At 73.7% G+C, this 57,671-nt stretch carries 49 protein-coding genes and 1 tRNA gene (1 of these 50 running past the window's edge); 24 read left to right on the top strand and 26 right to left on the bottom strand.

The features are described 5' to 3' along the window. From ACGFXC_RS30525 to ACGFXC_RS30510, 4 genes are all read left to right on the top strand, one after another. Positions 1–459: the 3' portion of an ATP-binding cassette domain-containing protein gene (locus ACGFXC_RS30525; RefSeq protein WP_393718101.1), read on the top strand. It extends 330 nt beyond the left edge of the window; 459 of the gene's 789 nt are visible here — the last part of the coding sequence; the start codon falls outside the window, past its left edge; the stop codon is at positions 457–459. A 26-nt stretch (positions 460–485) separates the two neighbouring features. After that, entirely contained in the window at positions 486–1,766 is a 1,281-nt protein-coding gene (locus ACGFXC_RS30520) for a sugar ABC transporter permease (protein ID WP_393718162.1), read from the top strand. A gap of 253 nt (positions 1,767–2,019) precedes the next feature. Next, a complete protein-coding gene (gene dxs / locus ACGFXC_RS30515) occupies positions 2,020–3,936 on the top strand; it encodes a 1-deoxy-D-xylulose-5-phosphate synthase (RefSeq protein WP_393718100.1) in 1,917 nt (638 codons plus the stop codon). An 84-nt stretch (positions 3,937–4,020) separates the two neighbouring features. Beyond that, complete coding sequence (locus tag ACGFXC_RS30510; RefSeq protein ID WP_393718099.1) at positions 4,021–5,520, top strand: amino acid permease; 1,500 nt, start codon at positions 4,021–4,023, stop codon at positions 5,518–5,520. Here the strand turns inward: ACGFXC_RS30510 and ACGFXC_RS30505 are convergent. Continuing rightward, positions 5,517–6,668, bottom strand: coding sequence for an LCP family protein (locus ACGFXC_RS30505; RefSeq protein ID WP_393718098.1), 1,152 nt, complete (start codon positions 6,666–6,668; stop codon positions 5,517–5,519). The genes ACGFXC_RS30510 and ACGFXC_RS30505 overlap by 4 nt on opposite strands. 136 nt (positions 6,669–6,804) lie before the next feature. Here ACGFXC_RS30505 and ACGFXC_RS30500 point away from each other — a divergent pair, with 136 nt between their 5' ends. Beyond that, positions 6,805–7,947 (top strand): hypothetical protein, encoded by a 1,143-nt coding sequence (locus ACGFXC_RS30500; protein WP_393718097.1) that lies wholly within the window; start codon positions 6,805–6,807, stop codon positions 7,945–7,947. Here ACGFXC_RS30500 and ACGFXC_RS30495 read toward each other — a convergent pair. The 4 genes from ACGFXC_RS30495 to ACGFXC_RS30480 form a co-directional block, all read right to left on the bottom strand. Continuing rightward, complete coding sequence (locus tag ACGFXC_RS30495; protein WP_393718096.1) at positions 7,912–9,042, bottom strand: hypothetical protein; 1,131 nt, start codon at positions 9,040–9,042, stop codon at positions 7,912–7,914. The two genes, ACGFXC_RS30500 and ACGFXC_RS30495, sit on opposite strands and share 36 nt — an antisense overlap. Further along, a complete protein-coding gene (locus tag ACGFXC_RS30490) occupies positions 9,039–9,956 on the bottom strand; it encodes an N-acetylneuraminate synthase family protein (RefSeq protein WP_393718095.1) in 918 nt (305 codons plus the stop codon). The genes ACGFXC_RS30495 and ACGFXC_RS30490 overlap by 4 nt, the downstream gene beginning before the upstream one ends. Before the next feature lie 6 nt (positions 9,957–9,962). Then, the gene (locus ACGFXC_RS30485; protein WP_393718094.1) at positions 9,963–10,718 is read right to left on the bottom strand and encodes a cytidylyltransferase domain-containing protein; all 756 of its coding nucleotides are present in this window, start codon (positions 10,716–10,718) and stop codon (positions 9,963–9,965) included. Positions 10,719–10,797: 79 nt separating this feature from the next. Continuing rightward, positions 10,798–12,150 (bottom strand): DUF6716 putative glycosyltransferase, encoded by a 1,353-nt coding sequence (locus ACGFXC_RS30480; RefSeq protein WP_393718161.1) that lies wholly within the window; start codon positions 12,148–12,150, stop codon positions 10,798–10,800. A gap of 235 nt (positions 12,151–12,385) precedes the next feature. On the opposite strand from ACGFXC_RS30480, the gene ACGFXC_RS30475 reads away from it, so the two are divergent. Continuing rightward, positions 12,386–13,363: a glycosyltransferase family 2 protein gene (locus ACGFXC_RS30475; protein ID WP_393718160.1), complete on the top strand. Its 978-nt coding sequence runs from the start codon at positions 12,386–12,388 to the stop codon at positions 13,361–13,363. Further along, positions 13,360–15,105: a polysialyltransferase family glycosyltransferase gene (locus ACGFXC_RS30470; protein WP_393718093.1), complete on the top strand. Its 1,746-nt coding sequence runs from the start codon at positions 13,360–13,362 to the stop codon at positions 15,103–15,105. The genes ACGFXC_RS30475 and ACGFXC_RS30470 overlap by 4 nt, the downstream gene beginning before the upstream one ends. Positions 15,106–15,165: 60 nt before the next feature. On the opposite strand, the gene ACGFXC_RS30465 is transcribed toward ACGFXC_RS30470, so the two are convergent. From ACGFXC_RS30465 to ACGFXC_RS30440, 6 genes are all read right to left on the bottom strand, one after another. Next, a complete protein-coding gene (locus ACGFXC_RS30465) occupies positions 15,166–17,304 on the bottom strand; it encodes a 3-hydroxyacyl-CoA dehydrogenase NAD-binding domain-containing protein (protein ID WP_393718092.1) in 2,139 nt (712 codons plus the stop codon). Beyond that, a complete protein-coding gene (locus ACGFXC_RS30460) occupies positions 17,301–18,527 on the bottom strand; it encodes a thiolase family protein (protein ID WP_393718091.1) in 1,227 nt (408 codons plus the stop codon). The genes ACGFXC_RS30465 and ACGFXC_RS30460 overlap by 4 nt, the downstream gene beginning before the upstream one ends. A gap of 128 nt (positions 18,528–18,655) precedes the next feature. After that, complete coding sequence (locus ACGFXC_RS30455) at positions 18,656–19,450, bottom strand: ferritin-like domain-containing protein (protein ID WP_393718090.1); 795 nt, start codon at positions 19,448–19,450, stop codon at positions 18,656–18,658. A gap of 122 nt (positions 19,451–19,572) precedes the next feature. Further along, positions 19,573–20,853, bottom strand: coding sequence for an HRDC domain-containing protein (locus ACGFXC_RS30450; RefSeq protein WP_393718089.1), 1,281 nt, complete (start codon positions 20,851–20,853; stop codon positions 19,573–19,575). Positions 20,854–20,974: 121 nt separating this feature from the next. Then, on the bottom strand, positions 20,975–21,637 hold the full coding sequence (locus ACGFXC_RS30445) for a response regulator transcription factor (RefSeq protein WP_007267191.1): 663 nt from the start codon (positions 21,635–21,637) through the stop codon (positions 20,975–20,977). A 296-nt stretch (positions 21,638–21,933) separates the two neighbouring features. Next, complete coding sequence (locus ACGFXC_RS30440; protein ID WP_393718088.1) at positions 21,934–22,590, bottom strand: DUF3000 domain-containing protein; 657 nt, start codon at positions 22,588–22,590, stop codon at positions 21,934–21,936. A gap of 91 nt (positions 22,591–22,681) precedes the next feature. On the opposite strand from ACGFXC_RS30440, the gene hemE reads away from it, so the two are divergent. After that, entirely contained in the window at positions 22,682–23,746 is a 1,065-nt protein-coding gene (hemE, locus tag ACGFXC_RS30435) for a uroporphyrinogen decarboxylase (RefSeq protein ID WP_393718087.1), read from the top strand. A 25-nt stretch (positions 23,747–23,771) separates the two neighbouring features. Here the strand turns inward: hemE and ACGFXC_RS30430 are convergent, their stop codons facing one another. Together ACGFXC_RS30430 and ACGFXC_RS30425 are read right to left on the bottom strand one after the other, a co-directional pair. Continuing rightward, the gene (locus ACGFXC_RS30430; RefSeq protein ID WP_393718086.1) at positions 23,772–25,154 is read right to left on the bottom strand and encodes an FAD-dependent oxidoreductase; all 1,383 of its coding nucleotides are present in this window, start codon (positions 25,152–25,154) and stop codon (positions 23,772–23,774) included. 70 nt (positions 25,155–25,224) lie between these two features. Next, a complete protein-coding gene (locus tag ACGFXC_RS30425) occupies positions 25,225–26,214 on the bottom strand; it encodes a DUF4349 domain-containing protein (protein WP_393718085.1) in 990 nt (329 codons plus the stop codon). A 139-nt stretch (positions 26,215–26,353) separates the two neighbouring features. On the opposite strand from ACGFXC_RS30425, the gene hemG reads away from it, so the two are divergent. Together hemG and hemQ are read left to right on the top strand one after the other, a co-directional pair. Next, positions 26,354–27,832: a protoporphyrinogen oxidase gene (gene hemG / locus ACGFXC_RS30420; protein ID WP_393718084.1), complete on the top strand. Its 1,479-nt coding sequence runs from the start codon at positions 26,354–26,356 to the stop codon at positions 27,830–27,832. A 23-nt stretch (positions 27,833–27,855) separates the two neighbouring features. Next, positions 27,856–28,569: a hydrogen peroxide-dependent heme synthase gene (gene hemQ / locus ACGFXC_RS30415; protein WP_351826459.1), complete on the top strand. Its 714-nt coding sequence runs from the start codon at positions 27,856–27,858 to the stop codon at positions 28,567–28,569. 96 nt (positions 28,570–28,665) lie between these two features. Here the strand turns inward: hemQ and ACGFXC_RS30410 are convergent, their stop codons facing one another. The 4 genes from ACGFXC_RS30410 to ACGFXC_RS30395 all read right to left on the bottom strand — a co-directional run bounded on the left by ACGFXC_RS30410 (position 28,666) and on the right by ACGFXC_RS30395 (position 33,740). Continuing rightward, entirely contained in the window at positions 28,666–30,315 is a 1,650-nt protein-coding gene (locus ACGFXC_RS30410; RefSeq protein WP_393718083.1) for an alpha/beta fold hydrolase, read from the bottom strand. A 111-nt stretch (positions 30,316–30,426) separates the two neighbouring features. Continuing rightward, positions 30,427–31,503 carry a TIGR04222 domain-containing membrane protein gene (locus ACGFXC_RS30405; protein WP_393718082.1) on the bottom strand — a complete coding sequence of 359 codons (1,077 nt, stop codon included), beginning with the start codon at positions 31,501–31,503 and terminating at the stop codon, positions 30,427–30,429. After that, on the bottom strand, positions 31,500–32,813 hold the full coding sequence (locus ACGFXC_RS30400; RefSeq protein WP_393718081.1) for a DUF692 domain-containing protein: 1,314 nt from the start codon (positions 32,811–32,813) through the stop codon (positions 31,500–31,502). Before ACGFXC_RS30400 ends, ACGFXC_RS30405 begins: the two co-directional genes overlap by 4 nt. Positions 32,814–32,987: 174 nt before the next feature. After that, positions 32,988–33,740 (bottom strand): peptidyl-tRNA hydrolase, encoded by a 753-nt coding sequence (locus tag ACGFXC_RS30395; protein ID WP_393718080.1) that lies wholly within the window; start codon positions 33,738–33,740, stop codon positions 32,988–32,990. Positions 33,741–33,811: 71 nt separating this feature from the next. Between ACGFXC_RS30395 and ACGFXC_RS30390 the strand changes: the two genes are divergently transcribed. Together ACGFXC_RS30390 and ACGFXC_RS30385 are read left to right on the top strand one after the other, a co-directional pair. Next, complete coding sequence (locus ACGFXC_RS30390; protein ID WP_393718079.1) at positions 33,812–34,486, top strand: AIM24 family protein; 675 nt, start codon at positions 33,812–33,814, stop codon at positions 34,484–34,486. 84 nt (positions 34,487–34,570) lie between these two features. After that, complete coding sequence (locus ACGFXC_RS30385; RefSeq protein WP_393718078.1) at positions 34,571–34,762, top strand: hypothetical protein; 192 nt, start codon at positions 34,571–34,573, stop codon at positions 34,760–34,762. 13 nt (positions 34,763–34,775) lie between these two features. Here the strand turns inward: ACGFXC_RS30385 and ACGFXC_RS30380 are convergent, their stop codons facing one another. The 4 genes from ACGFXC_RS30380 to zapE form a co-directional block, all read right to left on the bottom strand. After that, positions 34,776–35,666, bottom strand: a complete 891-nt coding sequence (locus ACGFXC_RS30380) for a polysaccharide deacetylase family protein (RefSeq protein WP_393718077.1) — start codon at positions 35,664–35,666, stop codon at positions 34,776–34,778. Positions 35,667–35,683: 17 nt separating this feature from the next. Continuing rightward, entirely contained in the window at positions 35,684–36,514 is an 831-nt protein-coding gene (locus tag ACGFXC_RS30375; RefSeq protein ID WP_393718159.1) for a PPK2 family polyphosphate kinase, read from the bottom strand. Positions 36,515–36,811: 297 nt separating this feature from the next. Further along, positions 36,812–37,237, bottom strand: coding sequence for an OsmC family peroxiredoxin (locus ACGFXC_RS30370; protein ID WP_393718076.1), 426 nt, complete (start codon positions 37,235–37,237; stop codon positions 36,812–36,814). Positions 37,238–37,298: 61 nt separating this feature from the next. Next, positions 37,299–38,408: a cell division protein ZapE gene (gene zapE, locus ACGFXC_RS30365; RefSeq protein ID WP_393718075.1), complete on the bottom strand. Its 1,110-nt coding sequence runs from the start codon at positions 38,406–38,408 to the stop codon at positions 37,299–37,301. A 36-nt stretch (positions 38,409–38,444) separates the two neighbouring features. On the opposite strand from zapE, the gene ACGFXC_RS30360 reads away from it, so the two are divergent. From ACGFXC_RS30360 to ACGFXC_RS30335, 6 genes are all read left to right on the top strand, one after another. Beyond that, the gene (locus ACGFXC_RS30360) at positions 38,445–39,227 is read left to right on the top strand and encodes a pyrimidine reductase family protein (RefSeq protein ID WP_393718074.1); all 783 of its coding nucleotides are present in this window, start codon (positions 38,445–38,447) and stop codon (positions 39,225–39,227) included. Positions 39,228–39,376: 149 nt separating this feature from the next. Continuing rightward, positions 39,377–39,844, top strand: coding sequence for an indole-3-glycerol phosphate synthase (locus ACGFXC_RS30355; RefSeq protein WP_393718073.1), 468 nt, complete (start codon positions 39,377–39,379; stop codon positions 39,842–39,844). A 48-nt stretch (positions 39,845–39,892) separates the two neighbouring features. After that, a complete protein-coding gene (gene murC, locus ACGFXC_RS30350) occupies positions 39,893–41,287 on the top strand; it encodes a UDP-N-acetylmuramate--L-alanine ligase (protein ID WP_393718072.1) in 1,395 nt (464 codons plus the stop codon). Between the two features lie 15 nt (positions 41,288–41,302). Further along, on the top strand, positions 41,303–41,710 hold the full coding sequence (gene msrB / locus ACGFXC_RS30345; RefSeq protein WP_393718071.1) for a peptide-methionine (R)-S-oxide reductase MsrB: 408 nt from the start codon (positions 41,303–41,305) through the stop codon (positions 41,708–41,710). Positions 41,711–42,058: 348 nt separating this feature from the next. Then, positions 42,059–42,424, top strand: coding sequence for a hypothetical protein (locus tag ACGFXC_RS30340; protein WP_393718070.1), 366 nt, complete (start codon positions 42,059–42,061; stop codon positions 42,422–42,424). A 73-nt stretch (positions 42,425–42,497) separates the two neighbouring features. Continuing rightward, on the top strand, positions 42,498–42,719 hold the full coding sequence (locus ACGFXC_RS30335) for a hypothetical protein (protein WP_393718069.1): 222 nt from the start codon (positions 42,498–42,500) through the stop codon (positions 42,717–42,719). Between the two features lie 42 nt (positions 42,720–42,761). Here ACGFXC_RS30335 and ACGFXC_RS30330 read toward each other — a convergent pair whose 3' ends face one another. Next, a complete protein-coding gene (locus tag ACGFXC_RS30330) occupies positions 42,762–45,782 on the bottom strand; it encodes a GTPase-associated protein 1-related protein (protein ID WP_393718068.1) in 3,021 nt (1,006 codons plus the stop codon). Between the two features lie 422 nt (positions 45,783–46,204). Here ACGFXC_RS30330 and ACGFXC_RS30325 point away from each other — a divergent pair, with 422 nt between their 5' ends. Together ACGFXC_RS30325 and ACGFXC_RS30320 are read left to right on the top strand one after the other, a co-directional pair. Then, positions 46,205–48,265, top strand: coding sequence for a phosphocholine-specific phospholipase C (locus tag ACGFXC_RS30325; protein WP_393718067.1), 2,061 nt, complete (start codon positions 46,205–46,207; stop codon positions 48,263–48,265). Between the two features lie 160 nt (positions 48,266–48,425). Beyond that, on the top strand, positions 48,426–49,181 hold the full coding sequence (locus ACGFXC_RS30320; protein ID WP_393718066.1) for an alpha/beta fold hydrolase: 756 nt from the start codon (positions 48,426–48,428) through the stop codon (positions 49,179–49,181). A 24-nt stretch (positions 49,182–49,205) separates the two neighbouring features. Here the strand turns inward: ACGFXC_RS30320 and ACGFXC_RS30315 are convergent, their stop codons facing one another. Together ACGFXC_RS30315 and ACGFXC_RS30310 are read right to left on the bottom strand one after the other, a co-directional pair. Continuing rightward, on the bottom strand, positions 49,206–49,967 hold the full coding sequence (locus ACGFXC_RS30315; RefSeq protein ID WP_393718065.1) for a DUF6193 family natural product biosynthesis protein: 762 nt from the start codon (positions 49,965–49,967) through the stop codon (positions 49,206–49,208). A gap of 84 nt (positions 49,968–50,051) precedes the next feature. Next, a tRNA-His gene (locus tag ACGFXC_RS30310) sits at positions 50,052–50,124 on the bottom strand. A 374-nt stretch (positions 50,125–50,498) separates the two neighbouring features. On the opposite strand from ACGFXC_RS30310, the gene ACGFXC_RS30305 reads away from it, so the two are divergent. Next, positions 50,499–51,635, top strand: a complete 1,137-nt coding sequence (locus ACGFXC_RS30305; protein ID WP_393718064.1) for a M24 family metallopeptidase — start codon at positions 50,499–50,501, stop codon at positions 51,633–51,635. Positions 51,636–51,654: 19 nt separating this feature from the next. On the opposite strand, the gene treZ is transcribed toward ACGFXC_RS30305, so the two are convergent. Further along, the gene (gene treZ, locus ACGFXC_RS30300) at positions 51,655–53,406 is read right to left on the bottom strand and encodes a malto-oligosyltrehalose trehalohydrolase (protein ID WP_393718063.1); all 1,752 of its coding nucleotides are present in this window, start codon (positions 53,404–53,406) and stop codon (positions 51,655–51,657) included. Positions 53,407–53,516: 110 nt separating this feature from the next. On the opposite strand from treZ, the gene ACGFXC_RS30295 reads away from it, so the two are divergent. After that, positions 53,517–54,080: an FHA domain-containing protein gene (locus ACGFXC_RS30295; RefSeq protein ID WP_393718062.1), complete on the top strand. Its 564-nt coding sequence runs from the start codon at positions 53,517–53,519 to the stop codon at positions 54,078–54,080. Positions 54,081–54,125: 45 nt separating this feature from the next. Here ACGFXC_RS30295 and ACGFXC_RS30290 read toward each other — a convergent pair whose 3' ends face one another. After that, positions 54,126–55,358 carry a M14 family zinc carboxypeptidase gene (locus ACGFXC_RS30290; RefSeq protein ID WP_393718158.1) on the bottom strand — a complete coding sequence of 411 codons (1,233 nt, stop codon included), beginning with the start codon at positions 55,356–55,358 and terminating at the stop codon, positions 54,126–54,128. Between the two features lie 563 nt (positions 55,359–55,921). Here ACGFXC_RS30290 and ACGFXC_RS30285 point away from each other — a divergent pair. Together ACGFXC_RS30285 and ACGFXC_RS30280 are read left to right on the top strand one after the other, a co-directional pair. Then, entirely contained in the window at positions 55,922–56,851 is a 930-nt protein-coding gene (locus ACGFXC_RS30285) for a class I SAM-dependent methyltransferase (RefSeq protein ID WP_393718061.1), read from the top strand. Beyond that, positions 56,848–57,420, top strand: a complete 573-nt coding sequence (locus ACGFXC_RS30280) for a hypothetical protein (protein WP_393718060.1) — start codon at positions 56,848–56,850, stop codon at positions 57,418–57,420. The genes ACGFXC_RS30285 and ACGFXC_RS30280 overlap by 4 nt, the downstream gene beginning before the upstream one ends. Positions 57,421–57,671: the final 251 nt, after the last annotated feature.

Raw genomic sequence — 57,671 nt, 5'->3', positions numbered from 1 at the left:
CTCAAGCGCTTCGGCGTCCTCGACGAGGTGGAGATGGAGCGCCGCGCCCGCGAGCTCCTGACCACCCTGTCCATCCGGATCCCCAGCGTCCGGATCCCGATCGCCTCGCTCTCCGGCGGCCAGCGCCAGACCGTGGCCATTGCCCGCTCGATGCTGGGCGAGCCCCAGCTCGTCATCCTCGACGAGCCCACCGCCGCCCTCGGCGTCGAGCAGACCGCCCAGGTGCTGGACCTGGTGGAGCGGCTGCGCGAACGCGGCCACGCCGTCATCCTCATCAGCCACAACATGGCCGACGTGAAGGCCGTCGCCGACAAGGTGGCGGTCCTGCGGCTGGGCCGCAACAACGGCGTCTTCCGCGTCGCCGACACCTCGCAGGAAGAGATCATCTCCGCCATCACCGGGGCCACGGACAACGCCGTGACCCGCCGGGCGGCCCGCACCGGGGAGGCCCGCAAGTGAGCACCCACCAGCCCGCCGCAGATCCGCTGGACAAGGGACCGGGGCGGCACGCCGGCCCGGTCAACCCGTCCGCGGCGGCCGACGCCATCCCCGCGGTGGACCCCCGCCTGCTCGTGCGCGAGCAGGGCCTGGCGGGCTACCTGAACGAGTTCGGCCGCAAGATGAAGGCCGGCGACCTGGGATCCATCCCGGTCGTCATCGGCCTGATCGTCATCTGGAGCATCTTCCAGAGCCTGAACTCGAACTTCCTCTCCCCGGAGAACCTCACCAACATCGCGATCACGATGGTCGCCACCGGCATGATGGCCGTCGGCATCATCTTCGTGCTGCTGCTCGGCGAGATCGACCTCTCGGTCGGTTCCGTCAGCGGTGTCTCGGGCGCGATCGTGGCCGTCCTCGCCGTCACCCACGGCGTGAACGAATGGCTCGCGATCCTGGCGGCCGTCGCGGGCGGCGCCCTGATCGGCGCGATCCACGGCTTCTTCTTCGCCAAGATCGGCGCCCCGGCCTTCGCCGTGACCCTGTCGGGCCTGCTGTTCTGGTCCGGCGCGATGCTCCAGATCCTGGGCAGCAACGGCACCATCAACCTGGACTCCGACGGCGTGGTCGGCAAGCTCACCACGTACTACTTCTCGGACGTGGCCGCCGGGTACGGCCTGGCGGCGGTCGCGGTGGCGGCGTACTTCCTCGCCACCTTCTCCGACAACCGCCGGCGCGAGGCCGCCGGGGTCCCCTCGCGGCCGCTCACCGAGATCCTGCTGCGCACCGGCGTGCTCGCGGTCTTCACCTTCGGGCCGGCCGTGGTGTTCAACCAGTACAAGGGCCTGCCGCTCGCGGTGGTGCTGTTCGTGCTGGCGCTGGTCGCCACGGACTTCCTGCTGCGCCGCACCTCCTTCGGCCGCAACGTCTTCGCGCTCGGCGGCAGCGTCGAGGCCTCGCGCCGCGCGGGCATCAACGTGGCCGGGATCCGCATCGCGGTCTTCGCCATCGCGGGCACCTTCGCCGCCGTCGGCGGGCTCTTCTGGGCCTCCAAGATCGCGGCGGCCAACCAGAGCGCCGGCGCCGGCGACCTGCTGATGAACGTCATCGCGGCGGCCGTCATCGGCGGCACCAGCCTCTTCGGCGGCCGTGGCCGGACCTGGAACGCCCTCCTCGGCGTCATGGTCATCACCTCCATCCAGTACGGTCTGGCCCTGGAGGGGATCGCGACGCCGATCCAGTACATGATCACCGGTGCGGTACTGCTTGCCACGGTGGTCATCGACTCGGTGACCCGCAAGACCCAGAAGACGGCCGGGCGCGCCTGACCGCGGGCCCCGCGGGGCCCGCGCAACGGTAAGACCCGTCACAGTGCCCGGTGCCACTTCGTGTGGCGCCGGGCACCCGTGCGTCCATCGGTACGCACACCTGTGCGGGTATACACCCGTTTGGGATGTGTGATTCCCCGATGAGGTGTACAGGTATGACAAAGGTGTGACCCTCGCGGTACCGCCCGATGACCGCCCCCGCGAGCGGAACATTAGACTCGACAGACCAGCAAGCAACTGCAAGGAGGCACGGGTGCTGCTGACCCGCATCAAGGGACCGCGCGATCTGGACCGGCTCAGCCAGGAGGAGCTCGACCAGCTCGCGGCCGAGATCCGGTCCTTCCTCGTCGACGCCGTCTCCAAGACCGGCGGGCACCTCGGCCCCAACCTCGGCGTGGTCGAACTGACGATCGCCCTGCACCGGGTCTTCGAATCGCCCAAGGACAAGGTCCTCTTCGACACCGGCCACCAGGCCTACGTCCACAAGCTGCTCACCGGCCGCCAGGACTTCGGCGGCCTGCGCACCAAGGGCGGCCTGTCCGGCTACCCGTCCCGCGCCGAGTCCGAGCACGACGTGATCGAGAACTCGCACGCCTCCACGGTGCTCGGCTGGGCCGACGGCTTCGCCAAGGCCAACGAGGTGCTCGGCCGCGAGGACCACCACGTCGCCGCCGTCATCGGCGACGGCGCGCTCACGGGCGGCATGGCCTGGGAGGCGCTGAACAACATCGCCGCCGCCAAGGACCGTCCGCTGGTGATCGTCGTCAACGACAACGAGCGCTCGTACGGCCCCACCATCGGCGGCCTCGCGAACCACCTCGCCACCCTGCGCACCACCGACGGCTACGAGCGCTTCCTCGCCCGCGGCAAGGACCTCCTGGAGCGCACCCCGGTCGTCGGGAAGCCGCTGTACGAGACCCTGCACGGGGCCAAGAAGGGCCTGAAGGACTTCATCGCCCCGCAGGGCATGTTCGAGGACCTCGGACTGAAGTACATCGGCCCCATCGACGGCCACGACATCGAGGCCCTGGAGTCCGCCTTCCAGCGCGCCAAGCGCTTCAGCGGCCCGGTCATCGTGCACTGCCTCACCCAGAAGGGCCGCGGCTACACCCCGGCCCTGGAGCACGAGGCGGACCGCTTCCACGCGGTCGGCGTCATCCACCCGGACACCGGCCTGCCGGTCAAGACGGCCGCCGCGAGCTGGACCTCCGTCTTCGCCGACGAGATGGTCAAGCTCGGCCACGACCGCGAGGACGTCGTCGGCATCACCGCCGCCATGCTCCACCCGGTCGGCCTCAACAAGTTCGCCGAGGCCTTCCCGGACCGGATCTTCGACGTCGGCATCGCCGAGCAGCACGGTGCCACCTCGGCGGCGGGCCTGGCCAGCGGCGGGGTCCACCCGGTCTTCGCCGTGTACGCGACCTTCCTCAACCGTGCCTTCGACCAGGTCCTGATGGACGTCGCCCTGCACAAGTGCGGGGTCACCTTCGTCCTGGACCGGGCCGGCGTCACCGGTGACGACGGCGCCTCCCACAACGGCATGTGGGACATGTCCATCCTCCAGGTCGTCCCCGGCCTGCGGCTGGCCGCCCCGCGCGACGCCGAGCAGCTGCGCGCCCAGCTGCGCGAGGCCGTCGAGGTCAAGGACGCGCCGACCGTCGTGCGCTACTCCAAGGGCGTCGTCGGCCCGGCCGTCCCGGCCGTCGGCAGGGTCGGCGGCATGGACGTGCTGCGCGCCCCGGGCGCCGAGGTCACCCGGCCGGACGTACTGCTCGTCTCGGTCGGCGCGCTGGCCCCGATGTGCCTGGAGATCGCCGACCTGCTCGACAAGCAGGGCATCTCGACGACCGTGGTCGACCCCCGCTGGGTGAAGCCGGTGGACGAGGCCATGGCCCCGCTCGCCGAGCGCCACCGGGTCGTCGTCACCGTCGAGGACAACGGCCGCACCGGCGGTGTCGGCTCCGCCGTCGCGCAGGCCCTGCGGGACGCGGGCGTCGACGTACCGCTGCGCGACTTCGGGATCCCGCAGCGCTTCCTCGACCACGCGCTGCGCAAGGAGATCATGGCCGAGATCGGCCTGACCGCTCCGGACATCGCCCGTCAGGTCACCGGCCTGGTGGCGAAGCTGGACGGGCGCTTCGACAGCGAACAGGCCGCCACGGTCGACTAGCACGCGCGGTTGCACGTCACGGGCCGGGAGATCACCCTGGAAGGGTGGGCCTCCCGGCCCGTTCCCGTTGTGGGAGGTGCGTCGGTGAGTACGGATCGCAGCAGTCCCTTCCGCACCAAGTCGGTGGAGCAGTCCATCCGCGACACGGAGGAGCCGGAGCACCAGCTCCGCAAGTCCCTGTCGGCCTGGGACCTCACCGTCTTCGGCGTCGGTGTCATCATCGGCACCGGCATCTTCGTCCTCACCGGCAAGGTGGCCAAGGAGACGGCCGGTCCCGCCACCGCCCTCGCCTTCGTCGCCGCCGGCATCGTCTGCGCGCTGGCCGCCCTGTGCTACGCCGAATTCGCCTCGACCGTGCCGGTCGCCGGATCGGCGTACACCTTCTCCTACGCCTCGATCGGCGAACTGCCCGCCTGGATCATCGGCTGGGACCTCGTGCTGGAGTTCGCGCTGGGCACCGCGGTCGTCGCCGTCGGCTGGTCCGGGTACGTCCGCTCGCTGATGGACAACGCGGGGATCCACCTGCCGGCCGCCCTCGAAGGGCCCGACGTGCCGGGCGGCCACTTCGACCTGCTGGCCTTCATCCTCGTCCTGGTGCTGACGGTGATCCTGGTCGTCGGGGTCAAACTGTCCGCGCGGATCACGGCGGTCGTCGTCGGGATCAAGGTCACGGTGGTGCTCATCGTGATCATCGCGGGCCTGTTCTTCATCACCAGCAGCAACTACCACCCCTTCATCCCCGAGGCCGTGAAGCAGGAGGGCGGGGCCGGGCTGAACGCCCCGCTGGTGCAGCTCATCTTCGGCTACCAGCCCACCAACTTCGGCGTCATGGGCATCTTCACGGCCGCCTCCGTCGTCTTCTTCGCCTTCATCGGCTTCGACGTGGTGGCCACGGCCGCCGAGGAGACCAAGCTGCCCCAGCGCGACATGCCGCGCGGCATCCTGGGCTCGCTGGTCATCTGCACGGTGCTCTACGTGGCGGTCTCGCTGGTGGTCACCGGCATGCAGCACTACACCGAACTCTCCACCAGCGCGCCCCTGGCCGATGCCTTCAAATCCGCCGGGCATCCGGTGTACGGCGGCATCATCAGCTTCGGCGCGGCCGTGGGCCTGACGACGGTCTGCATGATCCTGCTGCTGGGCCAGACCCGGGTGTTCTTCGCGATGAGCCGCGACGGCCTGCTGCCGCGCTTCTTCTCGCGGACCCACCCGAAGTTCCGCACCCCGTACCGGCCGACCATCCTGCTCGGCGTGATCATCGCGGTCGTCGCCGGATTCACCAGCATCAACGAACTCGCGACGCTGGTGAACATCGGCACCCTGTTCGCCTTCGTCGTCGTGGCCCTCGGCGTGATGATCCTCCGCCGCACCCGCCCCGACCTGCACCGCTCCTTCCGCACCCCGTGGGTCCCGGTGGTCCCGGTCGTGTCCATCGCGGCCTCGGTCTGGCTGATGCTCAACCTGCCCGCCGAGACCTGGCTGCGCTTCGCGATCTGGATGGTGATCGGCTTCTTCGTGTACTTCCTCTACGGACGCAGCCACAGCCGCCTCGGCCGCGGCGAGGGCGTGCGCGAGGACCGCTAGGGCGTGGGCGAGGGCGAGGCCTGCGGTGCCTTGGGCGCCTTGGGGGCCTTGCCCGAGCCGCCCTTGGCGGGGGAATCCTTCGCCGCGTCGGGGACCTTCTGGTCGCTGCGCAGGGCCTCCCACAGCAGGGAGGCCTGCTCCTGCGCCACGACGACCCGGTTCGGGTCCACCTTGTCGTAGGCCACCGGCAGCATGATGGTCTCCATCGTGGAGGGGTCCACGCCCTTCATGCTCCGCGCGAAGTCGGACAGCGCGGTCAGGGAGGCCAGGTCGGAGTCGGTGGTCAGCGACTTGGTGCCGGCGTCCGCGAGCTTGTACAGGCGGGCCGGGTTGCCGAAGGCGTCCTGCTTCTTGATCTCGGAGAGCATCGCGATCATGAACTGCTGCTGGAGGCCTATGCGCCCCAGGTCGCTGCCGTCGCCGTAGCCGTAGCGGGTCCGGACGAACTTGAGCGAGTCCGTGCCGTTCAGCCGGTGCGTGCCCGCGTCCAGCTTCAGGCCGCCCTTCGCGCCGCTCATCGGCTGGTCGAGGGTGACGGTGACCCCGCCGAGCGCGTCCACCAGGCCCTTGAACCCGGCGAAGTCCACCTCGACGAAGTGGTCCACGCGGATCCCGGACAGCTGCTCCACCGTCTTGACCACACAGGCCGGACCGGCCACCGAGTACACCGAGTTGAACATGACCCGGTTCGCCGGGGGCACGGTCTTGCCGTCGCCGTCCTTGCACTCGGGCCGGGAGATCAGGGTGTCGCGCGGGATGCTCACCGCGGTGGCCCGGGCCCGGCCCTCGGGTATGTGGACCAGCATCGCGGTGTCGGAGCGGGCCCCGCTCACGTCGCCGTGGTCGAGGTCGCCGTTGGCGCCGGCGCGCGAGTCGGAGCCGAGCACCAGGACGTTCTGCGCGTTCCCGGCCGCGGCCACCTTCGGCGGGCGGTTGTCGGTGCCGATGGCCTGGTCCAGGTCGACGCTGGAGATGTTCCCGTTGAGGTGGCTGTAGAGCCACCAGCCCGACCCGGCCGCACCGAGGACCAGGACGGCCGCAGTCCAGGCCACCCCCCGGCGGATCCTGCTCGCGCGCGAACGGGGCGGACGCCCGGGGGGCGTCCGGTCCTCGGCCGGTCTCGTCGTCGCGGTGGTGTCTGAAGTCATGCCCGGGGACCGGCCTTCCGGAGGGGAAGCGGGGGAATCTCGCGGGCTACAAGATAAGCGCAGGATCACGCCAAGAAGCCTCCGGGGTATCCTGATTCTGTTCGAACGGTGAAGCGGAAGGGTTGCTTGCGGTCCCATGGCGACGCGATCCCGGCGCACCTCGCCCCCGAACGGCCCCCGCTGCGCCGCCCCCGGTGACGCACCCGCGCGCGACTGGAACGCGGTGGCCCTGGGCCCCGTACGCGGCCGCTGGCTCCTCGCCGGCAAGGACGGCAGGCTCACCGCCTACGCGCGCACCGAGGACGGACTGCTGCGCTGGACCGAATCCGCCCCCGGCGGCCCCGCGTGGAGCGGCCCCGACCTGCTGCCCGCACCGGGGCTGACCGACCTCGCGGTGGGCCAGGGCCCCGACGGGTACGCGCACTTCGTGGGCCGACGCCGCAGCCGGACCGGCACCGCCGATACCGGCACCCCCGACACCGTCACCTACCACCACGCGGTGCAGTACCAGAGCGGCCGTCCCATGGGCCCCTGGGACACCCTGGGCACCCTGTACCGCAAGCCCGAGATGTCCCACCGGGGCGGCCCGCCCGCCGTCGCGGTCGACGCCCTCGGCGCCCCCCACGTCTTCGTGCGCAACGCCGGACGCGGGACCCACGTACGGCGCCAGGACAAGAAGGGCGGCTGGGGCGCGTGGGACGACCTGCGCGGCAGCAAGACCTTCGAGGGGGCCTGCGCCGCCTCCACCGCCGAGGGGCGCGTCTTCTTCGCCGCACCGGGCGAGAAGGGCCTGTCGCTGTGGGCCCAGAGCGCGCCCGGCGGGCCCCTGCTGAAGGGGGCCGACCTCCCCTACCTCGCCCAGGACGGCTCGGTCTGCGCCCTGGAGACCGCGCCGGGCCGGATCACGCACTTCTGGCACGCCGCCGACGGCAGCGGGGTGTTCGCCCACCGCGAGGGCGCCGGGGTGCTCGCCCTCGGCGGGGGTCCGGCGTACGGGACGGTCGCCGCCGCCCGCGCGCTGGTCGACGGCTACGACTGCACCGTGCTGGCCTTCCGCACCGTCGGCGGCCGGACCGCGCTCGCCGCCTACCCCACGGAGCACGAGGCCGCCGGACTGTGGTGGACGGAGATCGGCGAGGAGTGCCCGGAGTCCCCGGCACTGGCCGTCGACGCGCGCGGACTGGTCGTCATCGCCTCGATCGGCGCCCGCGGCGAACTGCTGGTGAACCGGCAGAAGGACGCCTCAAGCCTCTCGCTGGGCCGCTGGCAGCGGTTCTGACGACCCGTACGAGGCCTCGTACGGGTTTCCGTGCGGGGCCGCGTACGGGCCGCCCCCCGCCCGCTCCGGGCCGCGCGGCTGCGGCGGAACGAGGGTCAGGGCGTGCCGGTCCACCGCCAGCGCGGAGATCCGCCGCAGGAACTCCACCGAGCGCTCCGCCGTGTCCGGGGTGATCCAGGCGTCGTCGATCTCGCACAGCTCCACCCGGACCGGCGCACCGCGCAGCACGATCGGCAGGGTGTAGGCGACGGTGGACGCGAAGGTCAGCACCGAACGGCCGATGGGCTCGGTGAGCGCGGCGAGTTCCAGCGGCAGTTCGGGGTGGACGATCTCCATGCCGGTGGCCCCGGCGATCCGGGCCAGTTTGGCCGCGCTCTCGCGCCTGTGCGCCAGATAGCGGCCGGCCGCGCGGGACCGGGCGATCCACCCGACGGCCTCCACGTACCGGTCCTCGTCGACGACCCCGGTCTCCACCAGGGAGCTGCCCGCGAGGTCGGCGCCGGGGCGGACCCGGACCGGGCCGAAGGTCTCCCGGCTCCAGGCGTATTCGTTGGGCCGGATCTCGGTGCCGGGGGGAGCGGTGACGGGCATGCAGGTGAAGAAGACGGTGCGGGCCAGCTCTTCGCGGGCCAGCCAGCGGTTGACGGGGCCGCCCTTCGCGGAGGCTTTGACCTCGCCCTGGTGCCATCGGGTCAGCTGCTGCCCGTCGGTGAGCAGGCCGACCAGCTCGGTGGTGGCGGTGCCGTCGTCCACGACGACCACCTCGCGCGCCTTGGAACGGGGCAGCAGCAGCTGGATGGTGCGGGAGAACAGGTCGCCGATGACGAGCCGGTCGGCGGCGCCGACCGCGCGGCCCAGGCGCATCAGCTCGCCCGCCCGCCCCAGGTACCCCGCGCGCACCTCGTAGCGCCGCCAGACCACCTTGGACTGCGAGGCGAACCGGCACAGCCGGCGGACCTGTTCGCGCGAGCGCGGGTCCACCGGCTGGAGCACGGCGATGGTCAGGGACGCCGCCCCGCCCGGGTGGACGTGGGCCCACTCCAGGACGTTCAGTAGCTGAGCCGGGCTCTCCACCAGGGCGAGGGTGTCGCTCATGCCGTGGCCGTCACGCCCTCGGCGGCGGGGGTGCCCTGGACGCGGCGGAGCTTCTTCATGGGGCCGAGCTCGGAGGCGTAGACGCGCTTGACGCCGTCGCCGAGGGCGGTCTCGATGGTGCGGATGTCGCGGACGAGGCGGGCGAGGCCGCCGGGTTCGACGGAGGCGGCCTGGTCGGAGCCCCACATGGCCCGGTCGAGGGTGATGTGCCGCTCGACGGCGCAGGCGCCCATGGCGACGGCGGCCACCGTCGTCTGCAGGCCCGTCTCGTGACCGGAGTAGCCGACGGGCACGTTCGGGTAGGCCGCCTCCAGGCTGTGGATGACGCGCAGGTTCAGCTCCTCGGCCTTGGCCGGGTAGGTCGAGGTGGCGTGCAGCAGGACGATGTTCTCGCTGCCGAGCACCTCGACCGCGTGCCGGATCTGCTGCGGGGTGGACATGCCGGTGGACAGGATGACCGTCTTGCCCGTGGCGCGCAGGGCGCGCAGCAGCTCGTCGTCGGTCAGGGAGGCGGAGGCCACCTTGTGGGCGGGGACGTCGAACTTCTCCAGGAAGGCGACGGCCTCGGTGTCCCAGGGGGAGGCGAACCAGGCGATGCCGCGCTGGGCGCAGTGCTCGTCGACGGCCCGGTACTCGTCCTCGCCGAACTCGACGCGGTGGCGGTAGTCGATGTAGGTCATCCGGCCCCAGGGGGTGTCGCGCTCGATGTCCCACTGGTCGCGGGGCGTGCATATCTCGGGCGTGCGCTTCTGGAACTTCACCGCGTCACAGCCCGCGTCCGCGGCGGCGTCGATCAGCGCCAGGGCGTTGGCGAGCTCGCCGTTGTGGTTGATCCCGATCTCGCCGATCACGTAGGCGGGACGGCCCGCGCCGACCTCCTTGTCGCCGATCCGGCGGATACGGCTGCTGTGCACCACTGTTCAGAGTTCCTTTCCGATGTACTGCGAGGGCTGTGGGGGCTGGGAGGGCCGCCGGGGCGGTCGCGCGTCCAGCAGGGGCGCCAGGGCCCGGGCCCTGGCGAGGTCGCCCGGCTCGTCGATCTCCACGGCCCGCTCCGGGGCGGTGGGGACGAGCTGGGTGCGGCCGAAGAAGCGGTGCCCGTGGCGCCGGAAGCCCTCGGCGCGCATCGCGTAGACGGCGCCCGACTCCAGGTACTCGGGACGGCGGTCCTGGCGGCGCTGGCGCACGGCGCTGTCGTGGTTGACGCCGGCCGCGGCGTGGCCCGGGCCGGGTCCGGGCTCGGCGGTCCACAGGAAGCCGTGGAAGGGCACGGCGGTGAAGGCGGAGTCGGCGCCGTCGCGGACGACGGCCAGGACGGCCGCGTCGATCTCCTGCGCGGTGACGAAGGGGCTGGTGCACTGGACGAAGACCAGCACCTCCACCGGCTCCCCGTGGCGTTCCTCCAGCCGGTCCAGCGCGTGCAGCAGCGCCGATTCGCTGGAGGCCCGGTCGGTGCCCAGCTCCGCGGGGCGTTCGACCACCTCCGCGCCGGCCGCGCGGGCCGCCCGGGCGATGGCCCCGTCGTCGGTGGACACCGCGACCCGGGACACGTGGGCGGCGTCCAGGCAGGCGCGCACGGCGCGGGCGACGAGGGGGACCCCGCCGACCTCGGCGACGTTCTTGCCGGGGATGCCCTTGGAACCGCCCCGGGCGGGTATGACGGCGGTGACGTTCACAGGGCTCTCCACAGGGGCCGGATCGGTGTGCGCGGTCTGCGCGGCGGGGGCAGGGGCGGTGGTGGGGCGGCGGGGGCGGTCATACGCCGCCCCACTGCTGGATCTTCGGGGCCACCCGCTGGACCCCGAAGCGGTACGCGACCTTCAGGACGCGGCGGGACGTGCGCCGCATCGGCCCGCCGGATCCGGCCCGCGCGGTCCCCGGGCCGGGGGAGCCGTCCGGATTCAGGCCCCGGCGGCGCAGCAGCGTACCCACGTAATCGGGGGCGCTCCCGGCGGTGTAGTACGGGGATATCGGCGGCAGCGGCCGTCCCGTCAATTCCGCGATCCGAGTGCGGAGTTCCCCGAAGGGGTCTTCGGAACGTATTCCCTGGTCGGTGGTCCAGGATTCGTGTGCGAGCGGGGCGGCGCCCTCGTCTATCGCGGACCAGTCGGTGACGCAGCCGGAACCGACGAAATAGTGGTTGCCGTGGATCTCCCGTACGCCGAGATCGCTCAGGATCGCGGTGGGCATTCCCCGGTGCATCGATTCGAGCGCGGCCGTCGAACTGACCGTCACCAGCAGATCGGTGCGGTCCAGGGTGTCCGACATGTTGCCGTACACGAAATGCAGATTGGGCGGCAACGGCTCTTCGAGTTGCTCCGCGAGCACCTGGTAGTGGTACGCCTCGATGTGGGTGGTCGCCTCACCGGGCCTGCTGCGGAGTTTGATCAGCACATCGCGGCCGGGGCGCAGCCGGGCATGGGATATCGCGCGGCGCAGCAGATAAAGGCGTCCGTTGCGGTCGGCGGGTACCGAGGGCTGGACGGCGAAACAGACCGTATAGGGGTGCCGGGCGTGCGTCCGGTTCATGTCGTACGGTCTCTGGTCGAGGAAAGGCAGGGCGGTCTGGACGATGCACGAGCCCGGAATTCCCAGGGGTTCGAAGACATCGCCGAACCGGCGGCGGTCGAAAGGGCTGTTGGCGAGGACGATGTCGGCGCCCGCCCGCAGCAGCAGGCCGTCGGCCATCTTCTCGTAGACGACGCCGACGTATCCCGTCATCAGCACCGGCCGGCGGCCGGCGCCCCGGAAGCGGTGGGCCAGGGCGTGCAGGGCGGCGTGCGTGGAGCCGCCGACGGTGCCCAGGACGACGAGGTCGGCGCCGTCCAGTTCGGGCGCCGCCGCGAACTCGGGAAGGGTGGCCTCGGTGATGGAGGCGGGGGTGATGCCGACCTCGGCCAGCTGGCGGGCCGTGGGAGTGCTCCGGCCGCGCAGCATGTGGGCGTGCACCTCGCTGCCCGGCGCCAGGCCCACCGCCAGCCCCGCGCCCCATTTCCAGCGGGTGTCGGAGTCTGCGAGCACGTGGATGCGCACTGGTGATTCCCGGGTCGATGGGTGGGGTCCGACGGGCGCCGCCGTGAGCGCGGCCGAGTGCGTGCGGGGACGGATTGCCGCGCGGCCCGTTAGACCTTACATGCTCACCTGAGCCTTACGTGTCACGAATAGGCCTCGGCGGACGGGGGAGTTGTACGTCACACCGGGACGATCGTGCGGGCCCTTCGAGGGGTTCTGTCATGATGTCCGACGTGTTACCTGATCGTAGGATCGGGGAGTGCGCGGCCGGGCCCGTCCGGGCCGCATCCGGGGGAAATGTGAAGGAACGTGAGCGGGGTGAGTGCTTTCCATGGTGACCCTTTCGGTCATCGTCGCCATGTGTGACGTGCGGGAATACTGCCGGACGGCGCTCAAGTCCCTGGCGCTGAATGCCCGGGAAGACTTCGAGTTCATCGTCGTGGACGACGGATCCGTTGACGGGACGTCAGAGATTCTCCAGGAGATGGTGCCCACCATTCCCGGAGCCGTTTTGATCCGCAATCAACGGAACCTGGGGATATCGGCCACCCGCAACATAGGCCTTTCGGCGGCGCGCGGACGCTTCTTCACCTTCCTCGACGGAGACGACTGGTACGCCCCCGGATATCTCGCACAACTGGTCGGCTGGATGAGCCAGTCGGGCGTCGATTTCCTGCGGACCGGCCACGTCCGGGTCTACGGACGCAAACGCAAGATCGTCATGGCTCCGCTCGCCCCGCGGGCCCTGCCGCTGAATCCCGCGGACTACATCGGCCCGGTGGACGCCTCGACCTTCATGGACTACCCGCAGTCCTGGGCCGGCGTCTACGACCGCGAGCGCCTCCTGGAGCTCGGCGCGCTGTTCTTCGACGAGCGCCTGCGCACCGCCGAGGACCGGCCCTGGTTCTACAAGCTGCACCTGCGCGCCCGCTCCTTCGGCGTCGTCGACCTCCACGGCATCTTCTACCGCCGTGATGTGTCCACTTCGCTGACCAAGGTTCCCGACGAGCGCCAGCTCGACTTCCTGCCGGCCTTCCGGCTGATTTTCGAGGAGCTGGCCGCACACCCGCGCGGATATGAACTCTCGTACAAGGCGATGCGAACTCTCTGCGCGCTCATCGTGATTCACCTGGACCGCGCCGAGTCGTACGAGGAACACATCCGGGGTCTGCTGCCGGAACGGAGCGCGCAGATCCTGAAGGACCTTCCCCAGGACGTCCTGGAGGGAACGCTGGCAGGAATGGACTCGGCACGCGTGAACAAGCTCAGAGCGCTGATCTCCCGGCACCAGGGCGCCGCCGCCCGATGACCCGGATATTCGCCGCCTCCACCCTCTACGGCGCCATGACGGTGGCCGCCGCCATCGAAGCGGGCCAGCTCGGCCAGGACGACCGCGAGCGCGTGCTGCTCGTGTGCAACAACGTCGACATCCCCGAAGTCGCCACCCCGCTGCACCGGATGCCCGGCGCCGCCCCCGTGCTCGCGCGCTTCCACCGCGTCGTCTACTGGAACGACCTCATCTACCCCTTCCACCCCGCGCTCTGGTCCCCGCGCGACGAGGACGCCCCGCTGTGGCGCACGGTGATGGCGGAGAAGATGGGCATCCGGCCGGGGCCCCTGGAACTCGTCGTCGAGTCCATCCAGGTCAAACCCGCCCAGACCCTCTGCAAGATCTTCTCGGACGCCACCCTCGCCGTCTACGCCGACGGCGTCATGAGCTACGGCCCCACCCGCAACGACCTGCCCCGCTCCCTGCACGGCCGGATCACCCAGGTCCTCTACCTCGACCTCGTCCCGACCCTGCTGCCGATGCTCCTCACCGAGTACGGGATCCCCTCGCAGCCCGTGCACACCGGAGCCGTCCTGAAGCTGCTGGACGAGGTCACCCGCGCCTGCGCGCCGATCCTGGACCGGGTGATCCCGCCCGCGCTGGCCCGGCTCGGCCCGCAGACCGCCGTCCTGCTCGGCCAGTACCTCTCCCCGCTCGGCATCCTCACCGAGGAGGAAGAGGAGGAACTGCACCTGCGGATGTTCCGGAACGCCCTGCTCCTCGGGCACACCTCCGTCGTCTTCAAACCGCACCCCAGCGCCCCCTCCAGCCTCGCCGACACCCTCGGCGAAGCGGCCCGCGCGGCGGGCGTGCCCCTCCTCGTCCTGGACGTGCCCGTCCTGGCCGAGACGGTCTTCGCCTACCTGCGGCCCCGCCAGGTCATCGGCTGCTTCTCCACCGGCCTGTTCACCGCCCGCGCGCTCTACGGCATCCCCGTCGCCCAGATCGGAGCGCTGGAGGTGATCCGGCGCATGCGGCCCTACGCCAACAGCAACCGCATCCCCGCCACCCTCACCCACGCGCTGCTCCCCGACCTGGAGGCCCCGGCGGCGGGCGCCGCCCCCGCCGACCGGGTGCTGGACGTCGAGCACGTCCGCACCGAGGTCACCCCGTACGTCCAGGCCGTCGCCTACTGCATGCAGCCCAAGCGGTACGCCTTCCTGCGCCCGGTCGCCGAGGCGTACGTGGCCGCCGCCGTCGACCAGTGGGAGGGCCGCCCCGAGCTGTCCATGCACTTCAACGAGCGCACCAGGACCCGGCTGGACCTGCCCGGCCCGCGCACCTGGAAGTGGCGCCGCGGCAAGGGCTGGACCTTCCGCGCCACCGGCGAGCGCACCGAGCCGGACGAGGTGCCGTTCACGGACATCACCCTCAGCGGGTTCGCCTCCCTGGTGGAGGCCAAGGACGACCGCGGCATCCTGGAGGTGGGCTCCCGGCTGCTCGCCGAACACGAGAACCTCGACCTGCTCATCGGCATGGCCCAGGCCCACATCCGCCGCAAGGAGACCGACCAGGCCGTGCGGCGGCTGGAGCGGGCCGTGCGGATCTCCGCCGACAGCGGGCGCGCCCTGGTCTGGCTGCGCATCGCCGAGACCGCCGCGAAGCTCGGCAAGCAGGGCGACGCGCTGCGCCGCCAGGCCGGGCAGCGGGCGCTGAGCATCAACCCCGACTCGCCCGCCGCGCAGCGCCTCGTCAAGAGCGGCCGCCTCGGGCGCAAGTAGCGGGTACGCACGAGGGCCCGTCCGCACCAGGTGCGGACGGGCCCTCGCGTTGGCCGGTCGTTACGCCGGGACGCTGGCGACGCCCGGGGCGAGGAAGCGCTTGCCGTTCACCCGCTCCGAGACGCCCTCACGGTCCAGGTACGGCGTGACGCCGCCCAGGTGGAAGGGCCAGCCGGCACCGGTGATGAGGCAGAGGTCGATGTCCTGGGCCTCGGCCACGACACCCTCCTCCAGCATCAGGCCGATCTCCTGCGCCACCGCGTCCAGGACGCGCATCCGGACCTGCTCCTCGGTCAGGACGACGTCGCCCTGCACCAGGAGCGCGGCGACCTCGGGGTCCAGCTCCGGCTTGAAGCCGTTCTCCGCGTTGTAGACGTAGAAGCCGCGCTTGCCGGCCTTGACCACGGCCGCCAGGTTCGGGGAGACGGTGAAGCGCTCCGGGAAGGCGCGGTTCAGGGTCTCGGAGACGTGCAGACCGATGGCCGGACCCACGAGCTCCAGCAGCACCAGCGGGGACATCGGCAGACCGAGCGGCTCGATGGCCTTCTCGGCGGTGGCCACCGGGGTGCCCTCGTCGATGACGTTCTGGATCTCGCCCATGAAGCGTGTCAGGATGCGGTTGACGACGAACGCCGGGGCGTCCTTGGTCAGGACCGCGGTCTTCTTCAGCTTCCGCGCGACGCCGAAGGCCGTGGCCAGCGAGGCGTCGTCGGTCTGCTCGCCGCGGACGATCTCCAGCAGCGGGAGGATCGCGACCGGGTTGAAGAAGTGGAAGCCGACCACGCGCTCCGGGTTGCGGAGCTTCGAGGCCATCTCGGAGACCGACAGCGAGGAGGTGTTGGTGGCGAGGACCGCGTGCGCCGGGGCGACCGCCTCGACCTCCGCGAACACCTTCTGCTTGACGGACATCTCCTCGAACACGGCCTCGATGATGAAGTCCGCGTCCGCGAAGCCCTCGGCCTTGTCCAGGACGCCGGTCACCAGGGCGGACAGGCGGTTGGCCTTGTCCTGGTTGATGCGGCCCTTGCCGAGCAGCTTCTGGATCTCGGCGCGGACGTAGTCCACGCCCTTGTCCACGCGCTCCTGGTCGATGTCGGTGAGGACCACCGGCACCTCCAGGCGGCGCAGGAACAGCAGCGCCAGCTGCGAGGCCATCAGGCCCGCGCCGACGACGCCGACCTTGGTGACCGGACGGGCCAGGTTCTTGTCCGGGGCTCCCGCCGGGCGCTTGGCGCGCTTCTGCACCAGGTTGAAGGCGTAGATGCCCGAACGCAGTTCGCCGCCCATGATGAGGTCGGCCAGCGCCCGGTCCTCGGCGTCGAAACCGGCCTGGAGGTCGCCGTCCTTGGCCGCGGCGATGATGTCCAGCGCGCGGTACGCGGCCGGGGCGGCGCCGTGCACCTTGGAGTCGGCGATGACGCGGCCCTTGGCGACGGCCGCGTCCCAGGCCTCGCCGCGCTCGACCTCGGCGCGCACGACCTCGGTCTCGCCCGTGAGGACGCGCGCGGTCCACAGGAGCGACTGCTCCAGGAAGTCCGCACCCTCGAACAGGGCGTCGGCGATGCCCAGCTCGAAGACCTGCTTGCCCTTCAGCTGGCGGTTCTGGTTCAGCGAGTTCTCGATGATGACCGAGACCGCGCGCTCGGCGCCGATCAGGTTCGGCAGCAGGGCGCAGCCGCCCCAGCCCGGAACCAGGCCGAGGAAGACCTCGGGCAGCGAGAAGGCCGGGATGGCCTTGGAGACGGTGCGGTAGGTGCAGTGCAGACCGACCTCGACGCCGCCGCCCATCGCCGCGCCGTTGTAGTACGCGAAGGTCGGGACGGCCAGCGCGGAGAGCCGCTTGAAGACGTCGTGACCGCCCTTGCCGATGGCGAGCGCCTCGTCGTGGGCCTTCAGCAGCTCGACGCCCTTGAGGTCGGCGCCGACCGCGAAGATGAACGGCTTGCCGGTGATGCCCGCGCCGACGACGGAGCCCGCGAGGGCCTCCTGCTCGACCTGGTCGATCGCCGCGTTCAGGTTGGCGAGGGACTGCGGGCCGAAGGTGGTCGGCTTGGTGTGGTCCAGGCCGTTGTCCAGCGTGATGAGCGCGAAGCGCCCGGCGCCGAACGGCAGGTCCAGGTGGCGGACGTGGGCCTGCGTGACGACCTCGTCCGGGAACAGCTCGGCCGCGCCCTTCAGGAGCTCAGCGGTGGTGCTCACTTGGAGTCTCCCTCGGCGTTGAAGTTGGGGTTCTCCCAGATGACCGTGGCGCCCATGCCGAAGCCGACGCACATGGTGGTCAGGCCGTAGCGGACGTGCGGCTGCTCCTCGAACTGACGGGCCAGCTGCGTCATCAGGCGCACGCCGGAGGAGGCGAGCGGGTGGCCGAAGGCGATGGCGCCGCCGTACTGGTTCACGCGGGCGTCGTCGTCGGCGATGCCGTAGTGCTCCAGGAACGCGAGGACCTGGACCGCGAAGGCCTCGTTGACCTCGAAGAGGCCGATGTCCTCGATCGTCAGGCCGGCCTGCGCCAGGGCCTTCTCGGTGGCCGGGATCGGGCCGTAGCCCATGACCTCCGGCTCGACGCCCGCGAAGGAGTACGCGACGAGGCGCATCTTGACCGGGAGGTTGTTCTCCCGGGCGAAGTCCTCGGAGGCGATGATCGCGGCGGTGGCACCGTCGTTGAGACCGGCGGCGTTGCCCGCGGTGACGTTGCCGTGCACGCGGAACGGGGTCTTCAGGCCGGCCAGGTTCTCCAGCGTGGTGCCCGGGCGCATCGGCTCGTCGGAGGTGACCAGGCCCCAGCCCGTCTCGCCGGCCGCCTCGTTGGTGTTGCGCACCGAGATCGGGACCAGGTCGGCCTGGATCTTGCCGTCGGCGTACGCCTTGGCGGCCTTCTCCTGCGAGCGCACGGCGTACTCGTCGGCGCGGAGCTTGGTGATCGTCGGGTACCGGTCGTGCAGGTTCTCGGCGGTCATGCCCATGAACAGGGCGGACTCGTCGACCAGCTTCTCGGAGACGAAGCGCGGGTTCGGGTCCACGCCCTCGCCCATGGGGTGGCGGCCCATGTGCTCGACACCGCCGGCGAGGGCGACGTCGTAGGCGCCGAAGGCCACACCGCCCGCGACGGCGGTCACGGCGGTCAGCGCGCCGGCGCACATGCGGTCGATGGAGTAGCCCGGCACGGACTGCGGGAGGCCCGCGAGGATGCCGGCCGTACGGCCCAGCGTCAGGCCCTGGTCGCCGATCTGGGTGGTCGCGGCGATGGCGACCTCGTCGATCTTCGCGGGGTCCAGGTCCGGGTTGCGGCGCAGCAGCTCCCGGATCGCCTTCACGACGAGGTCGTCGGCGCGGGTCTCGTGGTAGATGCCCTTCGGGCCCGCCTTGCCGAACGGGGTGCGGACGCCGTCGACGAAGACGACGTCCCTGACGGTACGAGGCACGTTGGCTCTCCTCCAGGTGCGGGTGTGCACTGCCGCGCGGGGGCGTCCATTGCTGAGCGCCCGCTCACCCCGCCATGCTACTTGCGAGTAACTGGTGTGGACACCCCCTCGGGGAGGAGCGGCGAAGGTCACACTCCGGCCGGCCCGCGCACCGGGCCGCCGATGGGGGCCCGGCCGTGCGCCGCCGCCCCGGCCATCGCCCCGGCCATGGCCGCCGAGGAGCGCACGGTGTCCCGGACGAAGGCCCGCCGGCTCACCCCCAGCGACCGCAGGGCGGGGCCGTGATCGGCGGCCACCACCACGGCCGCCCCCAGCAGCAGGAGCCGCCAGCCACCGGTCACGGCCCGGCGGGCGGCCCGGGGGAGCGGCGCCAGGCCCTCGGCCAGGCGACGGCAGTGGAACGGCACGTGCCGCTCCTCGTCCGCCAGGATCCGGCCCGCCACCTGGGACACCAGGGGATCGGCCGCTCCGTCGCGCACCGCCCGGTAGTACCGCAGGGCCACGACCTCGGCGAGCATCAGCACCAGCAGCTCCACCCGCAGCCCCAGCAGCCTGCGCAGCCACACGAAGGCGGCGTCGCTCCAGTGCCCCCGCAGGGTCGCCGCGCCGCCCGCGCCGAGCAGCAGCGCCAGCAGCCGGGCGTGGTTCTGCTCCTCGGCGATGAACAGCCTGACCGCCGCCGCGTACGTCGCCCCTCCCGCGCGGTCCGCCTTGCCGATCAGCGCGGAGCCGTCCCCGTCCTCGCCGACCTGGAACTTCTGCAGGCTGCGGACGAGCTCCGCGGGCAGCCGCGCGCCCCGCTCCCAGTCGGGATCCCCGAGGGCCGCCCGGAGCTCCCGCGCGGCCTCGAAATCGCGGACCCAGTCCATGTACCCGTCGTCGTGCCCGCTGTCGTGCCCGTGGTCGCGCATGTTTTTGAACATGCTCAAGAACCTAGCGACTGTTGAGCATGTTCAAAAGGGCTGCTGTGTCATGGCCACGTAACAGAAAACCCCCGGCCGCCGGCCGGGGGTTCGCTGCTGTTCGCCGTTGTCGTGGGGGAAGGTCAGTCGGTCGCGGCCAGGGCCGTGACCAGGGCGGCGGTGACCTGCTCGACCTGCCAGGGGCGGGCGCCGTAACCGGCGAGGGCCTCGCCGACCGTGTCCGCGTCCAGCCGCTGCGGGGGCTCCCAGCACAGCCGGCGCACGGTGTCCGGGGTGATCAGGTTCTCCTGGGGCAGGTTCAGCCCCTCCGCCAGCGCCGAGACCGCGCTGCGCGCCGCCGACAGCCGGGCGGCCGCCGCGGGGTCCTTGTCCGCCCAGGAACGCGGCGGCGGCGGACCGGACGGGGTCGCCCCCGGCTGCGGCAGCTCGTTCTCGGGCAGCGCCCTCGCCCGGTCCACGGCCGCCATCCACTGGTCCAGCTGGCGCCGGCCCATGCGCTGCCCGTAACCGGGCAGGGCCGACAGGGCGTGCGCGTTCGCGGGAAGAGCCAGGGCCGCCTCCACGATCGCCGCGTCGCCGAGCACCTTCCCGGGGGACACGTCCCGGCGCTGGGCGATCCGGTCACGGGACTTCCACAGCTCCCGTACGACGGCCATCTGGCGGCGGCGGCGCACCTTGTGCATGCCGGACGTCCGGCGCCACGGGTCCTTGCGGGGCGGGGCGGGCGGGGCCGAGGCGATGGCGTCGAACTCCTGGTGCGCCCAGTCGAGCTTGCCCTGCCGGTCGAGCTCCTTCTCCAGCGCGTCGCGCAGGTCCACCAGCAGCTCCACGTCGAGCGCGGCGTAGCGCAGCCACGGCTCGGGCAGCGGCCGGGTGGACCAGTCGACGGCGGAGTGCCCCTTCTCCAGTACGTAGCCCAGCACGCTCTCGACCATCGCTCCGAGGCCGACCCGGGGGAACCCGGCCAGCCGTCCGGCCAGCTCGGTGTCGAAGAGGGAGGTGGGCGCCATGCCTATTTCGCGCAGGCACGGCAGGTCCTGGGTGGCGGCGTGCAGGATCCACTCGGTGCCGGAGAGGGCCTCTCCCAGTGCGGAGAGGTCCGGGCAGCCGACCGGGTCGATCAGCGCGGATCCGGCCCCTTCCCGGCGCAGCTGCACCAGGTAGGCGCGCTGTCCGTAGCGGTATCCGGAGGCGCGTTCGGCGTCGACGGCCACCGGTCCGGTGCCCGCGGCGAAGGCCGCGACGACCCGGGCCAGCGCTTCCGCGTCGGCCACGACCGGCGGGATTCCCTCACGGGGTTCTAGCAACGGAACAGGCAGCCCATCGGACGAAACCTCGTCGTCCGGGGGGCCGCCCCCGGTGGTGGTGCGCAGGCCTGCTGCGGTCTCTTGGGCGTCGGTCACCGGTCAAGGGTATCCGTGGATGTGACGCGCCCGTCGCCGGAACGTTCCGGCGACGGGCGCGAGGGGGAGGGGCGGGCGGCTCCGGGGGTTCGGGAACGGTGTCCGGGGCCTGCGGGCAAGGTCAGTGGATGATCCCGGTGCGCAGGGCGACGGCGACCATCCCGGCCCGGTCGCCGGTGCCCAGCTTGCGGGCGATCCGGGCGAGGTGGGACTTGACGGTCAGGGCGGACAGGCCCATCGAGACGCCGATGGCCTTGTTGGACTGGCCCTCCGCGACGAGGCGCAGGACCTCGACCTCGCGGCCGGAGAGCTCCCGGTAGCCGCCCGGGTGGCTCGGGGCACCCGGGGGGCGGCGGTGCATGCGGGCGGCGGCGGCACCGATGGGGGCGGCGCCGGGCCGGGTGGGGAGCCCGATGTTGGTGCGCGTACCGGTGACGACGTAACCCTTCACTCCGCCCGCGAGGGCGTTGCGCACGGCGCCGATGTCGTCGGCGGCGGACAGGGCCAGGCCGTTCGGCCAGCCGGCGGCGCGGGTCTCGGACAGCAGGGTGAGTCCGGAACCGTCGGGCAGGTGTACGTCGGCCACGCAGATGTCGCGCGGGCTGCCGACGCGGGGGCGGGCCTCCGCGATGGACGACGCCTCGATCACGTCACGTACCCCGAGGGCCCACAGGTGGCGGGTCACGGTGGAGCGGACGCGGGGGTCGGCCACGACGACCATGGCCGTCGGCTTGTTCGGGCGGTAGGCGACCAGGCTTGCGGGCTGCTCGAGGAGAACGGACACCTAGGCCTCCTGGGGGAGTGGCGGGACGGGCCGGCTGGGGGAAGGAAGCCGGTGCGAACCGTGCGGATGGTCACTGACTCCTTCGGCACGTCACCCGCCCGGCTTTAGGGAATGATCACGATTTGGTGAGTAACAATTCGGGCAATTCGGACGCACGATCGATCAATGGGCGATCAGAAGGCCGCAACGGAGGCGCGGTTCTGACATGCCGTGACAAACCGGGCGGGCCCGACCGGTCGTTGCCGGCCCGTCCCGTTCCCCCGTGCGCCGTGGCGGGACCCCGCGGGGCCCCGCGCCTACGGGTGGTGCGGTCCGCGCCGCTGGGGCAGGGACACCACGCCCGTGGCGGTGTCCGTCGGCCCGACCGGGGGCAGCCCCGCGATCTGGCACAGCAGCTCGCACCAGGCCGCGAGGTGCGAGGAGGTGTCGGGCACCCCGCCCACGCCCTCCCGCGGCGTCCACGAGGCTCTGATCTCGATCTGGGTGGCCGGACGCCGCTCCGCCAGGCCGCCGAAGTAGTGCGAGCTCGCCATGGTCACGGTCCCGCTCGCCTCCCCGTACGCCAGCCCGCGCGCCTCCAGCGCCCCGGTCAGCCAGGACCAGCACACCTCGGGCAGCAGCGGGTCCGCGGCCATCTCCGGTTCCAGCTCCGCCCGGACCAGCGTCACCAGCCGGAAGGTGCCCTGCCAGGCGTCGTGCCCGGCCGGATCGTGGAGCAGGATCAGCCGGCCGTCGGCCAGGTCGTCCTCCCCGTCCACGACCGCCGCTTCCAGCGCGTACGCGTACGGAGCCAGTCTCTGTGGCGGCTTCGTGGGGTCGATCTCGATCCCGGACCGCAGCCGCGCCTTCTTCAAGCCGTCGACCGCCCGGCGGAACGGGAGCGGGACGGAGCTCTCCTTCGCGCTGTCCGTACCGTCAGCGCCATCTGAAAATCGTCCCTGAGCCGCAGCCATGCCGGGAAGACTAGGCGGAACGAGCGCCCGTACGGCGCAGGGACACCCGCACCGGGCCGGGCACTTCTTCATACGTGCGAAGATTTGCCGCGTGAGCGCCAATACCCGCCCCACGGGCCAGCCGAGTCAGACGTACGATTCCGCCTTCCTGAAGGCGTGCCGGCGCGAGCCGGTCCCCCACACGCCCGTGTGGTTCATGCGGCAGGCGGGCCGCTCACTGCCGGAGTACCGCAAGGTGCGCGAGGGCACGGCCATGCTGGAGTCCTGCATGCGCCCCGACCTGGTCACCGAGATCACCCTGCAGCCCGTGCGCCGCCACGGCGTCGACGCGGCGATCTTCTTCTCCGACATCGTGGTCCCCCTCAAGGCCATCGGCATCGACCTGGACATCAAGCCGGGCGTCGGCCCCGTCGTCGCCTCGCCCATCCGCCGCCGCGAGGACCTCGCACAGCTGCGCGACCTCACCCCGGAGGACGTCTCCTACGTCACCGAGGCGATCGGCATGCTCACGGGTGAACTGGGCGGCACGCCGTTGATCGGATTCGCGGGCGCACCGTTCACCCTCGCGAGCTACCTCGTCGAGGGCGGCCCGTCCAAGAACCACGAGCACACCAAGGCCCTGATGTACGGGGACCCGCAGCTCTGGGCCGACCTGCTGGACCGCCTCGCGGAGATCACCTCCGCCTTCCTCAAGGTCCAGATCGAGGCCGGCGCCTCCGCCGTGCAGCTCTTCGACTCCTGGGTCGGCGCGCTCGCCCCGGCCGACTACACCCGCTCGGTGATGCCGGCCTCGGCGAAGGTGCTGGAGTCCATCGCCTCCTACGGGGTGCCGCGCATCCACTTCGGCGTGGGCACCGGCGAGCTCCTGGGCCTGATGGGCGAGGCCGGCGCCGACGTCGTGGGCGTCGACTACCGGGTCGCGCTCGACGACGCGGTCCGCCGCGTCGGCCCCGGCAAGGCGCTCCAGGGCAACCTGGACCCCGCGGTCCTCTTCTCCACCACCGAGGCCGTCGAGGCCAAGGCCGACGAGGTCCTGGCCGCCGCCGCCGGGCTGGAGGGCCACGTCTTCAACCTCGGCCACGGCGTCCTGCCCACGACCGACCCCGACGCCCTGACCCGCCTGGTGGACTACGTCCACGCCAAGACGGCGGTCTGAGCCGTCCCGTCGCGGCGGGGGTGGCTCAGACCCCCGCCGCGCGGACCGCGGAGACCGCTTTGCGGGCCGCCACCAGGACCGGGTCCCAGACCGGGGAGAACGGCGGGGCGTAGCCCAGGTCCAGGGAGACGACCTGCTCGACCGTCATGCCCGCCGTGAGGGCGACGGCCGCGACGTCCACGCGCTTCGCCGCGCCCGCGCCACCGACGATCTGGACCCCGAGCAGACGGCCCGTACGGCGTTCCGCCAGCATCTTCACCGTCATCTCGGCGGCCCCCGGGTAGTAGCCCGCCGTGTTCGTCGAGCGGATCGTGGAGGTCACGAACCGCAGGCCCGCCTCCCGCGCGTCGCGCTCGCGCAGGCCCGTACGGGCGATCTCCAGGTCGCAGACCTTGCTGACGGCCGTGCCGACCACCCCGGGGAAGGTCGCGTAGCCGCCCGCCGCGTTCGAGCCGATCACCTGGCCGTGCTTGTTGGCGTGCGTGCCGAGCGGGATGTGCCGGGTGCGGCCCGCCACCAGGTCCAGGACCTCCACGCAGTCGCCGCCGGCCCAGATGTCCTCGTGGCCGCGCACCCGCATCGACAGGTCGGTCAGCAGACCGCCCGAGGGGCCCAGCGGGAGCCCCGCCGCGCGGGCCAGGGCGGTGCGCGGCTCCACGCCCATGCCCAGCACCACCACGTCGGCCGGATACTCCTGCCCCGCCGCCGTGGCCACCGCCACCGCCCGGCCCTCCCCGTCGGTGCGGACCTCCGTCACCTCGGCGCGGGAGACCGTGACGATGCCCATGGCGTTCATCGCGGTGTGCACCAGGCCGCCCATGTCCGGGTCCAGCGTGGCCATCGGCTGCTCGCCCCGGTGCAGGACGGTGACCTCGTAGCCCCGCCGCACCAGCGCCTCCGCCATCTCCACCCCGATGTAGCCCGCGCCGACGACCACCGCCCGGCGGCCCGGCGCACGGTCCAGGGAGTCCATCAGGCGCTGCCCGTCGTCCAGCGTCTGCACCCCGTGCACCCCGTGCGCGCCGATGCCCGGCAGGCGCGGGCGCACCGGCCGGGCCCCGGTCGCCAGCACCAGCTTGTCGTACGCCGTCCAGGACTCGGCGCCGCTCTCCAGGTCCCGCGCGCGCACCCGGCGCCCGGCCGGGTCCAGCTCCACGACCTCGGTGCGGGTGCGCAGGTCGATGTCCCGGGCCCGGTGCTCCTCGGGGGTCCGCGCGATCAGCTCGTCCCGCCCGGCCACCTGCCCGCCGACCCAGTACGGGATCCCGCACGCGGAGTACGAGGTGAAGTGCCCGCGCTCGAAGGCGATGACCTCCAGCTCCGCCGGACCCTTGAGCCTGCGGGCCTGTGACGCCGCGGACATCCCCGCCGCGTCACCGCCGACCACCACCAGTCGCTCCGTCGCCATCCGCCCGCCCCGTTCCGTTCCGCCGCGTCGTTCCCGCTCTGCGGGGACCACGCTACGGGCGGATCCGCGTTCACTGCGCCGGATCGGCCCCGGCCGGGGCCCCGGTGTCCGCGGCGGGCGCCTCGCGGGGCGCCGGGACGACGGCCGGTCCCGCCTTCGGGCGGGCCGGGCGCAGCCTGCGGTACCCGCGGAAGCCGAGCAGGACCAGGGCCGCCGCCAGCGCGAACGGCAGCACCACGGCGACGGCCAGCGCCAGGTACCGCACCAGGGTGGTGAACACCGACCAGCCGGCGCGCAGCGCGTCACCGAAGGAGGGGCCCCCGTCCTCGTCGTCCCGCGTCACGCGCGGCGGCGCCGGCTCCGCGACCGACAGGGTGATCGTGCCCATCGACGTCTGGTCCTTCAGGGCGTTCTGCTGGGCCAGCAGCGACTCCAGGTCCGACTGGCGCCGGCTCAGCTCGCCCTCCAGCATGACCACGTCACCGAGCGCCGAGGCCTTCTCCATCATCTCCCGCACCCGGGCCACGCTGGCCTGCTGCGACCTCACCCGGCTGTCGACGTCCGCGACCTTCTCGGTGACGTCCTGCGCCTCGACCTTGCGCCGCAGCAGCTTCCCGCCGCCCTCCAGGGCCGCGATCACCGCGTCGAAGCGCTCGCCCGGCACCCGCAGCGTCAGCGTCGAGGTCATCCGGCCGTCCGTGCCGCGCTCGGTGGACTCGCCGCCCACGTAACCGCCCGCGCCCTCGGCCGCCGTACGGGCCGCCGCGAGGGTCTTCTGCGGCTCGGCCGTCTCCACGGCCAGCGACCCGGTGCGGATCACGTGCGGGCGGACCGCGGCCGGAGCCTGCGGCGCACCCTTCGCGTCCGCCGCCGGGGGCGCCGCCGCCCCCGGCCCGGCCGCCTCCGCCGGGGCGCCCGCCGCGTCCTGGCGCGGCCCGGCCGCCGCCCTGCCGGAGGAGGCCTGACCGTCGGAGCCGCAGCCGGTGAGGGCCAGGGCGGCGGCCAGGGACAGCCCGGCCAGCGCCGCGGCCGAACGGTGTCTCGCGTGGAACGTGCGCATCGTCAGTACCCCCGTGGGATCGGCTGGTGTCCACGCTTCGACGTACGCGGCCGGGCCGCGGGTTTCGCACAAACGGTCCCGGGGCGGTCCCGATGCGGTCACGGTCCGGCCTCGCCGAGCGGTCTGAGACGATGTGTCCATGCTCGATGCGGACACACGTACGGAACGGCCGGGCCCCGCCCGCCACGTCGTCGTCGTGGGCGGCGGGATCGCCGGCCTCGCGGCCGCCCACCGGCTCCTCGCCGACGGCTTCCGCGTCACCCTGCTGGAGGCCTCCGAGCGCCTCGGCGGCAAGCTGTACGCGGGCGAGCTCGCGGGCCTGCCCGTCGACCTCGGCGCCGAGTCGCTGCTCGCCCGCCGCCCCGAAGCCGTCGCCCTCGCCCGGGCCGTGGGCCTCGGCGACGCCCTCCAGCCCCCCGCGACCGCCACCGCCCACCTGTGGACCCGGGGCGCGATGCGGCCCATGCCGCGCGGCCACGTCATGGGCGTGCCCGGCGACACCGCCCCGCTCGCCGCCTCCGGTGTCCTGTCCGCCGAGGGCCTCGCCCGGATCGACGCCGACACCGTGCTGGCGCCCACCGAGGTCGGCGACGACGTCGCCGTCGGCGAGTACGTCGCCGCCCGGATGGGCCGCGAGGTCGTGGACCGGCTCGTGGAACCGCTGCTCGGCGGGGTCTACGCCGGGGACGCCTACCGCATCTCGATGCGCGCCGCGGTCCCCGCCCTGTTCGCCGCCATCCGCACCCACCCCACGCTCACCGAGAGCGTCCGCTCCCTGCAGGGCGGGGCCGCGGGCCGCGCCGCCGCCGCACGGACCACGCTCACCGGCGCGGCCGCCACCGGCGCCGTCTTCGCCGGGATCGCCGGCGGCGTCGGGCGGCTGCCGCTCGCCGTCGCCGACGCCTGCCGGGCCGCGGGCGCGCGGATCCGCACCGGGACCCCGGTGAGCGGCATCGGCCGTACGCCCGCGGGCTGGCGGATCACCGCCGGCGAGGAGACCCTCGACGCCGACGCCGTGGTCCTCGCCACCCCGGCCGGCCCGGCCGCCCGGCTGCTCGCCCCCCTCGCCCCGGCCGCCGCCACCGCGCTGCGCGAGACCGAGTACGCCTCCATGGCCCTGGTCACCCTGGCCTTCCGGCGCTCCGAACTGCCCGGCGCGCTCGCCGACGGCGGCGCCAGCGGGTTCCTCGTACCGCCCGTCGACGGCCGCACGATCAAGGCCTCCACCTTCTCCAGCAACAAGTGGGCCTGGTCCGGGGCCGATCCCGGACTCTTCCTGCTGCGCACCTCCGTCGGCCGGCACGGCGACGAGGGCGACCTCGAACGCGAGGACGGCGAACTCGTCGACGTCTCCCTCGCGGACCTCGGCGAAGCCGTCGGCCTCACCGCCCGGCCGGTGGCCTCGGCCGTCACCCGCTGGGACCGCGGACTGCCCCAGTACCCGGTCGGCCACCTCGCCCGCGTCGCCCGGATCCGGGCCGCGGTGGCCGGGCTGCCGGGCCTCGCCGTCTGCGGAGCCCTCTACGACGGGGTCGGCGTACCGGCCTGCGTCGAGAGCGCCCACAAGGCCGTCGAAGCCGTGTCCGCCGCGATGGCCACCCCTGTCACGGACCACTGACCAGCACACGGGACAATGGACACATGACTGCACCAGAGAAGATTCCCAACGCGGGGAAGAAGGCGAAGGACCTCAACGAGGTCATCCGCTACACCCTGTGGTCCGTCTTCAAGCTGAAGGACGTTCTTCCCGAGAACCGCGCCGGCTTCGCCGACGAGGTCCAGGAGCTCTTCGACCAGCTGGCCGCCAAGGACATCACCGTCCGCGGCACCTACGACGTCTCCGGCCTGCGCGCCGACGCCGACGTCATGATCTGGTGGCACGCCGAGACCTCGGACGAGCTCCAGGGCGCCTACAACCTCTTCCGCCGCACCAAGCTGGGCCGCGCGCTGGAGCCGGTGTGGTCGAACATGGCCCTGCACCGCCCCGCGGAGTTCAACAAGTCCCACATCCCGGCCTTCCTGGCCGACGAGACGCCGCGCGACTACGTCAGCGTCTACCCCTTCGTGCGCAGCTACGACTGGTACCTGCTGCCCGACGAGGACCGCCGCCGCATGCTCAAGGACCACGGCATGATGGCCCGCGGCTACCCGGACGTGCGTGCCAACACCGTCGCGTCCTTCTCGCTGGGCGACTACGAGTGGATGCTGGCCTTCGAGGCGGACGAGCTCTACCGCATCGTCGACCTCATGCGTCACCTGCGCGCCTCCGAGGCCCGCATGCACGTCCGCGAAGAGGTGCCCTTCTACACCGGGCGCCGCAAGTCCGTCGCCGATCTGGTGGACGGGCTCGCCTAGACCTCCCCTGGGGGGAAGGACCGGAGGATTGACCTCCTCCGGGGATCGGGAGGCCCTGCCCCCGAATCGACGCAGCCGGAGACCCCGCCCGGAAGTTCAGACGACTGGCGGCAGCAGCGCCCTGGGAGCGCCTGCTGCCCGGTCGTCCAGCGACACCGGTGCGGGCTCCGGATGCGGCGCACACGTGGTGCGCCACCCCACCGTGGCCCCCGTGAGCAGGTACCGCTCCACCTGCCGGTCCACGCACGCGTTGCGTCCGCCGGCCACCCCGTGGGCGCCCGCCCCCACCTCGGTCACCAGCGCGGCCCGCGCGCCGAGCCGCCGTTGCAGCTCCAGCGCGCCGGCGTAGGGCGTCGCCCCGTCCCGCTGCGCCGCGACGATCAGCGTCGGCGGCAGCGGCTGGGGCCCCGCCGCCCCGACCTCGGCCGGACGCTGCCGGCCGGACACCGGCCAGGAGGCGCAGGGCAGGTTCAGGAAGGCGTTCGCCCAGGTCTCGAAGGGCGCGCGGCGGGCCAGCTCGGAGTTGTCGCGGTCCCAGGTCTCCCAGTCGGCGGGCCACGGGGCGTCGTTGCACAGCACCGCGGTGTAGACGGCCGTCGCGTTCGCCGCCTCCGCCGCCCGCCCGGGATCGCGCGCCGCCTGCCGCGTGAGCGGGGCCGGGTCGCCGCGCAGGAAGGCGGTGAGGGCCGCCGCCCGCTGCGGCCAGACGTCGTCGTAGTAGGCGGTCTGGAGGTACGCCGCGTGCAGTTCGCCCGTCCCCACGAGCCCGCCCGCCGGAGCCCGCTCCACCGCCGCGCGGACCCGCTCGTAACTCGCCCGGACGGCCTCGGGGGTGGCGCCGAGCCCGTACACCGCGTCGTGCCGGGCCGCCCAGGCGCGGAAGTCGGACCAGCGGCGCTCGAAGCCCTCCGCCTGGCCGAGGTTGTCGAGGTACCAGATGCGGCGCGGGTCGGGATCGACGGCCGAGTCGAAGACCATGCGGCGCACCTGTCCCGGGTGGCGCGAGGCGTAGACCGCCCCCAGATAGGTGCCGTACGAGGCCCCGAAGAAGCTCAGCCGCCGCTCGCCGAGCGCGGCGCGCAGCACGTGCAGGTCGCGCACGTTGTTCAGGGTCGTGTACTGCCGCAGCGCCGCCCCGGCACGGCGCGCGCAGCCCCGCGCGTACGCCCGGGCGGCGTCGAGCCGCTCGCGCTTGTAGGCGGCCGAGGGTGCGGCCGGGACCTGGGTCGGGCCGTGCGGCAGCTCCCCGGGGTCCTGGCAGGTGAGCGGGGCCGAGCGGCCGACGCCGCGCGGGGCGTAGCCGACGAGGTCGTAGGCGGCGGCGATCCGGCTCCAGGCGGGCCGGCCGCCGAGCAGGGGGAAGAACATCCCCGACGCGCCGGGTCCGCCCGGGTTGTAGACCAGGGCGCCCTGCCGGGCGGCGTCCCCGCGGCCCGTCGCCGGCACCCGGCTGACGGTGAGGGAGATCCGGGGGCCCCCGGGCAGCGCGTAGTCCAGCGGCACGGACAACGCGGCGCACTCCACCGGCCGGGGCAGCTCCTCGACGGCGGGGCAGGGCCCGAAGCGCAGCCGGGCGGCGGCGGCGCGGCGGGCGACGAGCTCGGCCCCGGCGTCCTCGGCGGCGGTGCGCGCGTCCCCGGGCGCGGTGGCCGCGCGGGCCGGGGCGCAGACCGCCAGGGGCAGGGCCACGGCGAGGGCGGCCGCGGCGGCCCCGTGACGTACCAGCCCCGTCGGCGTGCTGCGCATGGCGTCCCCTTCATCTCATCGTCCGATCTGATGAGATGTCAGATGCGGTGCGCTGTACAGGCCCGCCGCCCGGTGTCGCGCCGGGTCCCCCCGGTTGCCGTACGGCCGCGGTCAGGAACTGCTGCCGCAGCTGGAACCACTGCTCCCACAGCTCGAACTGCTGCTGCCGCAGCTGGAACCGCCGCTGCCGCAGCTCGAACTGCCGCTCCCGCACCCGGACCCGCCGCCGGAACAGCCGGAGCCACTGCCGCCGCATCCGGATCCGGAGGAACCCCCGCAGCCCGAGGATCCGGCGGAACCCCCGCCGTCGCTCCCCGCGCACCACACCAGGGGCAGGACCTCGGCGGCCGTCCCCGACGAGGTGTGCGAGGAGTGCGGCGGGCCCGATCGGCCACCGGTACGGCCGCCCGTACGGCCGCGCGCCTGTGCGGCGGCCAGCCGGGTGCTCCGCGCGGCGGGCACCAGCTGCTCGCGCAGGTGGGGGTCCCGCAGACCGCGCAGCCCGAACAGGGCCGTCCGTACGTGTTCGGCCGGATCGGCCGCGTACCGGGCCCGGGCCGCGGTCAGCGCCGCCCGCCCGGCCGGGGTGATCCGCCGCACGGCCCGCTTCGCGCAGGCGCAGCCGAGCACGATGCCGCCGAGCAGTGCCGGGAGCACCTTGATGATGAAGGGGACCTGGGGGCCCGGCCGCAGGGACCAGGCGATGAAGGTCAGCGGCAGCGACAGCGGTACCAGCAGCCCGCACACCGCCGCCTGGAGCAGGCCCCAGCGCCGCAGCCGGCGCCCCGAGCCGGGCGGGCGGACCAGGCCGCGCGCGGCGAGGGCGTCCCCCGTCTCCTGGACGGCCGGATCGAGCATGGCGGCGTAGCGCACCTGGTAGAGCCATCCGGACGGCGCCTGCCGCAGCGCCTGGAGCACGGCCCGCTCGGCGGGGTCCGCGCCGCGCGCCCCGGGCCGCGCGGCGACCAGGCCCGGGCCGCCGCCGACCAGCCGGCCGTCGCCGAACAGCGATGCCAGCGCCGCGTCGACGACCGCGCCGGGCCCGCCCGCCAGGAACGCCGCCTCCGACAGGTCGTGCAGCTCGGGCGCGGTCCCGGACGCCCGGGGCCGGGACCGCAGCAGGGCGCCCACCAGCAGGCCGCCGGAGCACAGGACGGCGGCCCAGACGGCCACCGCGAGCAGGTTCACGCCGCCCTCCCGGCCAGGGCACGGGCCCAGCGCACGATCCGGCCCGGCGGCCTGACCCCCGCCCGGTCCTGCCACCAGGCGGTGAGCCGGCGCCGGGCGCCGGGGTCGGCGGGCAGGTCCTGGATGAGCAGGTGCTCCGCGAAGTCCAGGGCGTCGCGGCGGTAGCCGGACGTCATGGGGCGGCGGCGGGCGTAGCCGAGGAAGGCGGCGCGGTAGGCGTCGGGCCCGCCCAGGATCTCCGGCAGCTCGGGCGCCACCTTGGCGACCACGGAGGCGCGCTTGGCGGCCAGGGCCCGGGACTGGACGCGGATCCGCTGCCGGTCGAACCCCTCCGGCACGGGCGTTCCGGCGACCAGCGCCGACAGCAGGGCCGCCTGCCCGAGCCCGAGCCGGGTCCGGGCCGCGTCGAGCCCGGGCCCCTGCCCGTCGGGCCGCGGACCGCCGGGCGGGGCCGGGTCCCCGCCGGCCCCCTCCGTGGTGGCGGGGCCCGCGCCCCGGCCCGTCACCACGGAGCGGATCCGGGCCAGTTCGTCCGCCAGTTCGGCCTCCGCCGGGAAGTCGTCGTCCCGTTCCAGCAGCACGCCGGGCGGGTCCACCCGTTCCCGGAGCGCCGCCAGCACGTCGAGCACGACGGGCGGCACCGGGTGCGCGTGCGTGTCGTGCCAGACGCCGTCGCGCTCCACGCCCCCGGCCACGTGCACGTACGCGAGGGCCTCCAGCGGGATGGCCTCCAGCACCGCCACCGGGTCCTCGCCCCGGTTCACCCGGTTCGTGTGCAGGTTGGCCACGTCGATGAGCAGCCGTACGCCCGTCCGCTCCACCAGCTCGGTCAGGAACCGGGCCTCCGTCAGCTCCTCGCCGGGCCAGGACACCAGCGCGGCGATGTTCTCCAGGGCCAGCGGCACCGGCAGCGCGTCCTGCGCGATCCGCACGTTCTCGCACAGGACGTCCAGCGCGTCCCGGGTCCGGGGCACCGGCAGCAGGTGACCGGCCTCCAGGGCGGGCGAGGAGGTGCGGACGAAGGCGATGTGCTCGGTGACCAGCGGCGCCTCCAGCGCCACCGCCCGCTCTCCGAGCGCGGCGAGCTTCTGCGGATCGGGGCGGTCCGCGCCGCCGAGGCCCAGCGAGACGCCGTGCGGGACGACCCGCACCCCGCGCTCGCGCAGCCGCACCAGGGACGCCGGCAGGTGCCCGGGGCAGACGTTCTCCGCGACCACCTCGACCCAGTCCAGGCGCTCCAGTCGCTCGACGGCGTCCGCGATCTCCGGCCGCCAGCCGATGCCCACCCCCAGGCGTGCCATGGGCTTCATGTCCCCTCGCCCCCCTTCACCGGCCCCCGCCGGTCCTCGCCGCGGGCCGCGTGCGTGCGCATCGGCCCGTATGCCGATGTGATGGCCCCGGCGCCACCGGGTCAACCGCGAGGAGGAGACGTTCAGAGCAACATTTGAGGTTCCCGCCCGGACCCGCCCCTCAGAGCCCGCCCCTCAGAGCCGGGCCCGCAGTGCGGGGTGGTCCGAGACGACCGTGCAGGAACCGGGCGCGATCTCCGTGAACCCCGCGTCCCGCACCACCGGCAGCCCGCTCCCGCCGAGCTCCTGCCACCGCTCGCGCGGCGCGGTGCGCACCGACAGCCGGAACCCGGCCTCCCGCCATTGCGCGCGCTCCGCCCGGTCCAGCTCCCACCAGGCCAGCTGCGCCGCGTGCCCGGCCTGGGCCATCGCCTTGCCCGCCGACATGTCCAGGTCCGGGTTCAGCCACAGCACGGGCGTCCCGGGCCCCGCCACGGCCGCCGGCGGCTGCGGGTCGTCCAGATCGGTGCCCGACACCTGGAGCTTCGCCAGCTCCTTGGGCCAGCCGTCGAGCGGCACCGGCGGGAAGACCCGCACCTCCGCCCGCTCGCCGCGCACCGTGATCCCCGGCAGGGTCTCCGCCTTGCGCCACTCCGCCCCGCGGGCCCGCCTGACGACCTTGCGGATCCGGGCGTCCTGCCAGTCGCGCACGGCCCCGGCCCATTCGCCGTCGCCCTCCGAGCGCTCGTCCGTCAGCAGCGCCAGTACCGCGCGGGCCGCCGTCTCCAGGGCGTCGGTCCGGGCCGGCGGGTCCGTCTTCTCGATGCGCACGACCAGCGGCAGCACGAACTGCGGAGCCTCGTCGCGCGGTGCGTGCCCCTCCCGGAAGGGGCTGTCCGCGCCGACGGCGGGTACGGCGGGGGTGTCGGTCGTGTCCTCGGTGCTCATCCGGCCAAGGATGCCAGCCTCCGCCTTGAGGATGATGTCCCGGGTACGCGCTCCGGGTGAGGATCGGGGCCATGCAGAGTGAGCTTTTCGCGTCCGAGAACCTGGCCAAGCCGTCATCCGCGCCGGGCATGACCCTCCAGAACGCCAAGTCCGTCAAGTACACCGTCAACGGGGAAATGCTGGCCCGCCAAGGCGCGATGGTCGCCTTCCGCGGCAACCTCCAGTTCGAGCGCAAGGGCCAGGGCATAGGCGGCATGCTCAAGCGGGCCGTCACCGGCGAGGGGCTCGCGCTGATGTCCGTACGGGGCCAGGGCGAGGCCTGGTTCGCCCACCAGGCGGGCAACTGCTTCATCGTCGACTTCGAGCCGGGCGACGCCCTGACCATCAACGGGCGCAACGTCCTGTGCTTCGACCCGACCCTGTCCTACGAGATCAGGATGGTGAAGGGCGCCGGGATGACCGGCGGTGGCCTCTTCAACAGCCTCTTCACCGGCACCGGCAAGCTCGCCGTCGTCTGCGACGGCAACCCGATCATCATCCCCGTCACCGCGCAGGCACCGGTGTACGTGGACACGGACGCGGTGGTCGGCTGGAGCGCCGCGCTGGAGACCGGGCTGCACCGCTCCCAGTCGGTCGGCTCGATGATCCGCGGCGGCTCCGGCGAGGCCGTCCAGCTCAAGCTGAGCGGTGAGGGCTTCGTCATCGTCCGGCCCAGCGAGGTCACGGAAGCGGCGGCCGCGCACTGAACCCCACCGCCGTGGGCCGCCGCTCCGGGGCCCGGGGCCCCGGGGCCCCGGCCCGGTGGGGACGGGCCGGGTAGGCTCGTGGGCATGGACGAGCCGCAGGAGTCCCCGTCGTACTGCCCCGCGCCGGCCGCGCCCGCCGGGCGGGTGCCCGGACCGCCCTACGCCGACTGCGTGGAGTGCGGCGAGCCCACCGAGTACGGGGTGGCGACCCCCGGCGCGGTGCTGTGCCCGGTCTGCGAATGGCAGGACGCGCAGCGCAACGCCTGCTCCGGCTGAAACGTTTCCGCCGCTACTTCCCCATCAGCTCGGACACCTTGACGAAGCGGTAGCCGCGCTTGCGCAGCTCGGGGACGATCTTCAAGATCGCCTCCTCGGTGACCGGGGCCGCGCTGCGGGTGCAGTGCATGACCACCACCGAGCCGGGCTTGACCCCCTTCAGGACGTCCTCCGCCACCGGGACGGGGTCCTTGGCGAAGGCGTCCCCGCTGACCACGTCCCACTGCACGGCGGTCACCTTGGCGGGGGCCAGCGCCCGCAGCGCCTGGTCGTCGTAGCAGCCGCCGGGGAAGCGGAAGTAGGGCACGGTGTTGACCGCGCCCGCCTTCCTGAACGCCGCGAAGGCCTGCTCCACGTCCGCCCGGGCGGCATCGCCGTCGAGGGCGGGGAGTCCGTAGCAGGGCGACTTGAAGGCGTGGTGGCTGTAGGAGTGGTTCGCGATCTCGAAGTTCGGATCGGTGCCGATGGCCTTCGCCTGGTCGGGGTACTCCTCCGCCCAGCGGCCCGTCATGAAGACCGTGGACGGGACCCGGAGCCGGCGCAGGGTGGCGATGAGTGCGGGGTTGTCGAACTGCTCCCCGGAGGCCGCCCGGGGGCCCTGGTCCGAGGTCATGTCGGCGTCGAAGGTGAGGGCCACCGTCTTGTCGGCCCGCTGGCGCGTGCGTTCGAAGACCGGGGTGAGGCCGTTCGGGCCGGGGGCCAGGACGGGCACCTTGTTCGGCGCACCGGGCAGCGGCGACGCGGCCGGGGATCCGGGTGCGGAAGGGGCGGAAGAGGGGGAGGCCGCGGGGGTGCCCATGCGGGCCCGTCCGCCGCCCTGTGGAGCGCCGGAGCCGCCCCCGCATCCCACGAGGACGGCACCGAGCGCGGCCAGGGCCGCTACGTTGCGTACAGAAAGGATCACGTACGCAAAATATATGACTATGTGGCAATCAGACGTTCACGGCACTCCTGGACGTCGAAATCGGCCGGCGGATAGGCCGGAGCCATCTCCTCCAGATGCTCCAGGAGCAGCTTGCCGACGGCCCAGTTCCGGTACCACTTGCGGTTGGCGGGGACCACGTACCAAGGCGCCGGCCCGGTGGAGCAGCGCTCCAGCGCCAGCTCGTAGGCCTCCTGGTAGGCGGGCCACGCGCCGCGCTCGGTGATGTCCCCCGGACTGAACTTCCAGTGCTTGTCCGGGTTGTCGAGCCGCTCCAGGAGCCGCTCGCGCTGCTCCTCGTAGCCGATGTGGAGGAAGACCTTGACGATCGTGACGCCCTCGTCCGCCAGGGACCTCTCGAACCGGTTGATCTGGGCGTAGCGGCGGCCGAGCTGACTGCGCGGCACCAGCTCGCGGACCCGGGCGATGAGGACGTCCTCGTAGTGCGAGCGGTCGAAGATGCCGATCTCGCCGGGCCGGGGGAGCGCCTTGACGATCCGCCAGAGGAAGGGGTGGTTCTGCTCCTCGGGAGTGGGCGCCTTGAAGGCCTGGATCCGGCAGCCCGAAGGGTTGAACCGGTTGATCACGTGCTTGACGGTGCCGCCCTTGCCGCTGGTGTCCATGCCCTGGAGCACGAGCAGGAGCCGGCGCCGGTCCCCGGCCGTGCTGGCCGCGTACAGCCGCTCCTGGAGCGAGGCCAGCCGCTCGGCCATCGCCGCGGTGGCCGCGGCCCCGGCCGCCTTGTCGGCGGGGCCGGCCGGGATGCCGGCCGGGTCGAGGGCGGCGAGGTCGACCCGCTCGCCGGGCGGTACGCGCAGCACCGGCGCCAGGGGGGCGTCCCGCCCGCCCCGGCCGGGCTCACCGCCCTTGCCCGCCTTGCCCGCCTTGCCCGCCTTGCCCCGCGGGGCCGCCTCGGCCTCGACGCGCTTCTTCCCGTGCTTCTCGGTCTTCTCGTTCTTCCCGCGCTTGCCCTTGCCGGCCACCGCCACCCACCTCGGCTCGATCCGTCGTCCCCGTACGATCTTCCGGCACACCGGGCGCGGTCGCGACGTGGCGGAGGGCGGGAGCGGGGCCACCCGCACCGCAGGGCCCCCGCGCGGTGTGCGTGAGGGCCTCGCGGGTGCGGATCAGACGAGCTCGGCGCTCAGGGTGATCGTCGTGCCGGTCAGCGCCTGGCTGACGGGGCAGTTCTTCTTCGCGTCCTCGGCCGCCGCGGCGAACGCCTCGGCGTCCAGGCCGGGGACCTCGGCGCGCACGGTCAGGTGGATGCCGGTGATGCCCTCGCCGGGCTGGAAGGTCACGTCGGCCTTGGTCTCCACCCGGGTGGGAGGCGTACCGGCACCGTCGAGGCCGTGCGAGAGGGCCATTGAGTAGCAGCTGGAGTGCGCGGCGGCGATCAGCTCTTCGGGGCTGGTCTTGCCGTTCGCGGCCTCGGCGCGCGAGGGCCAGGAGACCTCGAAGGAGCCCTGCCCCGAGGAGTCGAGGGAGACGGTTCCGGCACCCTTGAGGAGGTTGCCCTCCCAGACGGTGTGGGACGTGCGCGTGGTGGCCATGGTGGATCCCTTCGCAGAAGTGGTAACGGCCGGGTCGCAGAAGCGCCCGGCCGTGCCAAACCTACTGCGACACCAGGGGTTTCGCGTCGCGGGCGAGCGCGGTGAGCCGCGATATGGCTCGGAAGTACTTCTTCCGATATCCCCCGTTGAGCATTTCTTCACTGAACAGCCGGTCGAAGGGGACCCCGGAGGCCAGGACCGGCACTTCGCGGTCGTACAGCCGGTCGGCGAGGACCACCAGGCGCAGGGCGGTGGACTGGTCGGGGACCGGGACGACGTCGGTGAGGCAGACGGCCGCTATGCCGTCGGTGAGCGCCCCGTACCGGCTCGGGTGGACCTTCGCCAGGTGCTCCAGGAGGTTCGGGAAGTCGTCGAGGCTCGCGCCCGGGGTCCCGTACGCGGCCTTCGCGACCTGTTCGTCGGTGAACGGCGCCGGGGCCTCGGGCAGGCCGCGGTGGCGGTAGTCCTGGCCGTCGATGCGCAGCGGCCGGAAGTGCGCGGACAGCCCCTGGATCTCCCGCAGGAAGTCCGCGGCGGCGAAGCGCCCCTCGCCGAGCTTGCCGGGCAGCGTGTTGGAGGTGGCGGCCAGCGCCACGCCCTGCTCGACGAGCCGGCTGAGCAGGGAGGAGACGAGCACGGTGTCGCCCGGGTCGTCGAGCTCGAACTCGTCGATGCACAGCAGCCGGTGGCCGCCCAGCGTCTTCACGGTCTGCTGGAAGCCCAGCGCACCGACCAGGTTGGTCAGCTCCACGAAGGTGCCGAACGCCTTGAGCGCCGGCTCGGCGGGCGTGGCGTGCCACAGGGAGGCCAGCAGGTGGGTCTTGCCGACGCCGTAGCCGCCGTCGAGGTAGACCCCGCGCGGACCGGCGGCCGGCGCGGCGGGCTTCTTCGCGAACCAGCGCCGCTTGCCGGAGCCGCTGGCGTGCGCGCCGCCCAGGCCGGCGGCGAAGCCGCTGAGCACGGCGACGGCCTCGGTCTGGCTGGGCTGGGCCGGGTCCGGGTCGTAGGTGTCGAAGCGCACCGAGTCGAAGCGCGGGGGCGGCACCATCTCGGCCACCAGCCGTTCGGCGGCCACGCGCGGTTCGCGGGCGCACAGGGCCAGCGGGCCCGCGTCGGCTATCGGGGGCTGCCCGGAGGGGGCGGCACCGGAGGTCGAGAGTGAAGTTGACACAGCCCTTAACTCTACGCGGCGTGTCAGACTGCACCGATGCGACGCCTGCTCCCTGTGACCGATCAGACATCCGGCCCGCCGCCCGGTCCGGCCGACCGCGAGTGGACGCTGGACGAACTGGCGGAGGCGTACGCCTACCCGGCGCTCGCCCCCGGCGCGCACTGGCTGCGGGCCAACATGGTGTCCACCCTGGACGGGGCCGCCCAGCACGACGGGCGTTCGCAGCCGATCTCCGGCGAGACCGACATGAGGATCTTCGGCACCCTGCGGGCCCTGGCCGATGTGGTGGTCGTGGGTGCGGAAACGGTTCGCCAGGAGGGTTACCGCCCGGCCCGTGCCCGGGAGGCCTTCGCGGCCCGCCGCGCGGCCGCCGGCCAGGGCCCGGCCCCCGCCATCGCCGTCGTCACGGCGAGCCTGGACCTGGACTTCGGGCTGCCGCTGTTCACGTCGCCCCTCGTGCCCACCCTGGTGGTCACGGGCGCCGCCGCTCCGGCCGACCGGGTGGCGGCCGCCACCGCCGCCGGGGCCCAGGTCGTGGTGGCGGGGGAGGGGGCGGGCGCGGACCCGGCCCGGGCCGTGCGCGAGCTGGCCGCGCGCGGTCTGTGCCGCCAGCTGACCGAGGGCGGGCCCCGGCTGCTGGGCCAGTTCGTGGCCGCCGACGCACTGGACGAGCTGTGCCTGACGATCTCCCCGACGCTCACCGCCGGCGACGCCCAGCGGATCGCCGGCGGGCCTTCCGTCACCGTTCCGCACCGGCTCGCGGCGGCCTGCGTACTGGAAGAGGCCGGGTTCCTCTTCACGAGCTACCGTCGGATCTGAACAAGAAGCGGAATTTAGCGTTCCGCTTCGCTTCCTCTGGGCACATACCTGGGCACATATATCTGCGCAACGCTCCGCGTGACAGCGGGGCAGGATGGTTTCCGCAGGGGCCGGCCGACCGGCCCCCGCGAACGAAGGAGAGGGCGTCCGTGTTCACGAGCGTATTGATGATCGAGCAGCCGCTGACCACGGTGGACGTGGACTTCGTCACCACCCTGCACGGAGACGACCAGGTTTCCTTCGTCGTCCTGATGCAACCCAGGGGCGACCAGGACCGACTGCTCCGCGCCATCGACGACGTCGCGCTCGGCGAGCTCCCCGAAGCCCTCCACGAGTCCGACGAGCCCGAGGGCGACGCCGCCCGCGGCCCCGCCGCACTGGCGCTCGAACACTCCCTGGCCGCCCTGCGGCACAAAGGGGCCAAGGCGGTCGGGCAGGTCGTCGAGGACCACCCCCTCGACAAGCTCAAGGCCGTCGTCGACGAAACCGGCGCCGACGAGGTGATCGTCCTGACCGCCCCGCACTTCGTGGAGGAGTTCTTCCACCGCGACTGGGCCTCCCGGGCGCGGCACAAGGTCGGGGTTCCGGTGCTCAAGCTCTTCGCCCACAACGAATAGGCTGGGGCGGCACAGCCCCCCCGCACCCTCGATCCTGGAGCGACCTGAATGAAGCCCGGCCTGCCGACCGCGATGGAACGGCCCCACTTCATCGGCATCGGCGGCGCCGGCATGTCCGGCATCGCGAAGATCCTCGCGCAGCGCGGTGCGCAGGTGGCCGGCAGCGACTCCCGTGACTCCGAGACCGCCCAGGCGCTGCGCGCCCACGGCGCCACGGTGCACATCGGGCACGCCGCCGGCCACCTCGCGGACGACACCACCTGCGTGGTCGTCTCCAGCGCGATCCGCGCCGACAACCCCGAGCTGGCCCGCGCCGCCGAGCTGGGCATCCCCGTGGTGCACCGCTCCGACGCCCTCGCCTCGCTCATGGACGGGCTGCGCCCGATCGCCGTCGCCGGTACGCACGGCAAGACCACCACCACCTCGATGCTGGCGGTCTCCCTCTCGGCCCTGGGCCTCGACCCCTCGTACGCCATCGGCGGCGACCTGGACGCCCCCGGCTCCAACGCCCACCACGGCGAGGGCGAGATCTTCGTGGCGGAGGCGGATGAAAGCGACCGCAGCTTCCACAAGTACGCGCCCGAGGTCGCGATCATCCTCAACGCGGAGCTCGACCACCACGCGAACTACGCGTCGATGGAGGAGATCTACGAGTCCTTCGAGACCTTCGTCGCCAAGATCGTCCCCGGTGGCACCCTCGTCGTCGCGCACGGCCAGGACGGCGCCGCCGAGATCGCCCGCCGGGTCGCGGGGACCCAGGGCCTGAACGTCGTCACGTACGGCGAGGAGGACGGCGCCGACGTCCGGATCACCAAGATCACCCCGCGCGGTCTGACCAGCGAGGTCACCGTCGTGCTCCAGGGGCGGATGCTCACCTTCAGCGTCTCCGTGCCCGGCCGCCACTACGCGCACAACGCCGTGGCCGCCCTCGCCGCCGGTGTCGCCCTCGGCATCCCGGCGCACAACCTCGCCTCCGCCCTCGGCAAGTACACCGGCGTCAAGCGCCGCCTCCAGCTCAAGGGCGAGGCGTCCGGCGTCCAGGTGATCGACTCCTACGCGCACCACCCCACCGAGATGACCGCCGACCTGGAGGCGATCCGCGGGGCCGCCGGGGACTCCCGCATCCTGGTCGTCTTCCAGCCCCACCTCTTCTCCCGCACCCAGGAGCTCGGCGTTCAGATGGGCGCCGCCCTCGCGCTGGCCGACGCCTCCGTGGTCCTCGACATCTACCCGGCCCGCGAGGACCCGATCCCCGGGATCACCAGCGAGATCATCATCGCCGCGGCCCGTTCCGCCGGCGCCGACGTCACCGCCGAGCACGCCAAGGAGGCCGTGGCCGACGTGATCGCGGGAATGGCCAAGCCCGGTGATCTCGTTCTCACCATGGGCGCGGGCGACGTCACGGACCTGGGACCCCAGATCCTCGCCCGCCTGTCGAGCTGAGGGAGCGGGAACGTCATGGCGTACGAGGTCCAGAAGACGGACGAGCAGTGGCAGGCCGAGCTGTCCCCGTCCGAATACCAGGTGCTCCGCCTGGCGGGCACCGAACCGGCCTTCCGCGGTGAGTACACCGACACCAAGACCGAGGGCGTCTACTCCTGCCGCGGCTGCGGCGCGGAGCTGTTCCGTTCCTCGGAGAAGTTCGAGTCGCACTGCGGCTGGCCGTCGTTCTTCGACCCGAAGGACACCGAGGCCGTCGAGCTGATCGCCGACACCTCGCACGGCATGGTCCGCACCGAGGTCCGCTGCGCGGCGTGCGGCTCCCATCTCGGTCACGTGTTCGAAGGTGAGGGCTATCCGACCCCCACCGACCAGCGGTACTGCATCAACAGCATCTCCCTGCGGCTCACCCCCGCCGAGAGCTGAGACGGGACGCCGGGGTCCGCACCGGACCCCGGCCCCGCGCGGGCTCGCGGGTGATCGCCGATGACGGCCCGCCCCCCGGGGAGCTGGCGGCGCCGCTCGGAGCCGCACTGGAGTCCCGGCTGCGCGAGCAGGAACGGGCCAACGTCCCGACCCACCACGAGGGGGCCGGGCGGAGGACCCCCTTCGTCGGCAGCGGCGAATCGGTGGGGGAGCGCGTCCGGCAGCCCATCGACATCGCCACCCCCGCCAAGGACCCCTCAGGCGCCCCGCTGGCCGTCGTCCCCCTTCGACGTCGTCGACCTGTTCAAGGTGCCGGGCCGGCTGCGGCGGCGGAGCCGGGAGCGGCTGGTGCGCGAGTTACGGCTGTGGCGGTGCCGGTGGGTCATCGGCAAGCAGAACGTCGAGTTCGACTTGTCGGAGATGCAGTTCTCCGACGACACCGACGCGGTGGACGTCCTGCAACGGCTCCAGCAGGGCGTGCTCATGGCGACCGAACAGTTCCTGAAGGCCCACCCCATCGACACCACCTTCGTCGAACAGGCGAAGCAGATCATCAACCACCACGGCTACACCTTCAACGGGGCCGTCAACGGGCAGGGCAACAACTTCGGCGGCCACGGGATCGTGAACACGGGCGGAGGCGGGCCCGCGCAGGGGCTGACCGGACCGGGAGCCGCCTCGTCGGCGCCGCCGTCCGCGTGCCCGGCGTCCTGAGAGGAGAACCCGCACGGGCACCCACCACTTCCACGGGAACGTCGAGGCCGCCGGGAACTACGGCGACCACGGCGTGATCAACATCGGCGGCCCGGAGCGGGAGGACGGCGCCGCCCCCGACCGGATCGACGCGGCACGGACCCTGCGCGGCGAACTGGCCCGGGCCGGCGAGGATTGCCGGGCCCCCGAACCCGGAGTGATCCGCCGCTGCCTGGAGACGATCAGCCTGGGGCTGGGTGCGGGCAGCGGGGCACTCGCGCCGGCCCGCGAGATCACGGGCCTGCTGCCCGGCTGACGCCGACGGGCCGGACCGGGGCCCGGTTCCGGCGCGGCCCGCTCAGGCGGTGGGGCGGCGGGTCAGGAGGGTCCGCAGCCGGGCGCGCAGGTTCGGGCGCTGCCAGGCGCGGAACTCCTCCGCCCGGCTCCGGCCGAGACCGGCCAGCTCCCGCTCGGCCTCTGCGAGCCGCTCGGGCGGCAGACCCCGTACGACCGGGCGGAGCACTTCCTCCAGCAGCTCGGTACGGGTCTCCTGCCACAGGGGCCCCGCCTGGGGGTGCGCGGACCAGACGGCGAAGCACGCGGCGAGGTAGCCCGGCGAGTCCCGCAGCAGCGCGCTCACCCGGTCGTCCCGCGCGGCCCGCCGGTAGGCGGCCAGCAGCCGCGCGTCCTCGCTCTCGAACAGGATCCGCACGCTCGCACCCCCGCCGAGCGGGCCCCCGACGACCGACGCCACGGGATCCACCCCCGCGCCCCGGCCGGAGTCCGGCTCCGCGCCGGGCCCCGGCGGGCGGCCCGAGGGCGGGTCATCGGGGCCGAGGGGCGTCGTCGGATCGCCGGGCACGGGCCGTTCAGGCAGGCCGGAGGGCGCGTCCGGTACGGGCGACGGCCCGGCCGCCGTCGGCCCTTCCCGGCGGTGCCGACCGGGGAGCGGCGTCGAAGGGGCCGATTCCGGGCGGAGCCGGGGCGTCGCGCCGGGGGTCCGGCGCGAGGTCAGGGCCGCGCGGAGGCCGTCCGGGAGGTCCGTGGCGAAGTGCCGCAGCAGCTCCGCCGCGAGGTGCGCCGCCGCCGGGTCCCCGGCCGGGGCCCGGACCGCCGCGTCCGCGAGCAGTTCCCACGTCCCGGCGTCACGGTGCACCGCCGCCCCCGTCGTGGCCAGCACCAGCCCGGCCTCGTCCGGCGCCGGGGGGTCACCGCCCCAGACGAGCCGCATCGCGGTCCGCAGCACCAGCGGCTCCGCGTACGGGGACACCCCCGACGCGTGCAGCAGCCCGTCCAGCGTCACGACCCGGTCCGGGACGGCCTCCGCGGCCGCCGCCCGCGCGCACATCCGCAGGTGCGGCAGGGCCTCCGCCGCGCCCAGCCGCAGCCCCGTCCGCGCGAACATCCGTACCCCGGCGGGCGGATCACCCGCCGCCAGGGCGTCCAGCCGGTCCAGTACGAGGGCCCGCAGCACCGGCAGCTCCGTGAGCCCGGCGCGCGTCTGCTCCCCGTACGCCGAGTCGGGATCGGCGAACAGGGCGAACGCCAGTTTGCGGGCGGCCAGGGGCAGTTGCCCGGTGGTGTCGGCCCCCTGCCGGCCGGCCTCCCGCAACTGCCCGACCAGCAGCTCGGCTTCGCCCGCAGCAGGGTCGGCCCGGCGCTCCGGATCCGAGCCGCCACCCCCCGCCCGGGCAGCGGCACTCCCCTCCACCCCGGCCCCCGGCGGCCCGCCGCCCGGCCCCCGGCGCTGCCCCGCCCCCGGCTGCGCCCCGGCCCCGGGCGGTGTCCCGGCCCCGGCTCCCGGCGGTATGCCCGCCCCCCGACGGGCCCCCGACCCGGCGGCGGGGCTTACCTCCACCCCGGGCCACAGCTCCGGTCCCGACTGCGCCGCGTGCTGCGCCTCCACACCGGGCTGGGCCCCGGCGCCCTGCCCGGCCCCGGGCGGTGCCTCGGTTCCGGCGCTCGGCGGGACGCCTGGCTCCAGGCGGGGCTCCGCCCCGGCGGCAGGGCTCACCTCCACCCCGGGCCACAGCTCCGGTCCCGACTGCGCCGCGTGCTGCGCCTGCGCCCCGGGTTGGGCCCCGGCCTCCTGCCCGGGTCCGGGCCGTGCCTCGGCTCCGGCGCTCGGCGGGACGCCCGGCTCCAGGCGGGCCTCCGCCCCGGCGGCGGGGCTCGCCTGTGCCCCGGGCTGGGCCTCCGCCCCGGGGTGCGCCTCGGCTCCGGCTCCCGGCTCGCGGCGGGGTGCCGGGCCGGTGGCGGGGCTGGCCTGCGGGCCGGGCGGCTGGGGGGCCGGGACGGGCTGGGCGCCCGGCGGGGGCTGCGTCCCCGGGACGGGTGCCGGCTCCGGCCGGGAGGCCATCACCGGCCCGGGGGCCGGGGCGGTGGCCCCGGGGGTTCCCGGTGGGGGCCACGGCCCGGGGGCTGCGGCCGGGTCCGGCGCCAGCGGGCGGCTGCGCGCCGACGACCAGGCCGCCGCGGCCGTCCGGGCCGCTTCGTCCAGCGGGACGCCCGCCCGGGCCGCCAGGGCGCTCAGGGGGCCCGGGGCGTACGGGGGGCCGGGAAGGCGGCGGACCTCCGCGAGGAGTTCCGGCCGGCCCGCGCGCCAGACCCGCGCGGCCGTCCGCGCCCACACGTCCTCCGGGTCCCCCGGCGCCGCCCCGCGCCCCGGCTCGTACACCCGGTAGCCCTCCGCCTCCGCGACCTCCGCCGCATCGCCCGGCAGCACCCCGATGAGGCCCTGCGGGGCGAGCCGCGGCCTGCGCGTGTACGTGGTGAAGGTCAGCCACTGACCCCGCTGGTGCGGCAGCACACTGCACGCCAGCATCACCCAGCGGGCCACGTCCGCACTGTCCGGCTCCACCAGCACGATCCGCGCCGCGCCCCGCTCCTCCGCCAGCCGCCGCACGTCCGCGAAGAACGCCGCCAGCCAGGGCCCCCGTACGGCCACGAACTCCGCCAGCGCGGCCCGGTCGTGCCGCCCCGGCGCCGGCACCTCCGCGAGCGGCGGGGGAGGAGCCCCGCCCGGCGGGGTCCGCACCGCCCACTGCGGCGAACCCCAGGAGGTGATCGGCAACGCCCCCCGGACCGGCCCGGTCCCGCCGCGCTGCGGCAGGTGCACGGCGTGGGCGTGGAAGAGCCCCGGGGCCGCCGCGCCACCGGTGCACACCGAGCGGGCCAGCAGCCGGCTGCCGTCGGAGAGCAGGCTCAGGCTGAGCGCCTGCGGGAACGCGCCGGCCCCCTCCGGCGGCTCGTACGCCACGAGCCGTTCCGCCTCGCGCAGCAGCGCGCCGGGCACGCTCGCGCCGACCGCGGTGAACCGGAACCCGGAGCCGCCGGGCCCGGGCGGCGCCCAGGTGTAGTGGAGCTGCGGAAGGTTCACGCGCCCTCCCCCGCCGGTACGCGAGGCGGTTCCCGGGTCTGTCGCGCGGCCCGGGGTTCCCCGTACGGTGCCAGTGCCCACCGGGGCCCCGGCCGGCGGTCCGGCGGCGGCGCGGCGCACGACGGACCGAAGGCACGGCCGAACCGGGTCCCCGCCATACGCTCTGCGCCCCCCGTGCAGTGTGTAGGAGGTCATTCCACCAGACGAACAGGACGTCCGGCAGGCCTTCCGCCCACCTTTCCCGCACCCTCGCTCCGAGCCCCGGGCCCCCGGGCCGGCCGCCGCCCCGCCCGCCCCTCCCCGGGCCTGCCGTTCGTCCGCTGTACGGCCCCCCGACAGACGGGGATCCCCGTGCGGTACCCCGGGACCGCTGTCCTTGGGGCGCCCCTCGGCTCCCCCTTCCCCCCCAGAGGTCGTCACCCATGGCTGAGCTCAACCGACGCAGGTTCCTCCAGATCGCGGGCGGCAGCGCCGCGGCCGCGATGCTCAACGAGAGCATCGCGCGGGCCGCCGCCATCCCCGCGCAGGGCACAACCGGCACGATCCAGGACATCGAGCACGTCGTCGTGCTGATGCAGGAGAACCGGTCCTTCGACCAGTACTTCGGCACGATGAAGGGCGTCCGGGGGTTCGGGGACCCGCGTCCGGTGCTCCAGGACAACGGCAAGCCGGTCTTCTACCAGTCCAACGGTACGAAGGACATCCTCCCCTTCCACCCGCAGGTGAACGACCTGGGCATGCAGTTCGTCGAGGGCCTGAACCACGACTGGGCCGGCGGCCACCAGGCCTACAACAACGGCAAGTACGACAAGTGGATCCCGGCCAAGACCACGACCACCATGTCGTACATGACCCGGAACGACATCCCGTTCCACTACGCCCTCGCCGACGCGTTCACCGTCTGCGACGCCTACCACTGCTCCTTCATCGGAGCCACCGACCCCAACCGCTACTACCTGTGGACGGGCCACACGGGCAACGACGGCACCGGCGGCGGCCCCGTCCTCGGCAACCAGGAAGCCGGATACGGCTGGAAGACCTACCCCGAGCGGCTGGAGGCGGCCGGGGTCTCCTGGAAGATCTACCAGGACATCGGCGACGGCCTGAACGCCGCGGGCGGCTGGGGCTGGATCGGCGACGCCTTCCGCGGCAACTACGGCGACAACTCGCTCCTCTACTTCAACAGCTACCGGGGCGCCCAGCCGGGCAGCGCCCTGTACGAGAAGGCGCGCACGGGCACCAACGCCAAGGCGGGCGAGGGCTACTTCGACAAGCTGCGCGCGGACGTCGTGGGCGGCAAGCTGCCCCAGGTGTCCTGGATCGCCGCGCCCGAGGCCTTCAGCGAGCACCCGAACTGGCCGGTCAACTTCGGCGCCTGGTACATCTCCCAGGTCCTGGACGCGCTGACCGCGAACCCGGCGGTGTGGGCGAAGACGGCCTTCTTCATCACCTACGACGAGAACGACGGCTTCTTCGACCACGTCGTGCCGCCGTACCCGCCCGCCTCCGCAGCCTGGGGCCTGTCCACGGCGGACGTCACCCGCGACCTCTACGCCGGGGGCGGGGGCTACGCGGCCGGCCCCTACGGCCTCGGCCCGCGCGTGCCGATGATCGTCGTCTCCCCCTGGAGCAAGGGCGGATACGTCTGCTCCGAGACCTTCGACCACACCTCCGTGATCCGCTTCATGGAGAAGCGCTTCGGCGTCCAGGAGCCCAACATCTCGCCCTGGCGCCGCGCCGTGTGCGGCGACCTGACCTCCGCGTTCGACTTCAGCCGCGCCGACGCCTCCCCGGCCGCGCTGCCCTCCACGGCCGGCTACGTACCGGCGGACCACAACGCGCATCCGTCCTACCACCCCGTCCCGCCGGCCACCGGCACCCTGCCCAGGCAGGAGGCGGGCGGCAAGCCGACGCGCGCCCTGCGCTACTCGCCGTACGTGGACGGCAAGGCCACGGCGTCCACCGCCAAGTTCACCCTGACCTTCTCCTCCGGCCCCTCCCTGGGCGCCCACTTCCACAGCACCTCGGGCAACCGCACGGACGGCCCCTGGCCCTACACCGTCGAGGCGGGCAAGACCCTCTCCGACACCTGGAGCACCAGCACCTCGACCGGCAACCTGATCGACCTGACGGTGTGGGGCCCCAACGGGTTCCTGCGCACCTGGAAGGGCCCGACGAAGAAGGCCGGCCCCGAGGTCACGGCCCGCCACGCGGACACCACCGGCAACCTGGCCCTCACCCTGACCAACGCGGGCACGGCCGCGGTCAACCTGACGGTGACCAACGCCTACGGCGGTACCCCCCAGACCTTCAAGGTCAACGCCGGCGCCATCGTCTCGACCACGGTCGACCTGCGCGCCACCGGCCGCTGGTACGACGTCAAGGTGGTCTCCGACGCGGACCCCACCTTCCTGCGCCGCTTCGCCGGCCACGTGGAGACGGGTGCGGCGGGCGTCTCCGACCCGGCGCTGGGGACCGTCTGATCCCTCCCGCGCCACCCGCGACGACCGCCGCTCCGCCGCCGCGAGGCCGCCGGGGCGGCGGCGCGCACCCTCGGTGATGCGGGCCGCACGGTGTGATGGTAGGCCCGGTGGGCAGTACGTACGGGTCCGCATCCCCGCCCCCGTCACCGAGGGAGAACACATGGCCATCGCCCACCGCAGGATCGGCACCGGACCCGTACGCGTCATCGTGCTGCACGACTGGTTCGGCACCTCCGCCAACTGGGGCTCCGTACTTGAGTACCTGGACCCGGAGGGGTTCTCGTACGTCTTCCTCGACTACCGGGGCTACGGCGAACGGCGGGACGTGACCGGCCGCTACAGCCTCCCCGAGATCGCCGACGACGTGCTCGAACTCGCCGACCAGCTCGGCTGGGACACCTTCTCCCTGCTCGGCCACTCCATGGGCGGCAAGGCCGTCCAGCAGGTGCTGGTGCGCGCCCCCGAGCGGATCGAGAAGCTGATCGGACTCGCCCCCGTCCCGGCCGCCCCGTACGCGATGGACGACGAGACCCACGCCCTCTTCCACGGCGCCGCCGCGGACCCCGAGAAGCGGCGGACCATCCTCGACCTGGTCACCGGCCACCGTACGAGCCGCCACTGGCTGGACCGGATGGTGGCGCACTCCCTGGCCGTCTCCCGCCCCGAGGCCTTCGCGGGCTACCTGGAGAGCTGGCAGCCGCTGGACCTGTCCTCCGCCGTCAAGGGCAACACCGTGCCGGTGCTGGTCCTGGTGGGGGAGTACGACCTGGCGCTCACCGCCGAGGTGATGCGGCAGACCTGGCGGGCCTGGTACCCGAACTGCGGGATCGTGACGATCCCGGGCTCCGGCCACTACCCCCCGCACGAGACCCCGGTGGCCTTCGTGACGGAAGTGGAGTCCTTCCTCCGCGCCTGACCCCGGCCCCCGAGGCCCGGTCCGTCAGGGACCCGGCGGCGCCCCGTCGCCGCCGGGCAGCGCGCGCACCACGAGCGCGACGGCCCCGGCGGCGCCGGTGACCTCCCGCAGCGCGCCGTCCGGCATCCGCACCCGGTAGCGCAGGCCGTCGCCGAGCGGCATCACCATCGGCAGGCCGGGGCCGGCCGGCGGGCCCTCGCGGCGGCCGAAGCGGAGCCAGTCCATGCTCAGCCCGGGACACAGGGCCCGCAGCTCCGGTTCCCGGAAGGCGGCCTCGACGAGCTCGTGCCGCCCGGGCCGCGGGAAGACTGCGGCGGACTCGCGCAGCTCCGCCCACCGGGCCGCCACCGCTTCCGGCCCCTCGACGGCGGCCCGGCCCCCCGCGGCCTTCCGCACCGCGAGGAAGGCGAAGCCCGCCACGAGCCGCTCCCCCCGGGCGCCCCGCGCCCAGGAGTCCAGCGCGGCGACCACCGCGCCCAGGTCCCCCGTGCCGCCCACGACGGCGGGCCCCCCGTCGGGATCGCCGGCCCGGAAGTGGAGACGGAAATCACGCCGCCGGACGTCCATCGTGACGTACGCGGTCCGGTCCCCGGCGATCACCCGGGCCGCCGCCCGGCGCGTGCCGGGAAGCGGCGGCACCCCGACCTCCAGCGCGGTACCGGACCACCGCGCCCGCTCCCGCAGCGCCGCGCACAGCGAACCCGCGCGGACGACGTCGGGGTAGTGGAGCGCGTACACGCGCAGGGAACCGCCGTGCGGATGTGCTGCGTCGGGATCCTCGGTCATGATCACGAGTCTGTCACCGCACGGAAACGCCCGGAAACGCCGGTAAGGCCACGAGGAGAACCTCGTGGCCTTACGGGACCGAAGGGTGAGTGACGGGACTTGAACCCGCGGCCACCTGGACCACAACCAGGTGCTCTACCAACTGAGCTACACCCACCACGAAGGGCGGCGGACCACCCGTTCGTCGTGCACGCACAGCATAGCCGATCGGCCGGGTGCTCCCGCGACGGGATATCCGGCGGACCGGGTGCCCGCCGCGGTGGCGGCGGGCCGGGCCGGGACCCCGTCCCCACGCCGGGCGGCCCGCGCCCCGGCCCCGGCGAGCTCCGGCCGGAACGGGGTGGCCGGGCTCCCCGCCGGCGGCGTCACCTGCGCGTCCCGCCCCCGACGGGCCGGCCCGGGCCTCCCGCTCACCACCGGACGGGCGCGCCCTGCGCCGCGCATGTACCGCCCTGCGGACCCCGTGCGCGCCCGCCACCCCGTCCGGCGCGGCCGCTGCGCCCGCCCCCCGCCGCGCGGCAGGATCCCCGTATGACTCCCGACCCGGAACACCCCGCCCCCGCCCCCTTCACCACCGCCGACTACGCCGCCCGCATGGCCGCCGCCGCCCGCGCCGCCGCCGACGCCGGACTCGCCGGGCTGCTCATCGCCCCCGGCCCCGACCTCGCCCACCTCACCGGATACCGGCCCGTCGACACCGAGCGGCTCACCCTGCTCTTCCTCGCCCCCGGCCAGGACCCCGTCCTCGTCGTCCCCGCCCTCGAAGCCCCCGACGCGGCCAAGGCCCCCGGCGCGGGCGCGCTGACCCTGCGCGACTGGACCGACGGCACGGACCCGTACGGGGTCACCGCCCCCCTCCTCGACGCCGGCGGCCGCTTCGGCGTCAGCGACAACACCTGGGCCCTGCACCTGCTGGGCCTGCAAGGGCAGTTGCCCACCACCTCCTACACCCCCCTCACCGACGCCCTGCCCATGCTGCGCGCCGTCAAGGACGAACGGGAACTGGCCCGCCTCGCGGCCGCCGGGGAAGCCGCCGACGCCGCCTACGCCCAGATCCTGCACGTCCCCTTCGCCGACCGCCGCGAGAGCGACGTGGCCGCCGACCTGGCGGCGCTGCTGCGCGTCCACGGCCACTCCCAGGTCGACTTCACCGTCGTGGGCTCCGGCCCCAACGGCGCCAACCCCCACCACGAAGCCGGCGAACGCGTCATCCGGGCCGGCGACATGGTCGTCCTCGACTTCGGCGGCCTCAAGCACGGCTACGGATCCGACATCTCCCGCACCGTCCACGTCGGCGAGCCCACCGCCGAGGAACAGCGCGTCCACGACATCGTCCGCGAGGCCCAGCAGGCCGGGTTCGCCGCCGTCCGCCCCGGCGCCGCCTGCCAGGAGGTGGACCGGGCCGCCCGCGCGGTGATCACCGAATTCGGCTACGGCGACCGCTTCATCCACCGCACCGGCCACGGCATCGGCGTCACCACCCACGAGCCCCCGTACATGATCGAGGGCGAGGAGCAGCCCCTCGTCCCCGGGATGTGCTTCTCCGTCGAACCGGGCATCTACCTGCCCGGCCGCTTCGGCGTCCGCATCGAAGACATCGTCACCGTCACCGAGGACGGCGGGCGCCGCCTGAACAACGCCCCGCGCGAGCTCGCGGTCGTCGGCTAGCCGCCGACCGCGCGGACGCCTACGGCCCCAGCACCACCGCCGACTCGCCCGGCACGTGGATCCGGCCGTCCGGACCCGGATGCTCCACCGGCTCCCACGCGGCCAGCACCCGCACCCCGTTGCGGCCCAGCGCGATGGTCACCGGCTCCGCCGACAGGTTCACCGCCACCCGCACCTCGCCCCGCCGGAACGTCACCCAGCGACGCTCCTCGTCGTGCGCGACCCGGACCGCCGCCAGGTCCGGGTCCCGCAGGTCCGGCTGCGCCCGGCGCAGCGCGACCAGCGTCCGGTACCAGTCCAGCAGCCGCGCCTGCGCGGCCTTCTGCGGCTCCGACCAGTCCAGGCAGGACCGCTCCCGCGTCGCCGGATCCTGCGGGTCCGGCACCTCCTCGGCCTTCCAGCCGTGCGCCGCGAACTCCCGGCGCCGCCCCGTGCGCACCGCCTCCGCGAGCTCCGGGTCCTGGTGGTCGGTGAAGTACTGCCAGGGCGTCCCGGCCCCCCACTCCTCGCCCATGAACAGCATCGGCACGAACGGCCCGGTCAGCACCAGCGCGGCCGCGCAGGCCAGCAGCCCGGGCGAGAGGGACGCGGAGAGCCGGTCGCCCAGCGCCCGGTTGCCGATCTGGTCGTGGGTCTGGGCATAGCCGAGGAAGCGGTGTGCGGGCGTGCGACGCCGGTCCACCGGACGGCCGTGGGTGCGGCCCCGGAAGGAGGACCAGGTTCCGTCGTGGAAGAACGCCCGGGTCAGCGTCTTGGCCAGGGCCCCGAGCGGCGCCTCGGCGAAGTCCGCGTAGTACGCCTGCGATTCGCCTGTCAGCACGCAGTGCAGCGCATGGTGGAAGTCATCGTTCCACTGCGCGTGCAGCCCCAGCCCGCCCGCCGTGCGCGGCGTCGTCAGCCGGGGATCGCACTGGTCGGACTCGGCGATCAGGAACAGCGGCCGCGCCGTCTCCACCGACAGCTCGTCCACCGCCGCCGCCAGCTCCTCCAGGAAGGTCAGCGCCCGCCCGTCGGCCAGCGCGTGCACCGCGTCCAGCCGCAGCCCGTCGATGCGGTAGTCCCGCAGCCAGGCCAGCGCGCTGCCCACGAGGTACGCGCGGACCTCGTCGGAACCGGGCGCGTCCAGGTTCACCGCCGCCCCCCACGGGGTGTGGTGGGTCTCGGTGAAGTACGGCCCGAAGGCGGGCAGGTGGTTCCCGGACGGACCCAGATGGTTGTGGACCACGTCCAGCACCACCCCCAGCCCCGCCGCGTGCGCCGCCGCCACGAACCGGGCGAGCCCCGCCGGCCCCCCGTACGGCTCGTGCACCGCCCACGGCGCGACCCCGTCGTACCCCCAGCCGTGGTGCCCCGGGAAGGGGCAGACCGGCATCAGCTCCACGTGCGTCACCCCGAGCTCGGCGAGGTGGCCCAGCCGGGCGGCGGCCGCGTCGAAGGTGCCCTCGGGCGTGAAGGTGCCGATGTGCAGCTCGTACAGGACCGCGTCCTGCAACGGGGTGCGCGGCCCGGACCCCTCGGGGGTGAGCGGCCCGAAGTCGACCACCGCCGACGGGCCGTCGGGCCCCTCCGGCAGCCGCCGGCCGCGCGGATCCGGACGCAGCACCGGGACGTCCCCCAGCAGGAACCCGTACCGGTCGCCGTCGGCCGCCGGAGCCTCCGCGGTCCACCAGCCGGCGCGGTCCGGACCCGGATCGGGCGTCATCTCGTAGTCGGTGTCGTCCAGTCGCACGGCGACCCGATCTGTCAGCGGTGCCCACACCTCGAACTGCACGGACGGTCCCCTCGTCTCAGCCGGTGTCCAGCATGCGTATCGTGCCCATCATTCCGGGCCCGCCGCGGGAGTTCTGGACACTCCGCACCCGACGGGCCGACAATCACCCTGTGACATCGAGTTTCGAGTTCCCCGCCTTTCCCGCCCCGCGGCTCTCCGATGCGGAGCGCGACCGGGCGCTGGGCCAGCTACGGGAGGGCGCGGCCCTCGGAAAGCTCTCGCACGACACCTTCCTGCGCCGGATGGAACTCGCGCTCGTCGCCCGGCGCGCCGAAGACCTCGCCGTCCTCACCGCCGACCTGGACGCCCGCGACGGCCTCGAAAGCCCCTGGACGCACCGGCTGTTCGGCTGGGTCGGCCGGGCCTCCGCCGTGTCCGCCGGCGTACGCCGGGCCTGGCAGGCCGAACGGCTGCCCCGGCTGCTGTTCCCGCACCCCGACGCCGGCCCCCTGCGGATCGGCCGCGACCCCGGCAACGGGCTGCGCCTCAGCCACGACACCGTCTCGCGGGCACACGCCGAGCTGAGCATGCGGCACGGCACGTGGATCCTGCGGGACCTCGGCTCCACCAACGGCACCACCGTCAACGGCCGCCGGGTCACCGGCTCGGCCGTGGTGCGCGACGGCGACCAGATCGGCTTCGGCCGCATGACCTTCCGCCTCTCGACGTCCTGAGGCAGCACAGGCCCCCCACCGGCCGGCCGTACCGGGCTCCGGCCCCTAGAGGCGCTCGTACGCCGCCAGTACGGTCCGGGCCTGGTGCTCCACCTGCGTGGCCACCGGTACCCAGCGGGCCTGGTACCGGGCCGCGAACTCCTCGCACCACCCCGTCACGACCCGGTCCAGCCCCGGCGCCGCCGGATGGCCCTGGGCCCGCAGCACCCGCAGCAGCATCGCGGCGGCGCGCAGCGACAGTCTGCGCCCGAACGCGTCGATGCTGCCGACCGCCGCCGCCGTGGCCTCGGCGGGCGCCCCGGCCCCCGTCCACTCGGCGGCGACGCGCGGGATCAGCCCGAGGGTCCAGTCGACCGCCCGCAGCAGCGCGGCCGACCCGGCGTCCGTGCCCCGGGCCCCGCCGCGCAGGGCGGCCACCAGCCCCGAGTCGTCGGTGAGCCGCCGGGCCAGCATCCGCAGCGCGCCCCGCGGGTCCGGGTGCGGGGCCGGGTCGTCCACCAGGTCCGAGGCCCACATGGGCACCTCGACGATGGCCGTCGTGCCCGCGTGGCACCAGGTGCTGAGCCGGGTGTCCTCCGGGTGGAACGCCCCCGCGGGTCCGGCCCCAGCCTCGGGCATGACGAAGATCCCGGGCCCGGGGGAGGCCCAGCCGGCGGCGTCGGAGGCGCCGGTCTCCACCGGGATCCGCAGCTCGGACGCCGACTTCGCGAACGGCTCGGCCAGCCCCGGGACGTCCCGGGTCAGCTGTACCCAGGACCCGCCGAGGTCCGTTCCGTGCAGGGAGACCTGGAGGACGGGCCGCAGTTCGGTTATCAGCGCCGTCAGCGCCCGGGTCTCGGGCGGGAGCCGGTCCGGGGTGAGTAAGGACGGCGCCCACTCCGGCTGTTCGGGGCCGGGCGGCCGGAAGAAGTTGCGGTGGTAGTCCAGCAGCGAATGCGGGCGCGGCGTGCGGTGCAGGTCGGCGCCGTCCGGATCGGCGCAGAGCAGGAAGTGCCAGCCCGCCCCGCCACCGCCGTCCCGTACGACCCGCCGCGCGAGCTCCAGCGCGGTGGCCCCGCCGACTGGCTCGTTGGCGTGGGCCCCGGCGACGACGAGCACCTGGCGCCGCCCGCCGCCGGTGTCGCGCCCGCCGACGGAGAGCAGCCACAGCGGCCGCCCGGCCCGCGAGACGCCGGTCTGCTGGAGGCCGGCCCGGGCGGGGTGTTCGTCCACCAGCGCGCGGGCGGCCAGGGAGAGCTCGTGAGGGGTGGGGTAGCGCATGTCACGGAGGAGGGTCACAAGTGATGCCATGCCCGCCCCGCACGCCCCCTACTGCTCCCCCCGCCCCGTATTTCCACCAAAAACCCCTGGCCAACGCCTTGCGGAGCGGGGGGGTCGGGGGAGGGCGGGGTCCAGCGGGGCGGTGTCAGGGAGGGTTTGGTGGTCTCCCGTCAGTCTCATCGTCCTTCCGCGTCGGGCCGGTCCCTCAAGGGCGCTCCTTCGTCGCGTCGCTTCGCGATGGCCTTCGGCCACCCTTGACCGACCGTCCCGCCACGGAAAAACGAAGACTGCCGGGAAACCCCCAAAAGAACGTTCACGGGGCAGTGGACCTGTCCTGTCAGCCTCAGGGACCCTCGACCCCTCCCCGTCCGGGTGGGCCGGGCATCCGGGCCGTGGACGTGGCAATCCGCGCCCGGGGGGGCCAGACCACCCGAAACAGCGACCAGGACAGCCACCCGGCACCTCGGACGCGTCAGATCGCTACGCGCTTCGCTCGGCATAGCGACTGCGGCCCGTCCGGGGCTGGTACGCGGCTGGCTTGCCCGATGGGGTGGTGAGGGGAGCGGTTAGGGTTCTCGATCGTGTCGCACATCGAGATATCCGACCTGATCACCGCCACGGACCCGCACAGCGGGGCGCGTCTGCCCGTGCGCCGGGGCGAGGTGGTGCACCAGCTCCGGGAGGCCGGTGACAGGTGGGGTGCCCGCATCGTCGCCGGGCTGCCCGTGGACGGGCAGGACGTACTGGATCCGCAGGCCGTGGACCGGCTCATGATCAGCGTGCACACCGAGCTCCAACGCCTCAGCGAGGAGCTGCGCATCGGGGAACGGCTCGTCCACGTGCTCGGCCCGCTCTTCGAGGCCGTCCGCGCGACGGCCCCCGGACGGCTGCGGCTGGTGGACGTCGGATCCGGGCTCGGGTACGCCGTGCGCTGGCTCGCGGCCCACGGCTCGCTCGGGCCGGACGTCGAACTCGTCGGCGTGGACCTGGACGGCGCGCTGGTCGGCGAAGCCGACCGGCTGGCCCGAGCCGAGGGCCTGACCTGCCGTTTCGTCCACGGCAATGCCTTCGACCTGCCGGAAGCCGCCACCGTGTACATCTCCACGGGGGTCCTGCACCACTTCCGGGGCGCCGACCTCACGGAATTCTTCCGGGCCCAGGCGGCCTCGCCCGCTCTCGCCTTCTGCCACTTCGACATCGCCACCACCCGGCTGGCGCCCGTCGGGGCCTGGGTCTTCCACCGGGCTCGGATGCGCCATCCCCTCGGCCGTCACGACGGTGTCGCCTCGGCCCGCCGGGCACACACCGACGAGACCCTGCTGGACGCTGCGGCCGCGCCGGGCATGAGCCCACTGCTCTACGAACCCAAGGGGCTGGCCAACCCCTTCTGCACGACCCTGCGCCCGGTCCTCGGGGTCCGTCCCGAGCTGGAGGCCCCGCTGCGGCGGGCGATGGGCCGGTCCGCGCGCCGCCTGGTGGGCCCCGAGCAGCTCGCCGGAGCCGCACGGTGACCCCGCTGGCCCTGGCCGTGGTGCTCACCGCCCTCGGCCTGCTGGACTCGGCGTTCAGCGGCTTCCGCGCCTTCGCCGGCCGTGACGCCAGGATCCGCAAGCACCGCGCCGTCGTACGGGCCTCCCTGCGCGGCCTGGCCGTCGGTGGCGCCCTGCTGCTCGTCCCCGTGCTCACGGCCGGCGCCGTCCTGCTGACCTCCGCCGACCGCGACCGCACGTACGCGGCCCTCGCCGACGGCGGCACCGGCTTCCTGCTCCCCCTCGCCTGCTACGCCACGGTCGTGATGCTGTCGCTCGCGGCGTACTTCGTACTGCCGTTCCGCGCCAGCACCCTGGCCATGGTGGCCGGGCTGGGCCCCCTCACCCTGCTGCGGCCCCTCGTCGTCGCCGTCGCCTGCGCGGGCACCCTCACCCACGGTGGCGGCGTGCCCGCCCTCCTGGTGGGCGTGGCCGCCGGCACCGCCGTCCTCTGCGTCGAACCGTTCGTACACCGCCGCTGGTACGCCACCCCCCAGGGCAGGGACCAGCCCCGGACGGGCCGCAGTCGCTATGCCGGGCGAAGCGCGTAGCGAGCTGACGCGTCCGGGGTGCCGGTTGGCTGTCCTGGTCGCTGTTTCGGGTGGTCTGGCCCCTCCTGGGCTCGGATCGCCACGTCCACGGCCCGAATGCCCGGCTGGGCCAGGCGGGGAGGGGCCGAGGGTCCCTGAGGCGGACAGGACAGGTCGACTGCCCCGTGAACGTTCTTTTGGGGGTTTCCCGGCAGTCTTCGTTTTTCCGTGGCGGGACGGTCGGTCAAGGGTGGCCGAAGGCCATCGCGAAG

The sequence above is a fragment of the Streptomyces sp. NPDC048507 genome (assembly GCF_043199995.1).
GTDB lineage: Bacteria > Actinomycetota > Actinomycetes > Streptomycetales > Streptomycetaceae > Streptomyces.
The sequence above is the reverse complement of the archived record's forward strand: the minus strand, read 5'-3'. Positions and strand labels throughout refer to the sequence as shown.

Excerpts from the sequence above, each read along its gene's own strand:
- ACGFXC_RS30500 (WP_393718097.1), top strand. The coding sequence starts at position 6,805 with ATGGCGACGCGATCCCGGCGCACCTCGCCCCCGAACGGCCCCCGCTGC.
- hemG (WP_393718084.1), top strand. The coding sequence starts at position 26,354 with ATGCTCGATGCGGACACACGTACGGAACGGCCGGGCCCCGCCCGCCAC.
- ACGFXC_RS30305 (WP_393718064.1), top strand. The coding sequence starts at position 50,499 with ATGACTCCCGACCCGGAACACCCCGCCCCCGCCCCCTTCACCACCGCC.
- ACGFXC_RS30395 (WP_393718080.1), bottom strand. The coding sequence starts at position 33,740 with ATGAGCACCGAGGACACGACCGACACCCCCGCCGTACCCGCCGTCGGC.
- ACGFXC_RS30455 (WP_393718090.1), bottom strand. The coding sequence starts at position 19,450 with ATGTTCAAAAACATGCGCGACCACGGGCACGACAGCGGGCACGACGAC.
- ACGFXC_RS30430 (WP_393718086.1), bottom strand. The coding sequence starts at position 25,154 with ATGGCGACGGAGCGACTGGTGGTGGTCGGCGGTGACGCGGCGGGGATG.
- ACGFXC_RS30410 (WP_393718083.1), bottom strand. The coding sequence starts at position 30,315 with ATGCGCAGCACGCCGACGGGGCTGGTACGTCACGGGGCCGCCGCGGCC.
- ACGFXC_RS30315 (WP_393718065.1), bottom strand. The coding sequence starts at position 49,967 with ATGACCGAGGATCCCGACGCAGCACATCCGCACGGCGGTTCCCTGCGC.
- msrB (WP_393718071.1), top strand. The coding sequence starts at position 41,303 with ATGGCGTACGAGGTCCAGAAGACGGACGAGCAGTGGCAGGCCGAGCTG.
- ACGFXC_RS30470 (WP_393718093.1), top strand. The coding sequence starts at position 13,360 with ATGACCCGGATATTCGCCGCCTCCACCCTCTACGGCGCCATGACGGTG.
- hemQ (WP_351826459.1), top strand. The coding sequence starts at position 27,856 with ATGACTGCACCAGAGAAGATTCCCAACGCGGGGAAGAAGGCGAAGGAC.
- ACGFXC_RS30390 (WP_393718079.1), top strand. The coding sequence starts at position 33,812 with ATGCAGAGTGAGCTTTTCGCGTCCGAGAACCTGGCCAAGCCGTCATCC.
- ACGFXC_RS30495 (WP_393718096.1), bottom strand. The coding sequence starts at position 9,042 with ATGAGCGACACCCTCGCCCTGGTGGAGAGCCCGGCTCAGCTACTGAAC.
- ACGFXC_RS30385 (WP_393718078.1), top strand. The coding sequence starts at position 34,571 with ATGGACGAGCCGCAGGAGTCCCCGTCGTACTGCCCCGCGCCGGCCGCG.
- murC (WP_393718072.1), top strand. The coding sequence starts at position 39,893 with ATGAAGCCCGGCCTGCCGACCGCGATGGAACGGCCCCACTTCATCGGC.
- ACGFXC_RS30320 (WP_393718066.1), top strand. The coding sequence starts at position 48,426 with ATGGCCATCGCCCACCGCAGGATCGGCACCGGACCCGTACGCGTCATC.
- ACGFXC_RS30400 (WP_393718081.1), bottom strand. The coding sequence starts at position 32,813 with ATGAAGCCCATGGCACGCCTGGGGGTGGGCATCGGCTGGCGGCCGGAG.
- ACGFXC_RS30325 (WP_393718067.1), top strand. The coding sequence starts at position 46,205 with ATGGCTGAGCTCAACCGACGCAGGTTCCTCCAGATCGCGGGCGGCAGC.
- ACGFXC_RS30425 (WP_393718085.1), bottom strand. The coding sequence starts at position 26,214 with ATGCGCACGTTCCACGCGAGACACCGTTCGGCCGCGGCGCTGGCCGGG.
- ACGFXC_RS30370 (WP_393718076.1), bottom strand. The coding sequence starts at position 37,237 with ATGGCCACCACGCGCACGTCCCACACCGTCTGGGAGGGCAACCTCCTC.
- ACGFXC_RS30475 (WP_393718160.1), top strand. The coding sequence starts at position 12,386 with ATGGTGACCCTTTCGGTCATCGTCGCCATGTGTGACGTGCGGGAATAC.
- ACGFXC_RS30440 (WP_393718088.1), bottom strand. The coding sequence starts at position 22,590 with ATGGCTGCGGCTCAGGGACGATTTTCAGATGGCGCTGACGGTACGGAC.
- ACGFXC_RS30505 (WP_393718098.1), bottom strand. The coding sequence starts at position 6,668 with ATGACTTCAGACACCACCGCGACGACGAGACCGGCCGAGGACCGGACG.
- ACGFXC_RS30360 (WP_393718074.1), top strand. The coding sequence starts at position 38,445 with ATGCGACGCCTGCTCCCTGTGACCGATCAGACATCCGGCCCGCCGCCC.